53 protein-coding genes (2 of these 53 running past the window's edge) are annotated in these 57220 nt (G+C 70.9%); 20 read left to right on the top strand and 33 right to left on the bottom strand.

Annotation, left to right across the window (positions count from 1 at the left end):
• Both OG266_RS33345 and OG266_RS33340 read left to right on the top strand, forming a co-directional pair.
• Nucleotides 1–147: the end of a rhomboid family intramembrane serine protease gene (locus OG266_RS33345; RefSeq protein WP_371550232.1), read on the top strand. The gene continues 774 nt to the left of window position 1, outside the view; the window shows 147 of its 921 coding nt (coding positions 775–921); its start codon lies beyond the left edge, outside the window; it ends in the stop codon at nucleotides 145–147.
• A gap of 22 nt (nucleotides 148–169) precedes the next feature.
• Complete coding sequence (locus tag OG266_RS33340; RefSeq protein WP_371550231.1) at nucleotides 170–1060, top strand: chitosanase; 891 nt, start codon at nucleotides 170–172, stop codon at nucleotides 1058–1060.
• A gap of 133 nt (nucleotides 1061–1193) precedes the next feature.
• Here OG266_RS33340 and OG266_RS33335 read toward each other — a convergent pair whose 3' ends face one another.
• The 3 genes from OG266_RS33335 to OG266_RS33325 all read right to left on the bottom strand — a co-directional run bounded on the left by OG266_RS33335 (nucleotide 1194) and on the right by OG266_RS33325 (nucleotide 8345).
• A complete protein-coding gene (locus OG266_RS33335; RefSeq protein WP_329548190.1) occupies nucleotides 1194–2654 on the bottom strand; it encodes a glutamate synthase subunit beta in 1461 nt (486 codons plus the stop codon).
• On the bottom strand, nucleotides 2647–7245 hold the full coding sequence (gene gltB / locus OG266_RS33330) for a glutamate synthase large subunit (RefSeq protein WP_371550229.1): 4599 nt from the start codon (nucleotides 7243–7245) through the stop codon (nucleotides 2647–2649). The genes OG266_RS33335 and gltB overlap by 8 nt, the downstream gene beginning before the upstream one ends.
• Before the next feature lie 368 nt (nucleotides 7246–7613).
• Nucleotides 7614–8345, bottom strand: a complete 732-nt coding sequence (locus tag OG266_RS33325) for a VIT1/CCC1 transporter family protein (protein ID WP_371550227.1) — start codon at nucleotides 8343–8345, stop codon at nucleotides 7614–7616.
• 336 nt (nucleotides 8346–8681) lie between these two features.
• Between OG266_RS33325 and OG266_RS33320 the strand changes: the two genes are divergently transcribed.
• The 7 genes from OG266_RS33320 (at nucleotide 8682) to OG266_RS33290 (ending at nucleotide 17446) form a co-directional block, all read left to right on the top strand.
• Complete coding sequence (locus tag OG266_RS33320; RefSeq protein ID WP_371550226.1) at nucleotides 8682–10004, top strand: ADP-ribosylglycohydrolase family protein; 1323 nt, start codon at nucleotides 8682–8684, stop codon at nucleotides 10002–10004.
• Between the two features lie 521 nt (nucleotides 10005–10525).
• Nucleotides 10526–11827 carry an ADP-ribosylglycohydrolase family protein gene (locus OG266_RS33315; RefSeq protein WP_371550224.1) on the top strand — a complete coding sequence of 434 codons (1302 nt, stop codon included), beginning with the start codon at nucleotides 10526–10528 and terminating at the stop codon, nucleotides 11825–11827.
• Between the two features lie 7 nt (nucleotides 11828–11834).
• Complete coding sequence (locus OG266_RS33310; RefSeq protein WP_371550222.1) at nucleotides 11835–12989, top strand: ADP-ribosylglycohydrolase family protein; 1155 nt, start codon at nucleotides 11835–11837, stop codon at nucleotides 12987–12989.
• Nucleotides 12986–14476 (top strand): ADP-ribosylglycohydrolase family protein, encoded by a 1491-nt coding sequence (locus OG266_RS33305; RefSeq protein WP_371550220.1) that lies wholly within the window; start codon nucleotides 12986–12988, stop codon nucleotides 14474–14476. The genes OG266_RS33310 and OG266_RS33305 overlap by 4 nt, the downstream gene beginning before the upstream one ends.
• On the top strand, nucleotides 14473–15411 hold the full coding sequence (rbsK, locus tag OG266_RS33300; protein WP_371550218.1) for a ribokinase: 939 nt from the start codon (nucleotides 14473–14475) through the stop codon (nucleotides 15409–15411). The genes OG266_RS33305 and rbsK overlap by 4 nt, the downstream gene beginning before the upstream one ends.
• On the top strand, nucleotides 15408–16610 hold the full coding sequence (locus OG266_RS33295; RefSeq protein ID WP_371550217.1) for a CaiB/BaiF CoA transferase family protein: 1203 nt from the start codon (nucleotides 15408–15410) through the stop codon (nucleotides 16608–16610). Before rbsK ends, OG266_RS33295 begins: the two co-directional genes overlap by 4 nt.
• On the top strand, nucleotides 16607–17446 hold the full coding sequence (locus OG266_RS33290) for a CoA ester lyase (protein WP_371550215.1): 840 nt from the start codon (nucleotides 16607–16609) through the stop codon (nucleotides 17444–17446). Before OG266_RS33295 ends, OG266_RS33290 begins: the two co-directional genes overlap by 4 nt.
• Before the next feature lie 65 nt (nucleotides 17447–17511).
• On the opposite strand, the gene lgt is transcribed toward OG266_RS33290, so the two are convergent.
• The 11 genes from lgt to hisI all read right to left on the bottom strand — a co-directional run bounded on the left by lgt (nucleotide 17512) and on the right by hisI (nucleotide 26840).
• Nucleotides 17512–18573: a prolipoprotein diacylglyceryl transferase gene (gene lgt / locus OG266_RS33285; RefSeq protein ID WP_371550213.1), complete on the bottom strand. Its 1062-nt coding sequence runs from the start codon at nucleotides 18571–18573 to the stop codon at nucleotides 17512–17514.
• A 121-nt stretch (nucleotides 18574–18694) separates the two neighbouring features.
• The gene (locus OG266_RS33280) at nucleotides 18695–19471 is read right to left on the bottom strand and encodes a thioredoxin domain-containing protein (protein WP_266465394.1); all 777 of its coding nucleotides are present in this window, start codon (nucleotides 19469–19471) and stop codon (nucleotides 18695–18697) included.
• A 102-nt stretch (nucleotides 19472–19573) separates the two neighbouring features.
• Nucleotides 19574–20389 (bottom strand): tryptophan synthase subunit alpha, encoded by an 816-nt coding sequence (trpA, locus tag OG266_RS33275; protein ID WP_371550211.1) that lies wholly within the window; start codon nucleotides 20387–20389, stop codon nucleotides 19574–19576.
• Nucleotides 20386–21672: a tryptophan synthase subunit beta gene (trpB, locus tag OG266_RS33270; protein WP_371550209.1), complete on the bottom strand. Its 1287-nt coding sequence runs from the start codon at nucleotides 21670–21672 to the stop codon at nucleotides 20386–20388. The genes trpA and trpB overlap by 4 nt, the downstream gene beginning before the upstream one ends.
• A gap of 340 nt (nucleotides 21673–22012) precedes the next feature.
• Complete coding sequence (trpM, locus tag OG266_RS33265; RefSeq protein WP_371550206.1) at nucleotides 22013–22264, bottom strand: tryptophan biosynthesis modulator TrpM; 252 nt, start codon at nucleotides 22262–22264, stop codon at nucleotides 22013–22015.
• A gap of 7 nt (nucleotides 22265–22271) precedes the next feature.
• Nucleotides 22272–23081, bottom strand: coding sequence for an indole-3-glycerol phosphate synthase TrpC (gene trpC / locus OG266_RS33260; protein ID WP_266465385.1), 810 nt, complete (start codon nucleotides 23079–23081; stop codon nucleotides 22272–22274).
• A gap of 175 nt (nucleotides 23082–23256) precedes the next feature.
• On the bottom strand, nucleotides 23257–23712 hold the full coding sequence (locus tag OG266_RS33255) for a DUF2752 domain-containing protein (protein ID WP_266465382.1): 456 nt from the start codon (nucleotides 23710–23712) through the stop codon (nucleotides 23257–23259).
• 91 nt (nucleotides 23713–23803) lie between these two features.
• Nucleotides 23804–24049: an HGxxPAAW family protein gene (locus OG266_RS33250; RefSeq protein WP_266465379.1), complete on the bottom strand. Its 246-nt coding sequence runs from the start codon at nucleotides 24047–24049 to the stop codon at nucleotides 23804–23806.
• A 181-nt stretch (nucleotides 24050–24230) separates the two neighbouring features.
• Nucleotides 24231–24884 carry a TIGR02234 family membrane protein gene (locus tag OG266_RS33245; protein WP_326723755.1) on the bottom strand — a complete coding sequence of 218 codons (654 nt, stop codon included), beginning with the start codon at nucleotides 24882–24884 and terminating at the stop codon, nucleotides 24231–24233.
• A 52-nt stretch (nucleotides 24885–24936) separates the two neighbouring features.
• Nucleotides 24937–26415 (bottom strand): anthranilate synthase component I, encoded by a 1479-nt coding sequence (locus OG266_RS33240; RefSeq protein WP_371550203.1) that lies wholly within the window; start codon nucleotides 26413–26415, stop codon nucleotides 24937–24939.
• 11 nt (nucleotides 26416–26426) lie between these two features.
• Nucleotides 26427–26840 carry a phosphoribosyl-AMP cyclohydrolase gene (gene hisI, locus OG266_RS33235; protein WP_329548175.1) on the bottom strand — a complete coding sequence of 138 codons (414 nt, stop codon included), beginning with the start codon at nucleotides 26838–26840 and terminating at the stop codon, nucleotides 26427–26429.
• A 122-nt stretch (nucleotides 26841–26962) separates the two neighbouring features.
• On the opposite strand from hisI, the gene OG266_RS33230 reads away from it, so the two are divergent.
• Complete coding sequence (locus OG266_RS33230; RefSeq protein WP_371550200.1) at nucleotides 26963–27598, top strand: TIGR03085 family metal-binding protein; 636 nt, start codon at nucleotides 26963–26965, stop codon at nucleotides 27596–27598.
• 75 nt (nucleotides 27599–27673) lie between these two features.
• Here the strand turns inward: OG266_RS33230 and OG266_RS33225 are convergent, their stop codons facing one another.
• The 10 genes from OG266_RS33225 to hisD form a co-directional block, all read right to left on the bottom strand.
• Nucleotides 27674–28927, bottom strand: a complete 1254-nt coding sequence (locus OG266_RS33225) for an MFS transporter (RefSeq protein WP_371550198.1) — start codon at nucleotides 28925–28927, stop codon at nucleotides 27674–27676.
• A gap of 13 nt (nucleotides 28928–28940) precedes the next feature.
• The gene (locus tag OG266_RS33220) at nucleotides 28941–29528 is read right to left on the bottom strand and encodes an ArsR/SmtB family transcription factor (RefSeq protein WP_371550197.1); all 588 of its coding nucleotides are present in this window, start codon (nucleotides 29526–29528) and stop codon (nucleotides 28941–28943) included.
• A 128-nt stretch (nucleotides 29529–29656) separates the two neighbouring features.
• Nucleotides 29657–30412 (bottom strand): imidazole glycerol phosphate synthase subunit HisF, encoded by a 756-nt coding sequence (hisF, locus tag OG266_RS33215; RefSeq protein ID WP_266465358.1) that lies wholly within the window; start codon nucleotides 30410–30412, stop codon nucleotides 29657–29659.
• The gene (locus OG266_RS33210; protein WP_266465355.1) at nucleotides 30409–30807 is read right to left on the bottom strand and encodes a RidA family protein; all 399 of its coding nucleotides are present in this window, start codon (nucleotides 30805–30807) and stop codon (nucleotides 30409–30411) included. The genes hisF and OG266_RS33210 overlap by 4 nt, the downstream gene beginning before the upstream one ends.
• Nucleotides 30804–31535, bottom strand: coding sequence for a bifunctional 1-(5-phosphoribosyl)-5-((5-phosphoribosylamino)methylideneamino)imidazole-4-carboxamide isomerase/phosphoribosylanthranilate isomerase PriA (gene priA / locus OG266_RS33205; RefSeq protein WP_266465352.1), 732 nt, complete (start codon nucleotides 31533–31535; stop codon nucleotides 30804–30806). The genes OG266_RS33210 and priA overlap by 4 nt, the downstream gene beginning before the upstream one ends.
• On the bottom strand, nucleotides 31535–32182 hold the full coding sequence (gene hisH / locus OG266_RS33200) for an imidazole glycerol phosphate synthase subunit HisH (RefSeq protein WP_266465349.1): 648 nt from the start codon (nucleotides 32180–32182) through the stop codon (nucleotides 31535–31537). The genes priA and hisH overlap by 1 nt, the downstream gene beginning before the upstream one ends.
• On the bottom strand, nucleotides 32173–32337 hold the full coding sequence (locus tag OG266_RS33195; protein ID WP_266465347.1) for a hypothetical protein: 165 nt from the start codon (nucleotides 32335–32337) through the stop codon (nucleotides 32173–32175). Before OG266_RS33195 ends, hisH begins: the two co-directional genes overlap by 10 nt.
• Nucleotides 32338–32341: 4 nt before the next feature.
• Nucleotides 32342–32935, bottom strand: a complete 594-nt coding sequence (hisB, locus tag OG266_RS33190) for an imidazoleglycerol-phosphate dehydratase HisB (RefSeq protein ID WP_329548171.1) — start codon at nucleotides 32933–32935, stop codon at nucleotides 32342–32344.
• Entirely contained in the window at nucleotides 32932–34038 is a 1107-nt protein-coding gene (locus OG266_RS33185; protein ID WP_266465341.1) for a histidinol-phosphate transaminase, read from the bottom strand. Before OG266_RS33185 ends, hisB begins: the two co-directional genes overlap by 4 nt.
• Entirely contained in the window at nucleotides 34035–35357 is a 1323-nt protein-coding gene (hisD, locus tag OG266_RS33180; protein WP_371550192.1) for a histidinol dehydrogenase, read from the bottom strand. Before hisD ends, OG266_RS33185 begins: the two co-directional genes overlap by 4 nt.
• A gap of 181 nt (nucleotides 35358–35538) precedes the next feature.
• On the opposite strand from hisD, the gene OG266_RS33175 reads away from it, so the two are divergent.
• The 4 genes from OG266_RS33175 (at nucleotide 35539) to ybaK (ending at nucleotide 39593) form a co-directional block, all read left to right on the top strand.
• Entirely contained in the window at nucleotides 35539–37119 is a 1581-nt protein-coding gene (locus OG266_RS33175) for an oxidoreductase (RefSeq protein ID WP_371550190.1), read from the top strand.
• 184 nt (nucleotides 37120–37303) lie between these two features.
• On the top strand, nucleotides 37304–38323 hold the full coding sequence (locus OG266_RS33170) for a hypothetical protein (RefSeq protein WP_266465333.1): 1020 nt from the start codon (nucleotides 37304–37306) through the stop codon (nucleotides 38321–38323).
• A gap of 11 nt (nucleotides 38324–38334) precedes the next feature.
• Complete coding sequence (locus OG266_RS33165; RefSeq protein ID WP_266465330.1) at nucleotides 38335–39075, top strand: LON peptidase substrate-binding domain-containing protein; 741 nt, start codon at nucleotides 38335–38337, stop codon at nucleotides 39073–39075.
• Nucleotides 39076–39092: 17 nt separating this feature from the next.
• Entirely contained in the window at nucleotides 39093–39593 is a 501-nt protein-coding gene (ybaK, locus tag OG266_RS33160) for a Cys-tRNA(Pro) deacylase (protein ID WP_371550189.1), read from the top strand.
• Between the two features lie 253 nt (nucleotides 39594–39846).
• Here ybaK and OG266_RS33155 read toward each other — a convergent pair whose 3' ends face one another.
• The 4 genes from OG266_RS33155 to OG266_RS33140 form a co-directional block, all read right to left on the bottom strand.
• On the bottom strand, nucleotides 39847–40503 hold the full coding sequence (locus OG266_RS33155) for an AAA family ATPase (protein WP_266465326.1): 657 nt from the start codon (nucleotides 40501–40503) through the stop codon (nucleotides 39847–39849).
• Between the two features lie 34 nt (nucleotides 40504–40537).
• Nucleotides 40538–41359, bottom strand: coding sequence for an ABC transporter permease (locus tag OG266_RS33150; RefSeq protein ID WP_371550186.1), 822 nt, complete (start codon nucleotides 41357–41359; stop codon nucleotides 40538–40540).
• 124 nt (nucleotides 41360–41483) lie between these two features.
• Entirely contained in the window at nucleotides 41484–42509 is a 1026-nt protein-coding gene (locus OG266_RS33145; protein ID WP_371550184.1) for an ABC transporter ATP-binding protein, read from the bottom strand.
• A gap of 52 nt (nucleotides 42510–42561) precedes the next feature.
• Complete coding sequence (locus OG266_RS33140) at nucleotides 42562–43779, bottom strand: NYN domain-containing protein (protein ID WP_329548163.1); 1218 nt, start codon at nucleotides 43777–43779, stop codon at nucleotides 42562–42564.
• 224 nt (nucleotides 43780–44003) lie between these two features.
• Here OG266_RS33140 and OG266_RS33135 point away from each other — a divergent pair, with 224 nt between their 5' ends.
• On the top strand, nucleotides 44004–44183 hold the full coding sequence (locus tag OG266_RS33135) for a hypothetical protein (RefSeq protein WP_266465318.1): 180 nt from the start codon (nucleotides 44004–44006) through the stop codon (nucleotides 44181–44183).
• Between the two features lie 113 nt (nucleotides 44184–44296).
• Here OG266_RS33135 and dnaE read toward each other — a convergent pair whose 3' ends face one another.
• Nucleotides 44297–47833: a DNA polymerase III subunit alpha gene (gene dnaE / locus OG266_RS33130; RefSeq protein WP_371550181.1), complete on the bottom strand. Its 3537-nt coding sequence runs from the start codon at nucleotides 47831–47833 to the stop codon at nucleotides 44297–44299.
• 270 nt (nucleotides 47834–48103) lie between these two features.
• Here dnaE and OG266_RS33125 point away from each other — a divergent pair, with 270 nt between their 5' ends.
• The 4 genes from OG266_RS33125 to OG266_RS33110 all read left to right on the top strand — a co-directional run bounded on the left by OG266_RS33125 (nucleotide 48104) and on the right by OG266_RS33110 (nucleotide 52957).
• Complete coding sequence (locus tag OG266_RS33125; protein WP_266465314.1) at nucleotides 48104–49432, top strand: DUF2252 domain-containing protein; 1329 nt, start codon at nucleotides 48104–48106, stop codon at nucleotides 49430–49432.
• Nucleotides 49433–49499: 67 nt separating this feature from the next.
• On the top strand, nucleotides 49500–50189 hold the full coding sequence (locus OG266_RS33120) for a hypothetical protein (RefSeq protein WP_371550179.1): 690 nt from the start codon (nucleotides 49500–49502) through the stop codon (nucleotides 50187–50189).
• 122 nt (nucleotides 50190–50311) lie between these two features.
• Nucleotides 50312–51124, top strand: a complete 813-nt coding sequence (locus OG266_RS33115; RefSeq protein ID WP_266465308.1) for a thioredoxin domain-containing protein — start codon at nucleotides 50312–50314, stop codon at nucleotides 51122–51124.
• Between the two features lie 162 nt (nucleotides 51125–51286).
• The gene (locus OG266_RS33110) at nucleotides 51287–52957 is read left to right on the top strand and encodes an alkaline phosphatase (RefSeq protein WP_371550177.1); all 1671 of its coding nucleotides are present in this window, start codon (nucleotides 51287–51289) and stop codon (nucleotides 52955–52957) included.
• A 16-nt stretch (nucleotides 52958–52973) separates the two neighbouring features.
• Here the strand turns inward: OG266_RS33110 and OG266_RS33105 are convergent, their stop codons facing one another.
• Nucleotides 52974–53543 carry a dienelactone hydrolase family protein gene (locus OG266_RS33105; RefSeq protein WP_371550175.1) on the bottom strand — a complete coding sequence of 190 codons (570 nt, stop codon included), beginning with the start codon at nucleotides 53541–53543 and terminating at the stop codon, nucleotides 52974–52976.
• A gap of 132 nt (nucleotides 53544–53675) precedes the next feature.
• Here OG266_RS33105 and OG266_RS33100 point away from each other — a divergent pair, with 132 nt between their 5' ends.
• Nucleotides 53676–54791, top strand: a complete 1116-nt coding sequence (locus OG266_RS33100) for a mechanosensitive ion channel family protein (RefSeq protein ID WP_371550174.1) — start codon at nucleotides 53676–53678, stop codon at nucleotides 54789–54791.
• 204 nt (nucleotides 54792–54995) lie between these two features.
• Here OG266_RS33100 and OG266_RS33095 read toward each other — a convergent pair whose 3' ends face one another.
• The 3 genes from OG266_RS33095 to OG266_RS33085 all read right to left on the bottom strand — a co-directional run.
• Nucleotides 54996–56582 (bottom strand): Na+/H+ antiporter, encoded by a 1587-nt coding sequence (locus OG266_RS33095; RefSeq protein WP_266465295.1) that lies wholly within the window; start codon nucleotides 56580–56582, stop codon nucleotides 54996–54998.
• A gap of 99 nt (nucleotides 56583–56681) precedes the next feature.
• Nucleotides 56682–57149, bottom strand: coding sequence for a GNAT family N-acetyltransferase (locus OG266_RS33090; RefSeq protein ID WP_266465291.1), 468 nt, complete (start codon nucleotides 57147–57149; stop codon nucleotides 56682–56684).
• A protein-coding gene (locus OG266_RS33085) for an RluA family pseudouridine synthase (RefSeq protein WP_266465290.1) crosses the window boundary here: on the bottom strand, nucleotides 57146–57220 show its end. Its footprint extends 870 nt past the window's final position; 75 of the gene's 945 nt are visible here — the last part of the coding sequence; the start codon falls outside the window, past its right edge; the stop codon is at nucleotides 57146–57148. Before OG266_RS33085 ends, OG266_RS33090 begins: the two co-directional genes overlap by 4 nt.

Below are 57220 nucleotides of genomic sequence, written 5' to 3'. Positions count from 1 at the left end.
GGCACCGCCGTCACCCTCGCGTACGCGTACGCACCCCGTGACCGGCGCCGTACGCCGATACAGGTGGCGGCGTGCGTGGGGCTGCTGGTGCTGCTGGTGGTGTCGGCGGCAGGGAAAGTTATCGAACTGAAGAACGGGACGGCGTAGGTCTGCGTTTACTGTGGGCGCCATGAGAAGAGCCGGTTGCCTCCTGCTCGCCGCCGTCCCGCTCCTCGCCACGGCGGCGGTCTACCTCGCCACGTCCGAGAACGCGGGCACGGCGCAGGCCCAGGCGACCGCGTCGCAGCAGCCCGGGCCCGACGCCAAGTCCCTGGCCGAGCAGGCGGCCGACGACGAGCTGATCGCGGACCTGCCGCCCGGTCTGGCCGCGCCGGACAAGAAGGAGCTGGCCCAGAAGATCGTGGCCAGCGCCGAGAACTCCACACTGAACTGGCGCACCACCTACGCCTACGTCGAGGACATCGGCGACGGCCAGGGCTACACGGCGGGAATCGTCGGCTTCTGCACCGGCACCCACGACCTGCTCACGCTGGTCCAGGACTACACGAAGTCCCACCCGGACAACGGCCTCGCCCGCTATCTGCCCGCCCTGCGCAAGGTCGACGGCACGGACTCCCACGAGGGCCTCGACGGTTTCCCGGCGGCCTGGCGCGAGGAAGCCTCGGTGGCCGCCTTCCGCACCGCCCAGGACTCCGAACGCGACAGCGTGTACTTCGATCCCGCGGTCCGCCTCGCCAAACTCGACGGCCTCGGCACGCTGGGCCAGTTCATCTACTACGACGCGATGGTCCTGCACGGCCCCGGTACCGGCGCCGACGGCTTCTACGGCCTGCGCGACCGAGCCATGGCCGAGGCCGACACACCCTCCCAGGGCGGTTCCGAGAAGTCCTACCTCGATATCTTCCTCGACATCCGCCGCAAGACGATGAAGGGCGACGACGTCCACCTCGACACGACCCGTATCGACACGGCCCAGCGGACCTTCCTGTACGACGGGAACCTCGACCTGCGCACACCGCTGGAGTGGAAGGTGTACGGAGAAACGTTCCGGGTGCCCTGACCTGCCACCCGGTCGCCTTGGCCGGGCAGGGCCGGGACGCACCACGGCGCTCACCACCGTCCGGTCGGGGACAAGGCGAGCGCCGCGTTCAGTTCCGTACGCCTTTGTACGGGACGTCTGTTGGGGTGGAGCGTCAGACCATCAGAGAGCGGTCCGTCGGGCGGATCGGGGCCGGGAGTTCGCTGACCCCCGTCAGGAAGCGGTCGACCCCGCGGGCGGCCGAGCGGCCCTCCGCGATCGCCCAGACGATGAGGGACTGGCCGCGCCCGGCGTCACCGGCGACGTACACGCCGGGGACGTTCGTCGCGAAGTCGGCGTCACGCGCGATGTTGCCGCGCGCGTCCAGCTCCAGGCCGAACTGGGAGACCAGGCCGTTCTCGACGTCCGTACCGGTGAAGCCCATCGCGAGCGTCACCAGCTGGGCGGGGATCTTGCGCTCCGTGCCCGGCTTCTGGGTCAGCTTGCCTTCGATGAACTCGACCTCGACGAGGTGCAGCCACTGGACGTTGCCGTCCTCGTCGCCCTCGAAGTGGGTGGTGGAGACGGCGTAGACGCGCTCGCCGCCCTCCTCGTGCGCGGAGGTGACCTTGTAGAGCATCGGGAAGGTCGGCCAGGGCTGACCCGGGTTCCGCTCCTCGCCGGGCCGCGGCATGATCTCCAGCTGCGTGACCGAGGCCGCGCCCTGGCGGTGGGCGGTGCCCACGCAGTCCGCGCCCGTGTCGCCGCCGCCGATGACCACGACGTGCTTGCCCTCGGCCGTGATGGGGGGCGCCACGAAGTCGCCCTCCTGGACCTTGTTGGCGAGGGGCAGGTACTCCATCGCCTGGTGGATGCCCTTCAACTCCCGCCCGGGGGCGGGAAGGTCACGGGCGGTCGTCGCGCCCGCCGCGATGACCACGGCGTCGTACCGCTTGCGCAGCTTCGCCGCGTCGATGTCGCGGCCGATCTCCACGCCGGTGCGGAACTTGGTGCCCTCCGCGCGCATCTGCTCGATGCGCCGGTTGATGTGCCGCTTCTCCATCTTGAACTCGGGGATGCCGTAGCGGAGCAGACCGCCGACGCGGTCGGCGCGCTCGTACACGGCGACCGTGTGGCCGGCCCGGGTGAGCTGCTGGGCGGCGGCGAGACCGGCCGGACCCGAGCCGATGACCGCGACCGTCTTGCCGGAGAGGCGCTCCGGGGCCTGGGGCGCGACGTCGCCGCTGTCCCACGCCTTGTCGATGATGGAGACCTCGACGTTCTTGATGGTCACGGCGGGCTGGTTGATGCCGAGCACACACGCCGACTCGCACGGAGCCGGGCACAGGCGGCCGGTGAACTCCGGGAAGTTGTTCGTGGCGTGCAGGCGCTCGGAGGCGGCGGACCAGTCCTCGCGGTACGCGTAGTCGTTCCACTCGGGGATCAGGTTCCCCAGCGGACAGCCGTTGTGGCAGAACGGGATACCGCAGTCCATGCAGCGGCTGGCCTGCTTGCTGATGATGGGGAGCAGCGAGCCCGGAACGTAGACCTCGTTCCAGTCCTTGAGACGCACGTCCACCGGACGGGTCCTGGCGACCTCGCGGCCATGGTTCAAAAAGCCCTTGGGATCAGCCATTGGTCGCCGCCTCCATCATCTTCTCGGTGATCTCGGACTCGGGGAGTCCGGCTCGCTCGGCGGCGTCCTTGGCGGCGAGCACTGCCTTGTACGTGCTGGGGATGATCTTGCTGAAGCGGTCCACCGAGGCGGGCCACTCGGCGAGGAGCTTCTCGGCGACCGTCGAAGCGGTCTCCTCCGCGTGCCGGCGCACCACGTCGTGCAGCCACTGCGCGTCGGCGTCACCGAGGGCCTCGACGGCCCCGACGCTGCTGACGTTCACGTTCTCGGGGTTCAGGTCGAGGACGTACGCGACACCGCCGGACATACCGGCCGCGAAGTTCCGTCCCGTCTCACCGAGCACCACCGCGTGACCACCGGTCATGTACTCGCAGCCGTGGTCGCCCACGCCCTCGGAGACGACCGTCGCGCCGGAGTTGCGGACGCAGAAGCGCTCGCCGGTGCGGCCGCGCAGGAAGATCTCGCCGCCCGTCGCGCCGTACGCGATGGTGTTGCCCGCGATCGTCGAGTACTCGGCGAGGTGGTCGGCGCCCCGGTCGGGACGGACGATCACGCGGCCGCCGGAGAGGCCCTTGCCGACGTAGTCGTTGGCGTCGCCCTCCAGGCGCAGCGTGACACCGCGCGGCAGGAAGGCGCCGAAGGACTGGCCCGCCGAGCCGGTGAAGGTGATGTCGATGGTGTCGTCGGGCAGGCCCGCGCCACCGAACTTCTTGGTCACCTCGTGGCCGAGCATGGTGCCGACCGTGCGGTTGATGTTGCGGATGGCGACCTGGGCGCGGACCGGCTGGGCGTCGGTCGCGGAGTCCGCGGCCAGCGCGTCGGCGGCGAGCTTGATCAGCTCGTTGTCGAGCGCCTTCTCCAGACCGTGGTCCTGCTGGATGACCTGGTGCAGCGGGGTGCCCTCGGGCAGCTCAGGCACGTAGAAGAGGGGGCTCAGGTCCAGGCCCTGCGCCTTCCAGTGGGTGATCGCCCGCTCCACGTCGAGGTTCTCGGCGTGGCCGACGGCCTCCTGGATGGTGCGGAAGCCCAGCTCGGCGAGGATCTCGCGGACCTCCTCGGCGATGAACCGGAAGAAGTTCACGATGTACTCGGCCTTGCCGGCGAAGCGCTCGCGGAGCACCGGGTTCTGGGTGGCGATGCCGACCGGGCAGGTGTCCAGGTGGCAGACGCGCATCATGACGCAGCCGGAGACGACGAGCGGCGCGGTCGCGAAACCGAACTCCTCGGCGCCGAGCAGCGCGGCGATGACCACGTCACGGCCGGTCTTCAGCTGGCCGTCGGTCTGCACGACGATGCGGTCGCGCAGGCCGTTGAGCAGCAGCGTCTGCTGGGTCTCGGCGAGACCGAGCTCCCAGGGACCACCGGCGTGCTTCAGCGAGGTGAGCGGGGAGGCGCCCGTACCGCCGTCGTGGCCGGAGATGAGCACCACGTCGGCGTGCGCCTTGGAGACACCCGCGGCGACCGTGCCGACGCCGACCTCCGAGACCAGCTTCACGTGAATCCGCGCCTGCGGGTTCGCGTTCTTCAGGTCGTGGATCAGCTGAGCCAGGTCCTCGATGGAGTAGATGTCGTGGTGCGGCGGCGGGGAGATGAGGCCCACGCCGGGGGTGCTGTGCCGGGTCTTGGCGACCCAGGGGTACACCTTGTGGCCGGGCAGCTGGCCGCCCTCGCCGGGCTTGGCACCCTGCGCCATCTTGATCTGGATGTCGTCGGCGTTGACCAGGTACTCGGACGTGACACCGAAGCGGCCGGAGGCGACCTGCTTGATCGACGAACGGCGCGCGGGGTCGTAGAGACGGTCCGCGTCCTCGCCGCCCTCACCCGTGTTGGACTTGCCGCCCAGCTGGTTCATGGCGATGGCGAGGGTCTCGTGCGCCTCCTTGGAGATGGAGCCGTACGACATGGCGCCGGTGGAGAAGCGCTTGACGATCTCCTCGACCGACTCGACCTCGTCGATGGAGATCGACTCGCGGTCCGACTTGAAGCCGAAGAGTCCGCGGAGCGTCATGAGGCGCTCGGACTGCTCGTTCACACGGCCCGTGTACTTCTTGAAGATGTCGTAGCGGGCGGTGCGCGTGGAGTGCTGGAGGCGGAAGACCGTCTCCGGGTCGAACAGGTGCGGCTCGCCCTCGCGGCGCCACTGGTACTCGCCGCCTATGTCGAGGGCGCGGTGCGCGGGGGCGATCCCGGAGGCCGGGTACGCCTTCGCGTGACGCGCCGCGACCTCCTTGGCGACGACGTCGAGACCGGCGCCGCCGATCTTCGTCGCCGTACCGCTGAAGTACTTCTGGACGAAGGCCTGGTCCAGGCCGACGGCCTCGAAGACCTGGGCGCCGCGGTAGGAGGCGACGGTCGAGATGCCCATCTTGGACATGACCTTGAGGACGCCCTTGCCGAGCGCGTAGATCAGGTTGCGGATGGCCTGCTCGGGCTCGATGCCCTGGAGGAAGGTGCCCGCGCGGACGAGGTCCTCGACGGACTCCATCGCCAGGTACGGGTTGACGGCCGCGGCGCCGAAGCCGATGAGGAGGGCCACATGGTGGACCTCGCGGACGTCGCCCGCCTCGACAAGGAGACCCACCTGGGTGCGCTGCTTGGTGCGGATGAGGTGGTGGTGGACGGCCGCGGTGAGCAGCAGCGACGGGATCGGCGCGTGCTCGGCGTCGGAGTGCCGGTCCGAGAGGACGATCAGCCGGGCGCCGTTCTCGATGGCGGCGTCGGCCTCGGTGCAGATCTCGTCGATGCGGGCGGCCAGCGAGTCGCCGCCACCGGAGACCCGGTAGAGACCGGACAGCGTCGCGGCCTTCATACCCGGCATGTCGCCGTCGGCGTTGATGTGGATGAGCTTGGCCAGCTCGTCGTTGTCGATCACCGGGAAGGGCAGGGTGACGCTGCGACAGGACGCGGCGGTCGGCTCGAGGAGGTTGCTCGCGGGGCCGAGGGAGGAGCGCAGGGAGGTGACGAGCTCCTCGCGGATCGCGTCCAGCGGCGGGTTGGTGACCTGCGCGAACAGCTGGGTGAAGTAGTCGAACAGCAGCCGGGGGCGCTCGGACAGGGCCGCGATCGGCGAGTCCGTGCCCATGGAGCCGAGCGGCTCGCCGCCGGTGTTGGCCATCGGCGCGAGGATGATGCGCAGCTCTTCCTCGGTGTAGCCGAAGGTCTGCTGGCGGCGGGTGACCGAGGCGTGGGTGTGCACGATGTGCTCGCGCTCGGGGAGGTCGGAGAGCTCGATCTCGCCGGCTTCCAGCCACTCCGCGTACGGCTTCTCGGCGATGAGGCCGGCCTTGATCTCCTCGTCCTCGATGATGCGGTGCTCGGCGGTGTCGACGAGGAACATCTTGCCGGGCTGGAGGCGGCCCTTGCGGACGACCTTGGCGGGGTCGATGTCCAGGACGCCGACCTCGGAGCCGAGGACGACGAGGCCCTCGTCGGTGACCCAGTAGCGGCCGGGACGCAGGCCGTTGCGGTCGAGGACCGCGCCGACCTGGGTGCCGTCGGTGAAGGTGACGCAGGCCGGGCCGTCCCAGGGCTCCATCATCGTGGCGTGGAACTGGTAGAAGGCGCGGCGGGCCTGGTCCATGGAGGTGTGGTTCTCCCACGCCTCCGGGATCATCATCAGCACGGAGTGCGGGAGGGACCTGCCGCCGAGGTGCAGAAGCTCGAGCACCTCGTCGAAGGAGGCGGAGTCGGACGCCTCGGGCGTACAGATCGGGAAGATCCGGTCGAGCTTGTCCTCGGCTCCGAAGAGGTCGGAGACGAGCTGGGACTCGCGGGCCGCCATCCAGTTGCGGTTGCCCTTGACCGTGTTGATCTCGCCGTTGTGCGCGACGAAGCGGTACGGGTGGGCGAGCGGCCAGCTCGGGAAGGTGTTCGTGGAGAACCGGGAGTGCACGAGCGCGATCGCGGAGGCGAAGCGGCGGTCGGACAGGTCCGGGAAGAAGGGCTCCAGCTGGCCGGTGGTCAGCATGCCCTTGTAGACGATGGTCCGGGCGGAGAGCGACGGGAAGTACACGTCGGCCTCGCGCTCGGCGCGCTTGCGCAGTACGAAGGCCTTGCGGTCGAGGTCGATGCCCTCCGAGGAGCCGCCGTCGGACACGAAGATCTGACGGAAGACGGGCATGGTCGAACGCGCGGTGGCGCCGAGCAGCTCGGGGGCGATCGGGACCTCGCGCCAGCCGAGGACGGTGAGGCCCTCGTCGGCGGCGATCGTCTCGATCCGTGAGACGGCGTCGGTGATGCCGTCCTCGGGCAGGAAGGCGATGCCCACCGCGTACGCGCCGGCCGCGGGCAGCTCGAATCCGGCCACCTCACGGAAGAAGGCGTCCGGCACCTGGGAGAGGATGCCCGCGCCGTCACCCGAGTCGGGTTCGGCGCCGGTGGCTCCTCGGTGCTCCAGGTTGCGCAGAACCGTGAGCGCCTGCTCGACCAGCGCGTGGCTCGCCTCACCGGTGAGGGTGGCCACGAAGCCGACGCCACAGGCGTCGTGCTCGTTGCGGGGGTCGTACATACCCTGCGCTGCAGGGCGAGCATCCATGAAGGACCACTTCTGGCCATTCGTGGAGTGCTGGGACGGCTGGCGCGGCGTACGCATCGGCTCTCCCGTCGTCGTCGTGGCATATGCGAGTGCCGAGGGACGACGTTGGCCCTCTGCTTTATGTGCGCAAAATTTCGTGCAGGTTACATGATGGGGCGGATCTCGGGAACCGGATACTGCGTTCCAACATGCGGACACCGGAGGGTCGCGGCGGGGGTACCGCGCGCAGCGGTGGAGTTTAAGGGGGCCTAAGCGGACAGATCAGTGCCCGTCGGCCCGGAGCGCGGCAGGCAACGTCACCCGCCGCGGTTGTGCGGAGCAGGCCTCATTGCCCACAGCGCTTACGGCTCATGCCCAGTGGTTAAGCGTTCGAAACCGCCGAGTAACGGCTACTTATGCAGTCCCGTGCATAGGTGCCCGACGAGTCATCCTACGGCCGTACCGAACAAACTGCCCAGGGCGTACGTCACACCCGCCGCGGCACCACCCAGAGCGAGCTGCCGCAGCCCGCTGTACCACCAGGATCGCGCCGTCACCTTGGCCACGACCGCGCCGCAGGCGAAGAGCCCGATCAGCGCGAGCAGCAGCGCCGGCCACAGAGAGGCCGCGCCGAGCAGGAACGGCAGTACGGGGAGCAGGGCGCCGAGCGCGAAGGAGCCGAAGCTCGACACCGCGGCGACGGTCGGCGAGGGCAGGTCGCCCGGGTCGATGCCGAGTTCCTCACGGGCGTGTATCTCCAGGGCCTGCTCGGGGTCGCGGGACAGCTGCCGGGCGACCTCCCGCGCCAGCGGGGCGTCGACACCGCGCGCCTGGTACAGCTCGGCGAGCTCCCGCTCCTCGTCCTTCGGGTGCTTCCTCAACTCCCGTCGCTCGACTTCGAGTTCGGCCTCGACGAGTTCGCGCTGCGAGGCCACGGAGGTGTACTCGCCGGCGGCCATGGAGAAGGCACCCGCCGCGAGACCAGCGAGCCCGGTGATGACGATCGTCTGATGGGACACGGATCCGCCGGCGACACCGGTCATGAGCGCGAGGTTGGAGACGAGGCCGTCCATCGCACCGAACACCGCAGGCCGCAGCCAGCCACCGTTGACGTCCCGGTGGGTGTGGTTGTCGCGATGCGCCTCGTGCAGCGTCGCCTCGGTCTCGATGATGGCCATGCGGGTCCCCCTGGGATGCGCTTCTCGGATTGCTTCTCGGGTTGCTTCTCGGACTGCTTCTTGGACAGGTTCCACTTTTCGACAACCCCAAAACTACGCCGATAATTTCGCGCTCGCCAGCAAGGAAAGGCTGGGCTTACCTGCACGTTTATGGTTTTTCGCTCATCTGTGCCAGGTGAAGCGCAGATGTCGACCGGGTGATGCTGAGGTGCGCGAGGCTCTGGTGAACCGCGTAGGTGGGACAGATCCGCAAAGGGTTCCGCGCGGGTTTCCCAGGTTTCCGCGCGTCGACTCGTCGCGAACGGCGGCGATGGAGCCCTGAGAGGAGAAGCACCCATGGCTTCCATCGCCTGCATTCCCTCGGCCCCGGCGCCCGGGGACGCCGCCGGACTCCGCGAACGAGCGCGCGGCGCGCTGCTCGGCCTCGCCGTGGGGGACGCGCTCGGCGCGCCCGCCGAGAACATGAAGCCCTCCGAGATCCGTGCGAAGTGGGGCCGGATCACGGGGTACGTCGCCGAGCACCCGGCCGGGACCGACGACACCGAGTACGCGATCTTCTCGGGCCTGCTGCTGGCCCGGCACGGTTCGGCGCTCACCGTGACCCATGTCGAGGCGGCCTGGCACCAGTGGATCGCGGACCGGGACGAGGGCCCGTTCCGGGGCGCAGGGTTCAGCGAACGGGGCACCCTGGAGAACCTCCGCCGCGGGCTCGCCGCACCGATCTCCGCCCAGCACCGGCATGCCTGGAGCGACGGTCTCGCGATGCGCGCGGCGCCCTTCGGCGTCTTCGCCGCGGGCCGCCCCGCCGAGGCGGCCCGCCTGGTGGCGATCGACGGCTCGGTGAGCCACGAGGGCGAAGGCATCTACGGCGGCCAGGCGGTCGCCGCGGGGGTCGCTGCGGCCATGGCGGGGGCCCCGACCATCGCCGTCGTCGCCTCCGCCCTCGCCGTCATCCCGGACGACTCCTGGACCGCCCGCTCACTGCGCCGCGCGGTCGCCGTCGCCCACCGCGGCGAACGTGCGGTCCGCTCGGCGGTCGTCATCGGCGGCTACCCGTGGACCGACCTCGCCCCCGAGGCCGTCGCCCTCGCCTTCGGCGCGTACGCCGCCGCCGACGGCGACTTCACCGAGTCCGTCCTCACCGCGGTCAACATGGGCCGCGACGCCGACACGACAGCGGCGGTCGCGGGCGCCCTCGCCGGAGCAACCCGCGGCGCCTCCTCGATCCCGGCCGCGTGGGCGGCAGCGATCGGACCCGCGCTGGGCAGCTGCCTCCCCTCCATGGAGGGCCACCACGTACTGGACGTGGCGGAGTTGCTGACACCGGGGGACGACGGGAAGTGGGGTGCGGGAGGACTCGTACGAGATGAGAACGAGCTCGTACGAGGCTGGGCCGGCCCTGCACGAGAGGCCGGCCGGCCCGCACGGGAGGGGGCGGGGCCCGCAGGGGGAGGTCAGTCCCTACGCGACGGGGCTGAGCCCGTACGAGAGTGGGCTGGGCCCGCAGGAGAGGGAGCGGCTCAGCCGGTACGGGAGTGGGCTGGGCCCGTACGAGACCGGCGCGAGCCCGCCCGGAACGCGGCTCCGTACGACACGTGGCTTGGCCCCGACCCGGACGTGTTCGTCCTCGCCGCCGACGAGGACGAGGTACAGCGATGACCCCCGGCCTGATGAGAGACGAACCGGACGAGGGCCCGGCCCCCTCAGCGGACTCCGCCCCGACGATGGACTCGGCCCTGTCCCCAGCCACCGCCCTCACGGACTCGGACCCCGCGCCGGACTCCGCCCCCTCAACAGACACGGCCCTCACCACAACCTCCACCCTCGCCCCAGCCACCGCCCCCGCGGACTCCGACCCCGCACCGGACTCCGCCCCCTCAACAGACACGGCCCTCACCACAGCCATCGCCCCCGCCCCCGGCCCCGCCCCCGCGGACTCCGACCCCGCGCCGGACTCCGCCCTCTCCACAAAGACTGCCCCGTCGGCAGACGCTGCCCTTTCCCCGGATGCTTCCGCCCACTCGGCAGGCAATGTCCCCTCCGCGGACTCCCGCGGCTCCACGGACACTGCGCTCGCAACGGGTGCCGCCCTGCCAGCCGACGCTGCCCCGTCCACGGACTCCAGCCTCCCCACGGACTCCGCCCCCTCAGCAAGCACGGCCTTCTCTACGGACTCCGCCGTGCCAGCAGGCACTGCCCTGGCCACAGACTCCAACCTCGCCCCAGCCGCTGCCCTCTTCACTCGCTCCGCCTTCGCCGCAGGCACTGCCCGCTCGGCAGACCCTGCCCCCTCGGCGGACTCCGCCCCGGGGGTGGCGGGCCCCGACCCCGCCCCCGGCGACAAGAGAGCCGCCGCCCTCCCAGGGCGGCCCCGCCGTATCGAGGGGCTGCTTCTCGGTCTCGCCGCGGGCGATGCCGCCGGCTGGCCCGCCGCGCGGCATCGGGCCGCTCGGATGCCCGAGTGGACGCGGCGGCTGACGCGGGAGCTGGACACGTTCGCGGAGCAGAACGCGACGACGACGCTGCCCGTGCCGATCGCGCTGAACCAGCCGCCGGAGCCGTTGCGGCTCGGTCCGTCGGACGACGCGGAGTGGGCGGCGTTCGCGGCGGAGGCGGTGCTGCGGGCCGGGGACGCGACCGCGCTCGGGGACCTGAGCCGCGAGCGGCGTATGCGCGCTTCCATCGACCTGTCGTGGAACGCCATCGCCAGCGAGGTCGCCGCGGCGGCCGAACGCGCCCCCGAGGTCGAATCGGCCCTGCTCCCGCTCCGCGCCCGGATCTCCGTACGGGCCGGACTCGGCAACCTCGCCACCGGCCTGCGCCCGCCCGCCACCGGCCACGACAACCCCCACTACTTCGACGACGCGGCCTGCGTACGGGCCTGCGTGCTCGCCGTGGCACACCCGGGCGACCCCCGGCTCGCCGCCGAACTCGCCGAGTTCGACGCCCGCTACACCCAGGACGAGGACGGCGTCCGCGGCGCCCGGGCGATGGCCGCCGCGATCTCGCTCGCCCTCGTCGGGGCCGACGTCGACGCCTGCGCGGACGCCGCCCTCGCCGAGCTCCCCGAGTCGACGGAGATCGGCCGCAACGCCCGCCACGCGCTGAAGCTCGCCCGCGACAGCGAGGGCACCTTCGCCCTGGTCCCCCTGCTGGAACACCAGATCGTCGATCACGTGTACAGCTACGGCATCGCGGCGGCGGAAACCGTCCCCGTGGCCCTCGCTCTCGCCACCGCCGCGCGCGGCCGGATCGCCGAGGCGGTGCCCGCCGCCGCGTGCCTGTCCCGCGTCGCCGACTCGGCCCCGGCCCTCGCGGGCGCGCTCACCGGCGCGCTCGGCGGCGGCGACGCCATCCCGGCCTCCTGGCGCGACGCCTGCCGCACCCTCTCCGGCTGCGCCCTCCCCCGCCTGACCGGCACGGACTTGATCGGACTCGCCGACCTTCTGGAAGCAACAGAACTGAGTACCCCAGAGGGATGATTCGGGCATGACGCCCAAAGGAGCAGCAAGTCTGGAAGAGCGGATCACCGGAAGCCTCGTCGGGGCCGCCGTCGGCGACGCCCTCGGTGGCCCCGTCGAGGGCTACACCCCCGAGCAGATCACGGAACGCCACGGCGGCCGCGTCCACGGCATCGTCGGTCCCTGGAACGGCGACGCCTGGCGCACCGCCCGCCCCATCGCCCCGTACCACAAGGGCGACGGGCACGTCACCGACGACACCTTGATGACCCACGCGCTGGTACGCGTGTACGCCACCGTCCGCGACCACCTCGACGCGTACGCGGTCGCCGAGCACCTGGTCCCCGACCTGATGGGCAACCTGCGCTGGATCCCCGAGTTGGAGGCCGAGGCCCTCCCGCTCCAGCGGATCTTCCTCGCCGAGAAGTGGCTCGTGGCGCGACTGCACTACGGCCACGTCGACCCCCGGGAGGCCGGCACCGGCAACATCGTCAACTGCGGTGCCGCGATGTACATGGCCCCGGTCGGCCTGGTCAACGCGGCCAACCCGGCGGGCGCGTACGCCGAGGCCCTCGACATCGCGGGCGCCCACCAGTCCTCGTACGGCCGCGAGGCCGCCGGAGTCTTCGCGGCTGCGGTGGCGGCGGCCTGCGCACCGGGAGCGACGCCCGACTCGGTCGTCGCCGCGTGTCTGGCCCTGGCCAAGGACGGCACCCGCGCCGCCATCGAGGCGGTCTGCGAAGTCGCCGCCCGCCACACGAACTTCGAGTCGGCGCTGGTCCCGCTGCGCGAGGCGGTGGCCCCCTACGACACGGTGGGCCCCGACTACCGGTCCCCCTCCCTCGGCGCCCGCCGCCCGTCCCGGCTGCACACGATCGAGGAACTCCCCATCGCCCTGGGCATGTTGGTGCTCTCCGGCGGCGACTACGGCCACGCGGTCCTCGGCTCCGTGAACTACGGCCGCGACTGCGACTCCATCGCCACCATGTCCGGCGCCCTCGCGGGAGCCCTCGGCTCCGAGATCCCCCGCGACTGGGCCAAGACGGTCGCGGAGGCGAGCCGCCTCGACCTCGAGACCCCGGCGAAGTCGCTCACGGAGGTGACCCGGGAGATCTTCGAACGGGACGTACACCGCCGACGAACACACGAGACGGCGTACGCCATGCTGGCGGACCGACGGTGACACCGCTGCGCCTCACCTGGGTCCAGCCCGAGGACCTCCTCGGCCACGAACTCGCCCAGGCAACCCAGGACGGCCGCGAGCCATCAGCCATCACCGCACGCTGGCGAGCGGCGGGCGGCCCGGCGGCCCCGTCCCGCGCCGGCGCGTCCCCAACTCCGACGTCCCGATACCTCCGGGCCCTCGCAGAGGACCTCTTGGACGAACTGGCAGACCTGCCAAGAAGGTTGGCAGACCAAGAGCCGACGGACCTGACCCAGATCAAGGCCCACTGCCCGGACTGGCCGTCACCAACTGCGCCGCCGGCGCCGGGTGCCGCCCCAGCCAACCCCGCTGTGGGCATGCGTGCCGCTAGGGGCGGCACGGGTGGGCACAGCGGCACCCCGCAAACGCCGGGCCGCGCACCCACCCCCGCCTCCGCCCCCACCCAGGCCCACCTGGAAGCCGCCTGGCTGGGCCGAGCCGCAGGCTGCCTACTGGGCAAACCAGTAGAAAAGCTCCCCCTACAAGGGATCCGAGACCTGGCCCGAGCCACAGGCAACTGGCCCCTGCACACCTGGTTCACAGCAAAGGGCGTCCCCGAAGAACTCACCCACGCCCACCCGTGGAACAAACGCTCCGCGCAAACCTCCCTCGCCGAGAACATCGACGGCATGCCGGAGGACGACGACCTCAACTACCCCCTCCTGAACACCCTGTTGATCCAACGCCACGGCAGAGACTTCACCACCACGGACGTGGCCCGCCTCTGGCTGGACGAACTCCCCGCAGGCCGCACGTTCACCGCGGAACGCATCGCCTACCGCAACCTCCTCACCGGCATCGAACCCCCACGAACCGCCCGCCACCGCAACCCGTTCCGCGAATGGATCGGCGCCCTGATCCGCGCCGACGTGCACGGCTGGACGAACCCGGGCGACCCGGCAGCCGCGGCAGAACAGGCCCACCGCGACGCCACCCTCACCCACACGGCGAACGGCGTGTACGCGGCGATGTTCACGGCGGCCACGATCGCCGAGGCAGCCACCGGACGCAGCGACGTCCACACCTGCCTGCGCACCGGACTCACCGTGGTCCCGCCCGGCTCCCGGCTGGCCGAGGCGGTCCGGCACGCAGTCCAACTCGCCCGTACGACAGAGAACTTCGACGACCTCGTGGACGAACTGCACACCACCCACCGCGCCTACCACTGGGTCCACGCCATCCCCAACACCGCCCTGATCGCCGCCGCCCTCACCCACGCGAACGGCGACTTCTCCGGCTCCATCTGCCGGGCGGTGTCCGGCGGTTGGGACACCGACTCGAACGGCGCGACGGCCGGCAGCATCGCGGGCCTCCTCGCGGGCTCCCCCACCACACTCCCCGACCGCTGGACCACTCCCCTCAAGAACCGACTGGCCACCTCCATCGCCGACTTCAACGGCACCGGCTTCGACAACCTCGCCCAGCTGACCCACCTGCTCACCCGCCGGGAGGCACCCCGCCCATGACCCACATCGCCGTTCTCGGCTCCACGAACATGGACCTCGTCGCGTACGTCGCCAAGGCCCCGCAGCGCGGCGAGACCGTGACGGGCCGGGAGTTCCGTACGATCCCCGGCGGCAAGGGCGCCAACCAGGCGGTGGCCGCGGTGCACGCGGGTGCCGACGTCTCGTTGATCGGCGCGGTGGGCTACGACGCCTTCGGCAGCCAACTCCGGTCCACGCTGGAGCACTCGGGTGTGAACACCGACCATCTGCGCACCACCGAGGGCCCGTCGGGCACCGCGCACATCGTCGTCGACGACGAGGGCGGCAACGCGATCGTCGTCATCCCCGGCGCGAACGCCACGGTCTCCGCCCTCGCCCCCGGCGACGAGGGCCTCATCGCCACCGCCGACGCCCTCCTGCTGCAGCTCGAGATCCCGCAGTCCGCGGTCCTCGCGGGCGCCGAGGCAGCCCGCAGCCACGGCGTACGCACCATCCTGACCCCGTCCCCCGCCCAGCCGCTGCCACCCCAACTCCTGGCCACCATCGACCTGTTGGTGCCCAACGAACACGAGGCCGCCGCGCTCACCGGCATCACCGATCCACACGCGGCGGCTGCCGCCCTGCTCGACCAGGTGCCGGAGGTCGTCATCACGCTGGGATCGGCGGGCAGCCTGTACGCGGCCCGCGGCGCCACACCCATGACCGTGCCCGCACCCCGGGTGACCGCCGTGGACTCGACCGGCGCGGGCGACACCTTCGTCGGCACCCTCGCTGTGGCCCTCGCCGAAGGCCGGGAGATGCCGGAGGCCCTGGCCTGGGCATCGGCCGCCGCCGCGCTCTCGGTGCAGAAGGCAGGGGCGTCGTCCTCGATGCCGTACCGCGCCGAGATCGACGCCCAGGCGTCGCAGGCGTCCCAGACGTCCCAGGTCTCGCAGCACCCGCGGCCCACCTCATGAGCACGCACCCGGGGCAAGCACCCCTCACCGGCCTGCGCGTCCTCGACCTCGCCACCCTCTTCGCCGGGCCGCTCGCCGCGACCATGCTCGGCGACTTCGGCGCGGAGGTCGTCAAGGTCGAGCATCCCACCAAGCCCGACCCGTCCCGGGGGCACGGCCCGTCCAAGGACGGCATCGGTCTCTGGTGGAAGCTCCTCGGCCGCAACAAGCGCACGATCACCCTCGACCTGTCCAAGCCGGGCGGCCGCGAGACCCTCCTCCGCCTCGCCGCCACCGCCGACGTCGTCATCGAGAACTTCCGCCCCGGCACGCTGGAGAAGTGGGACCTCGGCTGGGCGGAACTCTCGGCCGCGAACCCCCGCCTCGTCCTCGCCCGGGTCACCGGCTTCGGCCAGTTCGGGCCGTACGCGCACCGCCCGGGCTTCGGCACGCTCGCGGAGGCGATGAGCGGCTTCGCGGCGATCACCGGCGAGCAGGACGCCCCGCCGACCCTGCCGCCCTTCGGCCTGGCCGACTCGATCGCGGGTCTGGCGACGGCGTACGCCGTGATGACCGCGCTGACGGCCCGCGAGCGGACCGGCGAGGGCCAGGTGGTCGACATGGCGATCATCGAACCCATCCTGACCGTCCTCGGCCCGCAGCCGCTCTGGTACGACCAGTTGGGCCACGTCCAGCCCCGCACCGGCAACCGCTCCGCGAACAACGCGCCCCGCAACACCTATCGCACAGCCGACGGTTCCTGGGTCGCGGTCTCCACCTCCGCCCAGTCGATCGCGGAACGCCTGATGCGGCTGGTCGGCCGCCCGGAGCTGATCGACGAACCGTGGTTCGCGACGGGTGCGGACCGCGCGCGCCACGCGGACGTCCTGGACGAGGCGGTCGGCGCGTGGATCGCCGACCGCACCCGCACCGAAGTCCTGGAGGCCTTCGAGAAGGCGGAGGCCGCGGTGGCCCCCATCCAGGACGTACGGGACGTGATGACGGACCCGCAGTACGAGGCGCTGGACACCATCACCACCGTCCAGGACCCCGAACTCGGCCCCCTCCGCATGCAGAACGTCCTCTTCCGGCTCTCCTCCACCCCCGGCGCGATCCACTGGGCGGGCCGCCCGCACGGCGCGGACACCGACACGGTCCTCGCCGAACTCGGCCTGACGGAGCGGGAGATCGACGCCCTGCGAGCGGAGGGAGCCCTGTGACCGCGGGGCACCTCCCCCTCACCTGGCTGTACGTCCCCGGCGACCGCCCGGAGGTCGTCGCCAAGGCGCTGGTGTCGGGCTCGGACGTCGTTCTCATCGACCTGGAGGACGCGGTTGCCCCGGACCGCAAGGAGTACGCCCGCGCGGCCACCGCGGAACTCCTCTCCGAGCCCCCGCCCGTCCCGGTCCACGTCCGCGTGAACGCCCTGGACAGCCCACAAGCGGAAGCCGACCTCAAGACCCTCTCCCCGCTTCCAGGTCTGTCGGGGCTCCGCCTCCCCAAAGTCACCTCACCCGCCGACGTCGTCCGGGTCGCGGAGAACGCGACCCCCTCCGGCGGCGGCGCGATCCCGCTGTACGCCCTCCTGGAAACGGCCCTCGGCGTGGAGCATGCCTTCACCATCGCGTCCTCGCACCGGGCCCTGCGCGGCATCGCCCTCGGCGAGGCCGACCTACGGGCGGACCTGGGCGTACGGGGTGACGCGGGCCTGGACTGGTCCCGCGCCCGCGTGGTGGTGGCCGCCCGCGCCGCCGGCCTGGCTCCGCCCGCCCAGTCCATCTACCCCGACATCCGCGACCTCGACGGCCTCGCCGCCTCCTGCACCCACGGCCGCACCCTCGGCTTCCTCGGCCGCACCGCCATCCACCCCCGCCAGCTCCCGGTCATCGAGCAGTCCTACCTCCCGACCCCCGAAGAAATCGAAACCGCCGAAGCAATCCTCAAAGCAGCCACCACCGACCCCGGCGCCCAGGCCCTCCCCGACGGCACCTTCGTGGACGCGGCGGTGGTAGCAGGCGCCCACCGAACACTCGCGCTGGCACACCGAAGGAGCTGACGCGGGAACGCGAAGGGGGCGCCGCATCCTGAGATGCGGCGCCCCCTTCGACGTACAGAAAACCGTCAGCTCTTCTTGGCCGACTCGGCCTCGTCCGCCGCGGACTCCTTGGACTCCTTGGACTCCTTGGACTCCTTGGACTCCTTGGACTCCTTGGACTCCTTGGACTCCTTGGACTCCGAGGGCTCAGCGCCCTCGTCGGACTCCGGGGCCTCGGCGTCAGCCGGCTCCGCATCGGCCGATTCGGCCTTGTCCAGGTCGACGGCGTCACCCTCGCTGTCGCCCTCACCGTCACCCTCGCCGGAGGCCACCGCGGCCGGCTCCACGACCTCCTCGCGCCCAGGCCGCATCCGCGCCGAGAGCACGAGGTAGACCACCGCGAGGAGGAAGACCACGATCGCGGTCCAGTTGTTGAGACGCATGCCCAGGACGTGGTGGGCCTCGTCGACGCGCAGGTACTCGATCCAGAAACGGCCGACGCAGTACGCGGCGACGTACAGCGCGAACGCCCGCCCGTGCCCGAGCTTGAAGCGGCGGTCCGCCCAGATGACGAGGAAGCCGACGCCGACGCACCACAGGGACTCGTACAGGAACGTCGGGTGGTACAGCCCCGGCACCCGGCCGTCCGTCGAGGACGTGATCTTCAGCGCCCAGGGGAGGTCCGTCGACTTGCCGTAGAGCTCCTGGTTGAACCAGTTGCCCCAGCGCCCGATGGCCTGTGCGAAGACGATGCCGGGAGCGAGGGCGTCGGCCCAGGCGGGCAACGGGATGCCGCGTCGGCGGCAGCCGATCCACGCACCCACCGCACCGAGCGCGATCGCGCCCCAGATACCGAGCCCGCCCTCCCAGATCTTGAAGGCGTCCACCCAGTCGCGGCCCTCGCTGAAGTACAGCTCGTAGTCCGTGATCACGTGGTAGAGCCGGCCGCCGACCAGGCCGAACGGCACGGCCCAGACAGCGATGTCGGCCGTCGTGCCGGGCAGCCCACCGCGGGCGATCCAGCGCTTGTTGCCGAGCCAGACGGCTACGAAGACGCCGATGATGATGCAGAACGCGTAGCCGCGCAGCGGAATGGGGCCGAGATGCAGCACACCCTGCGACGGACTGGGGATATAGGCAAATTCCATGGCAGGGTCGACGCTACCGTGCCGGACGCGGCCCACGGCAAGCGGCCCGGCAACGGCTCCATAACGGGAGGTGCCCCCGGCCTGCGAGAAGCCGGGGGCACTGGACCGGGAGACGAGGGGCTCAGCCCTTGTTCGCCGCCTCCACCATCTGCTTCAGCTTCGCCGGGGTCATCGACTGGTCCGCGTAGATGTTCGTGCCGCCGAGCAGCACGGTCGGCGTGCCGCTGAAACCGCTGCTCTGGAAGGCGGCGTTGGACTTCACGACCCAGCTGTCGTGCGTGCCGTCGTTGACACACTTCTGGAACGCGGCCGTGTCCAGGCCGTCGACCTTGCCCGCCAGCTCGATGAGCTTGCTGTTGTCGGCGAAGGCGTCGTCGGTCTCCTCGGGCTGGTTCTCGTACAGCACGTCGTGGTACGCGGTGAACTTTCCGGCGTCCTGGGCGCAGGCCGCGGCGTTGGCGGCCTTGCGGGAGCCGCTGCCCCCCATGTTCCCGTCGATGATCGTGACGAGGTGGTACTCGACCTTCAGCTGGCCGGCGTTCACCAGCTCGTGAATCGTCGAGCGGTAGGCGGTCTCGAAGGACTTGCACGCAGGGCAGCGGAAGTCCTCCCACACCGTGAGGGTCGACTTGGCGGTGTCCTTGCCGACGGGGATCGCGAGGCTGTCCTTGCCGGTCGCGCCCGAGGGCGTCACGACCGGGCCGGAGGCGTCACTCTTCTTGTCCTTGCCGGAGTTGGCGGCCACCACGCCGATCACCGCGGCCAGGCCAAGGACACAGACCACCGAAGCCCCCACGATCAGCGCCCGACGGCGCTTCTCCGCGGTCTTCTGCTTCTCTCGCTCGACCGCCAGCCGCTCGCGGGCATTGCGCTTTCCGTCACGGTTCTTCTCGCTCACATCCGGCAGAACGAACCGGGAAGGCGCAGCGCGCCTCCCCGGTCCCAGGTCCACCCGTTCGAGTGAGCGGATTGTCCGTTACGTACACGTAGGCACTGTCTGCTACAGCGCCCCTCGCACACCCTTCGCAAGGTCGGCGGCGAGCGCGCGTACGGCCTCCAGGCCGGCCGCCTCGTCCGGCGCGTCCAGGATCCGCTTCACGAAGGCGGACCCGACGATCACACCGTCGGCGAAGCCGGCCACCTCGGCGGCCTGCTCGGCGCTGGAGACGCCGAGGCCGACGCAGACGGGCAGTTCGGTGGTGGCCTTGGTGCGCCGCACCAGGTCCTGCGCCTGGGCGCCCACCGACGCACGGGTGCCGGTGACGCCCATCAGCGAGGCCGCGTACACGAAGCCGGAGCCCGCCGCGGTGATCTCGGCGAGCCTGGCGTCCTTGCTGCTGGGCGCGACGACGAAGACGGTCGCGAGCCCGTGCTTCTCGGCGTGCTCCCTCCACAGCGCCGACTCCTGCACCGGAAGGTCGGGCAGGATGCATCCGGCGCCGCCCGCTTCCGCCAGTTCGGCGGTGAAGCGCTCGACTCCGTAGCGGTCGATCGGATTCCAGTACGTCATCACGAGCACCGGCTTGCCAGTGGCCTCGTAGGCCTCCCGGACCGTCCGCATCACATCGGCGATCTTGACTCCGCCGCGCAGGGCGATGTCGTCGGCGGTCTGGATGACGGGGCCGTCGAGGACGGGGTCGCTGTGCGGCAGACCGACCTCGACGATGTCGGCGCCCCCGTCGAAGACGGCCTTGATGGCCTCGATCCCGCCGTCGACGGTCGGGAACCCGGCCGGCAGGTACGCGATGAGCGCGGACCGCCCTTCCGCCTTGGCACCGGCGAGGGCGTCACTCAACAGCTGGATGTTGCCGCTCACTTGGCGTCCCCCTCGATCTCGGCGTTCTCGCCCTCGGCGTCCGCGGCGACGGACGCGTCGGTCTCGTACAGGCCGAAGTAACGGGCGGCCGTGTCCATGTCCTTGTCGCCACGGCCGGACAGGTTGATGAGGATCAGCCCGTCCGGACCCAGCTCCTTGCCGACCTCCAGGGCTCCGGCCAGCGCGTGCGCGCTCTCGATCGCCGGGATGATGCCCTCGCTGCGGGAGAGCAGGCGCAGGGCCTGCATCGCCGCGTCGTCGGTGACCGCGCGGTACTCGCCGCGGCCGCTGTCCTTGAGGTAGGAGTGCTCGGGCCCGATGCCCGGGTAGTCCAGACCGGCCGAGATCGAGTACGGCTCGGTGATCTGGCCTTCCTCGTCCTGGAGGACGTAGGACCGCGAGCCGTGCAGGATGCCCGGCTCGCCCGCCGTCAGGGTCGCGGCGTGCTCACCGGTCTCGACACCGTGCCCCGCCGGCTCGCAGCCGATGAGGCGTACGTCGGCGTCGGGGATGAAGGCGTGAAAGAGCCCGATGGCGTTCGACCCGCCGCCGACACAGGCGACGGCGGCGTCGGGGAGCCGTCCGGCGCGCTCCAGGATCTGCCGCCGTGCCTCGACCCCGATGACCCGGTGGAAGTCGCGCACCATGGCGGGGAAGGGGTGCGGACCGGCGACGGTCCCGAACAGGTAGTGGGTGTGGTCGACGTTGGCGACCCAGTCGCGGAAGGCCTCGTTGATGGCGTCCTTCAACGTCCGGCTGCCGGACTTCACGGCGATGACCTCGGCGCCCAGCATGCGCATGCGCGCGACGTTGAGAGCCTGCCTCTGGGTGTCGATCTCGCCCATGTAGATGGTGCATTCGAGGCCGAAGAGGGCGCAGGCGGTGGCGGTGGCGACGCCGTGCTGGCCCGCCCCGGTCTCCGCGATGACGCGCGTCTTGCCCATCCTCCGGGTGAGCAGAGCCTGCCCGAGGACGTTGTTGATCTTGTGGGATCCGGTGTGGTTGAGATCTTCCCGCTTGAGGAACACCCGTGCGCCACCGGCGTGTTCGGCGAAGCGCGGCACCTCGGTCAGCGCGCTGGGCCGCCCGGTGTAGTGGGCGAGCAGGTCGTCGAGCTCACGGGCGAACTCGGGGTCGGACTTCGCCTTGTCGTACTCGACGGCGACCTCGTCCACGGCGGCGACCAGCGCCTCCGGGATGAACTTGCCGCCGTACGCGCCGAAGTACCCCTCGGCGCTGGGAACTTGACCCTCGGGGTCGGGAATGAAGAACTCGCTGGGCATGCGGCTACCTCGCAGGGGCGTCGGCCCCGGTTACGGGTCGGACAGGGGTTCACGTTATCGACGTACGCACGCATGCCTCGAGCGACGGGCCCCCGCTGGGGGCACCTTTGCCGGACCGGCCAAGCCCGCCGGTGTCCTCGCCTGCATGGGGACGCCCTGGCGAAAGAAGCACCGCAAGGCGGTTCTCTCCGCCGCGACGGCGAGAAGCCCGATGACGGTGATCGGCGGTGCCGAACCGGCCGGAACCACAGTCGGCAACGGGCGGAGCCCGAGCCGGACGGCGGAGCCGGAGTTCTTTCCAGGTCGGCTCACCCGCAGGGTGAAACGGCCCGGAACGGCGTCAGCGTGCGCGCGCGAGGCGCCATCGCATGCCGTTGACCTGGCCCGGCTCATCGCCGATGACATAGCGGACGCGGCGTCCGTGGACACGGCGCGCGGGCGCCCGGCAGCCACGCGGGCGGCAGCCCCGGGCGAGGCGGGCGTAGGCGTCCTGGGCGGCCGGGAGCGGCACGGCCGACCCCACGCAGGCCGAACCCCCGTCGGGGCGCGGGCCCGGACGGGAGGTGGCGGTGGCGTGGGGCGAGGTGGGCACCGGAGTGTCAGCCCCGTCCGTGGCGCAGGGCGGGGTGGGCCCCCGCCGCTACCAGGTCGGAGACCGCCGTCTTGGGGTCGCGGCCGGTGACGAGGGACTCGCCGACCAGGACCGCGTCGGCGCCGGCGTTGGCGTACGCAATGAGGTCGTGCGGGCCGCGGACGCCGGACTCGGCGATCTTGACGATGCCGGCCGGGATCTCGGGGGCGACGCGCTCGAAGGTGGAGCGGTCCACCTTGAGGTCCTTGAGATTGCGCGCGTTGACGCCGATGACCTTCGCGCCGGCGTCCACCGCCCGCTCGGCCTCGTCCTCGTCGTGCACCTCGACGATCGGCGTGAGCCCGATGGACTCGGCGCGCTCGATGAGGGACTCCAGGGCGGCCTGGTCGAGGGCGGCCACGATCAGCAGCGCGAGGTCGGCGCCGTACGCACGGGCCTCCCACAGCTGGTACGACGTGACGATGAAGTCCTTGCGCAGTACGGGGATGTCGACCTTGGCCCGGACGGCCTCCAGGTCGGCAAGCGAGCCGCCGAAGCGGCGCTGCTCGGTGAGGACCGAGATGACGGCCGCGCCGCCCGCCTCGTAGTCCGCGGCGAGGGCGGCCGGGTCGGCGATCGCGGCGAGCGCGCCCTTGGACGGGCTGGAGCGCTTGACCTCGCAGATGACCTTGACGCCGTCGCCGCGCAGGGCCGCCACGCCGTCCTTGGCCGCCGGAGCCTTCGCCGCGCGCTCCTTGAGCTCGTCGAGGCTGACGCGCGCCTGCCGCTCCGCGAGGTCGGCACGGACTCCGTCGATGATCTCGTCGAGCACACTCACGCGAGCGGCCCCCTTCCCTGCGGTGGAGAGTTGAAGCGGTTGAGCGGCTGACCCGGGTTCACCGCCTGGGACGGTTCGGACGTGTCAGACGCGTCACTGCGATGGTATCCGGAGGAAGGCGTAGACCTCGCATCCGGTTGACGCCGGTCCCACTACCTGGACCTTTGTCATTTGATCAAGGGTGCAGCCAGCCACCGAACGGCAGGTTCCGGACAACCGTGAAGACCAGCACCAACGCGCCGACGGTCCACAGCTGAACCCGCCCCAGCTCGATCCGCGCCGGGCGCCCGCGCACCGACCGAACCACCCAGACGGTCCACACCACCGCGAAGCCCAGATACCCCACGACGGCGAGCGCGTTGTCCGTGAGCGCCGCCGCGAAGTCCCCGTGGACGAAGGCGTGCGCACTGCGCAGACCGCCGCAGCCGGGGCAGTACACGCCGGTGAGCCGCAGCAGCGGGCAGACGGGGTAGTGCCCGGGCTGGTTGGGGTCGACGGCCCCGACGTACGCGAAGGCACCGACGACGGCCGCGAGCACCCCACCGGGAACGGCGAGCCGCCGCAGTACGGCGCCGGCTCCGGACTCCGCGCCCTGTGCCACCCTCTGGGATTCGGCGTTCACCCCACGCATTCTGCCCCTCCCCCGCCCGGAACGCCCGTACGTGCGAGAGGCGGCCCCGGCACATACGCCGGAACCGCCTCTCACCAGGTCTACGGGACGCTCAGCCCTCGACGCCGACGGCCTCACGCTCACGGACCGGGGCCGCGGGCTTGGCCTTCGTCTTGCCCAGGCCCGCCGCCTGCATCACCATGCCGACGACACCACCGAGACCGACGATGACCAGACCGGCCCAGAAGCCCAGCGGGTCGGCCAGCACCGTGAAGGCGCCGGAGACGCAGAACCCGATGAAGGCGATGGTGACACCGGTCCAGGCGGCCGGGGTGTGACCGTGGCTGCTGCCCGCCATGACTTGCTCCTCGTTGCTGTGTATGTGCTGCGTACGTGTGGTGGGTCGGACGCTCGACGACCATTGTCCCGTACTCGCGGGCATGAGGTGAGCGGGGGGTCTCTCCTCGCGCGTCGGTTCCGCAGGGTCGTGACGAAAGTCCCGGGCCGGAGGTCCTTGCGAACACCGGGACTCGGGTGACTCAGGTCCCTGCCGGGTCAGGACCCGTCGGGTCCTCGCCCCGGTCGAGCGCCTTCCAGATGTCCTCGGGGCGGTCCGGGTCGACCGGCTTGGCCTTGCGCGGCCGGGGCGCCCCGTCGCGCTCGTAGCGGCCCGACATCGCGGGCCAGAGCCGCCCATAGCGCAGCGCAAGGAGACCCGCGAGGAGGATGAGGGCGCCGCCCGCGGCGGCGACGTACGGCCAGGCGGTGTGGCTGAGCGCGGCCGCGGTGGCGGCGGTGTCGCCGGAGGCCGCCGCGGCCTTCTCGTCGAGCGCGGAGCTGTCGCCGGCGCCGAGCACGGCCGCGACGACGATGCCCGCGCCGGAGAGCGCGAGCAGCGCGGAGACCAGGAAGCGCCCGGAGCGGCGTACGGCGAAGACGGCGACGAGCGCGGCGAGGCCCACTATGGCGAGCGCCGCGGGCACGCCCGTGACGTCGCTGCCCGCGGCGGTCAGCGGAAAGTCGCCGCCGGCCACCGTCGCGGTGCCCGCCGACCAGTTCTGGCGGGTCGCCAGCAGCGCCACGGCCGCGCCGAGGGCGCCGCTGAGCAGGGCGACGGCAAGGCTGCGGCGGCCGGACCTGGCGGGTCCGGCGGCTTCGGATCGGGGATGCGGAACAGCAGTCACGTACTCCACTATCGCCTGAACCCCGGGCGAACCGTCACCCGGGGTTCACGTGACACTCGTCCTATTGCCCGAGCCGGTTCGCCGTGTGCACCGCGCGCAGCACCGCGGCGGCCTTGTTCCGGCACTCGTTGTCCTCCGCGACCGGGTCGGAGTCGGCGACCACGCCCGCCCCGGCCTGCACATAGGCCGTGCCGTCCCGCAGCAGCGCCGTACGGATGGCGATGGCGGTGTCGGAGTCGCCCGCGAAGTCGAGATAGCCGACGCAGCCGCCGTACAGCCCCCTTCGGGACGGCTCCAGCTCGTCGATGATCTGCATCGCGCGCGGCTTGGGCGCGCCGGAGAGGGTGCCCGCGGGGAAGCAGGCGGTGAGGACGTCGAAGGCGGTGCGGCCAGGGGCGACCCGGCCGGTGACCGTCGAGACGATGTGCATGACGTGCGAGTACCGCTCGATGGACATGAAGTCGACGACCTCGACGGAGCCGGGTTCGCAGACCCGTCCGAGGTCGTTGCGCCCCAGGTCGACGAGCATGAGGTGCTCGGCGCGCTCCTTGGGGTCGGCGATCAGCTCGTCGGCGAGGGCCTGGTCCTCCTGGACGGTGGCGCCGCGCGGCCGGGTGCCCGCGATGGGGTGCACCATCGCCTGCCCGTCCTCGACCTTGACGAGGGCCTCCGGGGACGAGCCGACGACGTCGAACCCGTCGAAGCGGAACAGGTACATGTACGGGGAGGGATTGGTCGCCCGCAGCACCCGGTACACGTCCAACGCGCTTGCCGTGCACGGCGTTTCGAAGCGCTGGGAGGGGACGACCTGGAAGGCCTCGCCCGCCCGGATGCGCTCCTTGATGTCCTCGACGGCGTCCTGGTAGTCGGGGCCGCCCCAGAGCGCGGTGTACTCGGGGAGCTCGGAGGGCGGCAGCGCGGCGGGCGGCTGGGAGACCGCGCGCGAGAGGTCCGCCTCCATGGCGTCCAGGCGCGCGACCGCGTCCGCGTACGCCTCGTCGACGCCCGTGTCGAGGTCGTTGTGGTTGATCGCGTTGGCGATCAGCTGGACCGAGCCGTCCCAGTGGTCCATGACGGCGAGGTCGCTGGTGAGCAGCATGGTCAGCTCGGGGAGCTTCAGGTCGTCGCGCTCGCCGGGGCCGATCTTCTCCAGTCGGCGCACGATGTCGTAGCCGAGGTAGCCGACCATGCCGCCGGTGAACGGGGGCAGGCCCTCGCCGTGCGGGGTGTGCAGGGCCTCGATGGTGGCGCGCAGGGCGACGAGCAGGTCGCCCTCGACGGGGACGCCGACGGGCGGGGTGCCGAGCCAGTGGGCCTGCCCGTCGCGCTCGGTCAGGGTCGCGGCGGAGCGGACGCCCACGAAGGAGTAGCGGGACCAGGAGCGGCCGTTCTCGGCGGATTCCAGGAGGAAGGTGCCGGGGCGCTCGGCGGCCAGCTTGCGGTAGAGCGCGACCGGCGTGTCACCGTCCGCGAGGAGCTTGCGGCTGACGGGGATCACGCGCCGGTCGGTGGCCAGCTTGCGGAAGGTCTCAAGGTCCATGGCGGCAGACCTTACTGATCCCGTGCCGGTACGCCGGAATCGGCGCCCTCGATCGGTCCGTCGGCGTCCTTGAGCAGCACGTCGGCGTCGAAGCAGGTGCGGGCGCCGGTGTGACACGCCGCGCCCACCTGGTCGACCTTGACGAGCACGGTGTCGGCGTCGCAGTCCAGGGCGACGGACTTCACGTGCTGGAAGTGGCCGGAGGTGTCGCCCTTGACCCAGTACTCCTGGCGGCTGCGCGACCAGTACGTGCAGCGGCCCGTGGTGAGCGTGCGATGCAGCGCCTCGTCGTCCATCCAGCCGAGCATCAGCACCTCACCGGTGTCGTACTGCTGGGCGATGGCGGGGACGAGCCCGTCGGCGGCGCGCTTGAGGCGCGCGGCGATCTCGGGGTCCAGGCTGCTGGGCGGGGGCGTGCTGGTCATGCGGTCCATTGTGCCGCGCCGGTGGGACCCGCCCGGCCGTTGTCCACAGGCCGGACAGGCCCTAGGCCCCCGTCCGCCGCTGTCCACTGGGCGGAGTGTGGGGGTAGCCGTACGCTGGCTGTATGTCGACCCATGCGAAGCGTGAACGACTTCTCCTCGCCGACCTGTTGGAGGCCGAGGGCCCGGACGCCCCCACTCTGTGCGAGGGCTGGAACACCCGTGATCTCGCCGCGCACGTGGTGGTGCGTGAGCGCCGTGCCGACGCCGCGGGAGGGACCTGGATCAAACAGCTCGCGCCGCGTCTGGAGCGGGTGATGACGGAGTTCGCCGAGAAGCCGTACGAGGAGCTGATCCAGCTGATCCGTACGGGTCCGCCGCGTTTCTCCCCGTTCTCGCTGAAGCAGATCGACGAGGCGGCGAACGTCATCGAGTTCTACGTCCACACCGAGGACGTACGCCGTGCGCAGCCGGACTGGACGCCGCGCGCCCTCGACCCGGTCTTCCAGGACGCCCTGTGGTCCCGTCTGGAGCGCACGGCCCGGCTGACGGGACGCAGCGCCCCGACGGGCCTTGTGCTGCGCCGGCCGGACGGCCAGACGGCGGTCGCGCACAAGGGCACGCCAGTCGTGACGGTGACCGGCGAGCCCTCGGAGCTGCTGATGTTCGCCTTCGGCCGGCAGCAGGTGGCCGATGTCGAGCTGGACGGCGACAAGGACGCGATCGCGAAGCTGCACGAGGCGAAGCAGCTCGGTCTCTGACCGCTGCCCGGGCTCTGCCCGCTACTCCGGGTCGGACCGCTGCTCCGGGTCGGACCGCTGCTCCGGGTCGGACCGCTACTTCGGCAGCTCGGCGCGCCGCAGCGGTGCCACGCACAGGGCGAGCACCCCGCCGAGCCCGCAGACCGCCGCGCTGGTGACGAAGACCGGCCCGGTGCCCCACCAGCCGATCGCGGCGGCGGTCACCGGCATGCTGAGCGGTGCGAGGCCGAGGCTGACGATGCCGGAGACGGAGCCGACCCGGCCCAGGTAGGCGGGGTCCGCCTGGGTCTGCAGCAGCGCTCCGCACAGTGCGCCGCTGAGCCCGGCGAGCAGCCCGATGAGGAGGGCGACACCGACGGCGACGGCCAGCGAGGGCACGTACGCGAGCGAACCGATCGCCACCGAACCCGCCAGGATCGCCACCCCGGCCAGCCGCCCCGCGCGCGGCAGTCGGCCGCGCACGGTCAGCAGCATGGCGGCGGCCCCCGCACCGGTCCCGAACCCGGCGAGCACCCAGCCCATCCCGGAGGCGCCCCAGCCGCGCTGGTCGGCCAGCAGGGTCAGCCCCACGTTGAGCGGTCCGACGAAGCCAAGGTCGCCGAGCGCGATGGCGGCGATGAGCGGCGCGAGGACGGGGTGCCGCCGGATGTACCGCAGCCCGTCACGGAGGTCGCGCCACGGTGTGCGCTCCGCGACCTCGTCGTCAGTAGGCAGCTCCTTCATGCGTACGGAGACCAGCAGCGGCACCGACAGGGCGATCAGCATCCCCGCGAGCCCGAAGGCCGCCGCCGCGCCGCCGAGAGCCACGCACAGGCCGCCGAGCGGAGCGCCCACCACGTTGGCGAAGCGGATCGCGAGACCCCGCATGCCCTGGACGCGGGCGAGCTGGCCGCGGCTCGTGACGCGCGCCGGGAGGGCGCCCACGGCGGGCATGAAGACGGCGTCGACGGTGCCGAAGACTATGGCGAGCAGGGCGAGCAGCCACAACCCGGGGCCGGTCGCGAACAGCAGCGCGGCCACCGCGAGGACCGCCGCGCAGCGCACGGCGTCACTGCCGATGACGACCTTCCGCGGCCCGAAGCGGTCGGCGACCACTCCCCCGCCCAGCATCAGCAGCGCCCGTGGCACGGCGCTCACGGCCATCACGAGGCCGGCCTGCGAGGGCGTACCGGCCTGGACTGCCGCCCAGGACAACGCGATGTAGTAGACGTTGTCGCCGAGCATCGACGCGGTGTAGGCGCCGAGCCAGCGCAGCACGTTTCCGTCGCGGTGGGCGGGCTTTTCGGGGGCGGCTGGGGCCGAGGCCTGGCGCAGGGTGGTCGTGGTCACGGAACGCGTCCTCTCAGGGGCGGAACGGGAAGCCGTACAGGTGCAGCGCGACGTTCTCGCGCCCTTCGGTGGCGCCGGCCGCTTCGTCGGCGCGGCCCTGGTCGTCGTACTTCCTGATGACCGTGAGCAACTCCTCCTGTAGCGCGCCGAGTTCGGCGGCCGTCAGCCGGAGCGTGGCCTCCGCGTCGGCGGCGGCGTCGTTCCACTCGGTGGGCCAGGTGGCGCGCTCGTCGAGGTAGCGCCGGTAGTGGTCGCCGCGCTCCTCGTGGAAGAGCCGGGTGAAGGCCAGGTGCGCGGCCTGCTTCTCGGGCGCGTCCCGGAAGTCCACGCCCCGGACGGTCACGCCGTCCGAGGCGGGCTCCCACCAGCGCTCCCGGCCGTCCCCGCTGCGCGGCTCGGCCTCCTGGATCAGCCCGTGCTCGGCGAGCTTGCGCAGGTGGTAACTGACCAGCGAGGGCGCCTCGTCGACCTGTTCGCCCAGCTGGGACGCGGTCGCGGCACCGGTCACGTTCAACGCCCGGTACAGCTTCATCCGCAGCGGATGTCCCAGGGCCTTGAGCGTGCCCACATCCGTGATGCGGCGGTTCTCCTTGCTTGCCATGCCTCCACCGTAGATGTGAAAGAAAAATTGCGCAACTAAAATTGCGCAACTTTCCTTTCACGTCTTGGAGCGTCCGGACACGGCTGAGCCCCGGCCACCAACTGGCCGGGGCTCAAAGGCGGATGACCTCAGCGAACGGGATACCCCGCCCCCTTCAGCGTCTCCTTCACCTCGCCGATCCGCAGATCCCCGAAGTGGAAGACGGACGCGGCGAGCACCGCGTCGGCGCCCGCGGCGATGGCGGGCGGGAAGTGGGCGAGCCGCCCCGCGCCGCCGCTGGCGATCAGCGGAACGGTCACGTGCTTGCGTACGGCCTCGATCATCTCGATGTCGTAGCCGTCCTTCGTGCCGTCCGCGTCCATCGAGTTGAGCAGGATCTCCCCCGCGCCCAGCTCGGCGGCCCGGTGCGCCCACTCCACGGCGTCGATGCCGGTGCCCTTGCGCCCGCCGTGGGTGGTGACCTCGAAGGAGCCGCTCTCCGTGCGACGGGCGTCCACCGACAGCACGAGCACCTGCCGCCCGAACCGCTCGGCGATCTCGCGGATGAGCTCGGGCCGGGCGATCGCCGCCGTGTTGACCCCGACCTTGTCGGCGCCCGCCCGCAGCAGCTTGTCCACGTCCTCGGCGGTGCGCACGCCACCCCCCACGGTCAGCGGGATGAAGACCTGCTCGGCCGTGCGGCGCACCACGTCGTACGTGGTCTCGCGGTTGCCGGAGGACGCCGTGATGTCCAGGAAGGTCAGCTCGTCGGCGCCCTCGGCGTCGTACACCTTGGCCATCTCGACGGGGTCGCCCGCGTCGCGCAGGTTCTGGAAGTTGACACCCTTGACGACCCGGCCGTTGTCGACGTCCAGGCAGGGGATGACTCGTACGGCGAGCGTCATGACTCGGAGGCCCCCCGGTACGCCTCCACCTCGACCTCGACGACCAGACTCGGGTCCACGAAACCGGAGACGATGATCATCGATGCGGCGGGGCGGACGGAGTCGAACAGCTCCTTGTGGGCGCGGCCGACATCCTCCACGTCACGGGCGTGGGTGATGTACATACGTGTGCGGACAACATCGTCGCGACCGAGGCCCAGCTGCTCGAGCGCCGCGAACGCGACGTTGAAGGAGTTGACCGTCTGCTCGTACGGGGCGCCGGCGGCGATCTCCCCGTTGACCACGGACGTGCACCCGGCGACCAGCACCAGACCGTTCGGCAGCTCCACCGCGCGGGAGTAGCCGAAGGCCTCCTCCCAGGGCGCGCCGGTCGAGATCCGTCGTACGCCGCTCACAGGGCAGCCACCGCTTCCAGGGCCTCTTCCAGGGTGAACGCCTTCGCGTACAGGGCCTTCCCGACGATCGAGCCCTCGACGCCGAGGGGCACGAGCTCGGCGATGGCGCGCAGGTCGTCCAGGGAGGACACGCCTCCCGAGGCGACGACCGGGCGGTCCGTCGCCGCGCACACATTGCGCAGCAGCTCCAGGTTGGGGCCCTGCAGCGTGCCGTCCTTGGCGATGTCCGTCACCACGTACCGCGCGCAGCCCTCGGAGTTGAGGCGCTCCAGGGTCTCGTAGAGGTCGCCGCCGTCGCGGGTCCAGCCGCGGCCGCGCAGCGTCGTGCCGCGTACGTCGAGACCGACCGCGATCTTGTCGCCGTGCTGGGCGATGACCTTGGCGACCCACTCGGGGGTCTCCAGGGCGGCGGTGCCGAGGTTGACGCGGGTGCAGCCGGTGGCGAGCGCGGCGGCCAGGGTGTCGTCGTCGCGGATACCGCCGGACAGCTCCACTTTGATGTCCATGGCGCCGGCGACCTCGGCGATCAGCTTGCGGTTGTCGCCGGTGCCGAACGCGGCGTCCAGGTCGACGAGGTGCAGCCACTCGGCGCCCGACCGCTGCCAGGCGAGCGCGGCTTCCAGCGGGGAGCCGTACGAGGTCTCCGTACCGGATTCGCCGTGGACGAGCCGGACGGCCTGGCCGTCGCGGACGTCGACGGCGGGGAGGAGTTCGAGCTTCGAAGGCATCAGAGGGTTCCGATCCAGTTGTTCAGCAGCTGCGCTCCGGCGTCGCCGGACTTCTCGGGGTGGAACTGGGTGGCCCACAGGGCGCCGTTCTCGACGGCCGCCACGAAGGGCTTGCCGTGCGTGGACCAGGTCACCAGGGGCGGCCGTATCAGCGGGTTCCCGACCTCGAGAGACCAGTCGTGGACGGCGTAGGAGTGCACGAAGTAGAAGCGCGCGTCTGCTTCGAGACCCGCGAAGAGCTGCGAGGCGGCCGGGGCTTCGACGGTGTTCCAGCCCATGTGCGGCACGATCTCGGCCTGGAGCGGCTCGACCGAGCCGGGCCACTCGTCGAGGCCCTCGGTCTCCACGCCGTGCTCGATGCCGCGCGCGAAGAGGATCTGCATGCCCACGCAGATGCCCATCACCGGGCGCCCGCCGGCCAGCCGACGGCCGATGATCCAGTCGCCGCGGGCCTCACGGAGGCCCTTCATGCAGGCGGCGAACGCGCCGACACCCGGCACCAGCAGCCCGTCCGCGTTCATGGCCTTGTCGTAGTCACGCGTTATCTCGACCTCGGCACCGGTGCGGGCGAGAGCACGCTCGGCGCTGCGCACATTGCCGAAGCCGTAGTCGAAGACGACGACCTTCTTGGGGGCGGTCAATTCCACACCTCCAACCGCAGGACCCCCGCCACGAGACACATCGCGGCACCGATCGAGAGCAGCACGATGAGGCTCATCGGCATCTTCTGCTTGACGAAGGAGTAGACACCGCCGAGGAGAAAGAGCCCGACGACGATGAGGACGGTGTTGAGGCCTGTCATGGCTTTACAGCGCACCCTTCGTGGAGGGGAGGATGCCGGCGGCGCGCGGGTCACGCTCAGAGGCGTAACGCAGCGCGCGGGCCAGCGCCTTGAACTGGCACTCCACGATGTGGTGCGCGTTGCGCCCGTAGGGCACGTGCACGTGCAGTGCGATCTGGGCCTGCGCGACGAAGGACTCCAGGATGTGCCGGGTCATCGTCGTGTCGTACTCGCCGATCATCGGCGCCATCTTCTCGGGCTCGGTGTGCACGAGGTAGGGGCGGCCTGAGAGGTCGACGGTCACCTGGGCGAGCGACTCGTCCAGCGGGACCGTGCAGTTGCCGAAGCGGTAGATCCCCACCTTGTCGCCGAGCGCCTGCTTGAAGGCGGCGCCGAGCGCGAGGGCGCTGTCCTCGATGGTGTGGTGCGAGTCGATGTGCAGGTCGCCCTCGGTCTTCACGGTCAGGTCGAACAGACCGTGCCGGCCGAGCTGGTCGAGCATGTGGTCGTAGAAGCCGACACCTGTCGACACATCGACCTTGCCGGTTCCGTCGAGATCGATCTCGACGAGGACCGACGTCTCCTTGGTCACCCGCTCAACTCTTCCGACGCGGCTCATGCGCTCTGCTCCTTCTTCAGTTCACGGACCGCGTCCAGGAACGCGTCGTTTTCGGCGGGGGTTCCGGCGGTGACCCGCAGCCACCCCGGGATGCCGTTGTCCCGGACCAGGACGCCCCGGTCGAGGATCTTCTGCCATGCCTCATGGGAGTCGGCGAACCGCCCGAACTGCACGAAGTTGGCGTCCGACTCGGTCACGTCGTAGCCGATCGCGCGCAGTTCGACGACCAGCCGGTCCCGCTCGGCCTTCAGCTGCTCCACGTATCCCAGCAGGGTGTCGGTGTGCTCCAGGGCGGCCAGCGCGGTCGCCTGGGTGACGGCCGACAGGTGGTACGGCAGCCGTACGAGCTGGACCGCGTCGACGACCGCCGGGTGCGCGGCGAGATAGCCGAGCCGCAGCCCGGCCGCGCCGAACGCCTTGGACATCGTCCGCGAGACGACGAGATTCGGCCGACCTTCGATCAGCGGCAGCAGCGAGTCGCCGTGGCTGAACTCGATGTACGCCTCGTCGACCACCACCATCGACGGCTTCGCCGCCTGCGCGGCCTCGTACAGCGCGAGGACCGTCTCGGGCGGGACCGCGTTGCCCGTGGGATTGTTGGGGGTGGTGATGAAGACGACGTCCGGCCGGTTCTCGGCGATGGCCTGCTCGGCGGCGGCGAGGTCGATCGTGAAGTCCTCGTTGCGCGGACCGGAGATCCAGCCCGTCCCGGTGCCGCGCGAGATGAGCGCGTGCATCGAGTACGAGGGCTCGAAACCGATCGCGGTTCGGCCGGGTCCGCCGAAGGTCTGCAGCAGTTGCTGGATGACCTCGTTGGAGCCGTTCGCCGCCCAGACGTTGTCGACGCCGACCGGGTGCTTGCCGGTCCTCGTCAGGTACTTGGCCAGTTCGGTGCGCAGCTCCACCGCGTCCCGGTCGGGATAGCGGTTGAGGTTCCGGGCGGCCTCGCGCACCCGCTCGGCGATCCGCTCGACGAGCGGTTCGGGCAGCGGGTACGGGTTCTCGTTGGTGTTGAGGCGTACGGGGACGTCGAGTTGGGGCGCGCCGTAGGGGGTCTTGCCGCGCAGCTCGTCGCGTACGGGGAGATCGTCGATGCCGGTCACTTGCTGGGCACCTTCCACGCGAACCGGGCCTTGATCGCCGCGCCGTGCGCGGGCAGGTCCTCCGCCTCCGCGAGTGTCACCACGTGGTGGGCGACCTCCGCGAGGGCATCGCGTGTGTAGTCCACGATGTGGATCCCGCGCAGGAAGGACTGGACCGACAGACCCGAGGAGTGGCAGGCGCAGCCGCCGGTGGGGAGCACGTGGTTGGAGCCGGCCGCGTAGTCGCCCAGCGAGACGGGCGCCCAGGGGCCGACGAAGATCGCACCGGCGTTCCGTACGCGGTCCGCGACCGCGCTCGCGTCGGCCGTCTGGATCTCCAGGTGCTCGGCGCCGTACGCGTTGACGACCCTGAGGCCCTCGTCGATGCCGTCGACGAGGACGATCGCGGACTGCCTGCCGGCCAGCGCCGGAACGATCCGGTCCTCGATGTGCTTGGTCGCCGCGACCTGCGGCTCGAGCTCCTTCTGGACCGCGTCGGCCAGTTCCACGGAGTCCGTGACGAGGACTGCGGCGGCCAGCGGGTCGTGCTCGGCCTGGCTGATCAGGTCGGAGGCGACGTGCACCGGGTCGGCGCTCTCGTCGGCGAGGATCGCGATCTCGGTGGGACCGGCCTCGGCGTCGATGCCGATCCTGCCCGCGAAGTAGCGCTTGGCGGCGGCGACCCAGATGTTGCCGGGGCCGGTGACCATGTTGGCGGGCGGGCAGGACTCGGTGCCGTACGCGAACATCGCGACGGCGGTGGCGCCGCCGGCCGCGTACACCTCGTCCACGCCGAGCAGCTCGCAGGCGGCGAGGATCGTCGGGTGCGGCAGGCCGCCGAACTCGGCCTGGGCGGGCGAGGCGAGGGCGATCGACTCGACGCCGGCCTCCTGCGCCGGGACCACGTTCATGATCACGGACGACGGGTAGACGGACCGGCCGCCGGGCGCGTACAGCCCGACCCGGTCGACCGGCAGCCACTTCTCGGTGACCGAGCCGCCGGGCACGACCTGGGTGGTGTGCGTGGTGCGGCGCTGCTCGCGGTGGACGATGCGGGCGCGCCGGATGGACTCCTCCAGGGCGGCGCGCACCGCCGGGTCGAGCTGCTCCAGCGCGTCACTGAGCGCCTGGGCCGGCACCCGTACCGACTCCAGACGTACGCCGTCGAACTTCTCGGCGAAGTCGATCAGCGCCGCGTCTCCCCGATGATGCACGGCCTCGCAGATCGGACGCACCTTCTCCAGGGCGGCCGAGACGTCGAAGTCGGCTCGGGGCAGCAGGTCGCGCAGAGCGGGGCCCTCGGGGAGGGCGTCGCCGCGCAGATCGATTCGGGAGATCACGTGCCCAATTCTCTCAGACGGCGATAAGGCGCCGGACGCCTGTATCAATGGCTGATACAGGCCCCGGAAGATCAGCTTCACCGTTAGCGTTCGGGGCGTCACCCAGCGGGCATTGAACGGTTGTCCGAAACCCGCGAGTAGCTGGGGAGGACGCCTGTAGCTGGGGAGGAAGGGAAAAACCGTGAGTGAGGGTGCCGGCATCCGTAATGGGGACCTGCCGGACGAGCTGACCGCCGCCGAGGCCGGAATGTGGCAGTCCTTCCGCAACGGCAGCGTGTACGACCTGCGCAGCGGGGACACGACCGCCGACGATCCGCACGGCGGCCATCCCTGGGGTCCCGAGCGCAGTGTGCGGGCCCGGATCGTGGCGTGGCTGCTGCTCGACGGGCCGCCCGCGCTCCAGGGCCGGGTGGCCTCCCTGAAGCTGACCGGCGTGCAGATCACCGACGTGCTCGATCTCGCGGGCGGCACCGTGGTGCCGTACGTCGAGCTGAAGGGGTGCCGGTTCGAGAAGGAGATCCTGTTACCGGAGGCCCGGTTCCAGACCGTGCGGCTGGTCGACTGCTCGGTGCCCCGTCTGGAGGCGGCCCGCCTGCACACCGAGGGCGACCTGCATCTGCCGCGCTGCCGCTTCCACAACGGGGTACGCCTCACCGACGCGCACATCGGCACCGATCTGCTGCTCAACCAGGCGGTGGTCTACCGCGACCGGCGCGGGCGTTCGATCACCGGCGACGGCATGACCGTGGGGCAGGACCTGCAGGCCGAGATGCTGGAGTCGCACGGTGAGCTGAGCCTGCGCGGCGCCAGCGTCGGCGTCTCGCTCAGCCTGCGCGGCAGCAAGCTGAGCAACCCGTACACGCGCCTCGCGCTGAACGCCCCCCAGCTGACCGTCAACCGCACGCTGTACATGACCCCCGCGGGCGTCGGCAATCCCATCCTGACCAGCGGGACCACCCCGGCGCGCGGCACGGTGGTGCAGCGGTTCGAGTGCCAGGGCGGGATCCGTCTTGACGACGGGCGGTTCGGGGACGCACTCGACCTGGAGCGGGCGCGCTTCCTCTTCGACGACGACCAGGAGCTGTCGCTGCGCCGGGTCCAGACGCCCGAGCTGCGTTTCCTCGGGGAGAGACCCGAGCGCGGCAAGGTGGTGCTGTCGGGCGCGAAGGTGGTCAACCTGGTCGACCGGGCGGCCAGCTGGCCGGGGCCCGGCGGCCTCCACATGGGCGGCTTCGGCTACGAGAACCTCGTGCCGCAGGGCGCGTTCCCGCTGACCCGGCGCCTGGAGTGGGTGGCGGCGGCGACCGCCGAGTACAACCCGGAGCCGTACGAACGCCTGGCCGCCGTGCTGCGCAACTCCGGCGAGGACGAGGACGCGCGCGAGGTGCTGCTCGCCAAGCAGCGCCGCCGCCGCGAGACGCTGCCGCTCGCCGCCAAGCTCTGGGGGTACGCGCAGGACTGGACGGTCGCCTACGGGTACCGGCCCGGGCGGGCCGCCCTGTGGATGGCGGTGCTGTGGGCGGCGACCTCGATCGCGTTCTCGCACGCCAGCCACCCGCCGATGAAGAGCGGCGAGCATCCGCCGTGGAACTCCTCCCTGTTCGCCCTGGACCTCCTGCTGCCGGTGATCGACCTCGGCCAGGTGGGTTTCTGGCAGCTGCGCGGCGGCTGGCAGTGGCTGTCCGCGGTGGTGATCCTCCTTGGCTGGATCCTGGCGACGACGGTGGCGGCGGGGGCGACACGGCTGCTGCGGCGCGGCTGACGCACGGCTGACCTGCGGCTGCGGGCTCACCGGCCGACAGGCTCATGACAGGAAATCACCAGTAGAACATCAGTCACCTTTTACTCGCCCTTGACTATCTTCCATACAACCTATTGACGGTTACGAAAGCTTCACAGCGCCCCCCTGGTACAGCTCCGACCTGCGGTTTTCAATGGTCTCCACCATGGCACTGCTGCGCGCGTTCATCCGCACCGCCCGGATGGCCCGGAACGCTTCAGGCCTCGCCGCCGGACTGCCCGCCGACGACGAGGTGCTGCTCGACGCCCCGGACGAACGGCTCGGTCCCGTCCTCGTCGCGGCCGGCCGCGGCGAGTACACCCCCGCGGCCAAGCTGCTCACCACCACCCGTGAGGCCGCCGAGTGGGAGGACCGCGACCGGTACGCGATGCGACTCGCCACCTTCGCGCGCTCCCGCGACGACTGGCTCCGGGCATGGCAGGACGCCTCCCCGCACGACCCGGACGCCCTGCTGGTCAAGGCCGAGTTGGCGGTGTCCCGGGGCTGGGAGTCCCCGGCCCGCGTCGAGCTGCTGCGCGAGGTCGGCCCGCTGATCTCCGCCGCGGCGGAGGGCGATCCGCGTGACCCGGTGCCCTGGCGGATCGCGCTCGACCAGGCCCGCGGCACGAACGCCGGGCACACCGAGTTCGAGCAGCTGTGGGGCGAGGCCGTACGCCGTTCCCCGCACCACTACGGCTGCCATGTGGCCGCCCTGCGGTATCTGTCGGCCGCCTGGTACGGCTCGCACCGCGAGTGCTTCGACTTCGCCGAGCGGGCCGCGCAGGACGCGCTGCCCGGCTCCCTGGTGCAGGCGCTGCCGGTGCGCGCCGCCTTCGCCTACCTGACCGAGGGCGGCGGGGCGCTGGTGCTCCGCGAGCGCCTCGATGCTGCGGCCGACCTCGCGATCGCGGTCTCGGCGACGTACGCCGCCGGGGACTCGTGGCCCGCGGAGGTCCGCAACCTCCTGGCGTACGTCCTGGTCAGGCTGGAACGCTGGGAGGACGCCCTGGAGCAGCTGCGCCTGATCGGCCCGTACGCGACGTCGTTCCCCTGGGACCGGGTCTCCGACGATCCCCTCGGCCAGTTCCTGGAACTGCGCGACGGCGTCCGTCTGGAGGTCGCCGCGGGCATGCCCCTGCATCCACGGAGTGAGCACAGCGGACGCGCCCGCTCCGGAGACCATTAGGCTTTCCCGTCGTGACCACCGTCCGGCTCCCGCTCTTCCCCCTGAACTCGGTTCTGTTCCCGGGGCTCGTGCTTCCTCTGAACATTTTCGAGGAGCGCTACCGCGCCATGATGCGCGATCTGCTGAAGACCCCCGAGGACGAACCGCGCCGGTTCGCCGTCGTCGCCATCCGCGACGGCCACGAGGTCGCGCCCACCGCCCCCGGCATGCCGGACCAGACGGCGGTGCCCGAGCGCGGGCCCGCCGCCGGCTTCGGCGACGACCCGGCCAAGGCCTTCCACGAGGTGGGCTGCATCGCGGACGCGGCGACCATCCGGGAGCGCCCCGACGGCAGCTTCGAGGTGCTTGCGACGGGGACGACACGCGTGCGGCTGGTCTCGGTCGACACCTCCGGCGCGTTCCTCACGGCCGAGCTGGAGGAGCTGCCCGAGGACCCGGGCGAGGAGGCCGGCGCGCTCGCCGAGGGCGTCCTGCGGGCCTTCCGCCAGTACCAGAAGCGTCTGGCGGGCGCCCGCGAGCGCTCCCTGACCACCGGCGCCGACCTTCCGGACGAGCCGGCCGTGGTCTCCTACCTGGTGGCCGCCGCCGTCATGCTGGACATCCCGGCGAAGCAGCGGCTGCTGGGGACCCCGGACACCGCCGCCCGCCTGCGCGAGGAGCTGAAACTCCTGCGCGCGGAGACCGCGATCATCCGTAATCTGCCGTCGTTGCCGGCGTCGGACCTGACGCGCGGCCCGACGAGTCTCAACTGACGTAAGGCATCGGCACCTTGGCGAAGAAGTCGAAGAAGCAGCAGGCCGGGGGCACCCCGGCGACCGTGGCTCTGACGGCGGCGGGTGTCCCGTACACGGTCCACGCCTACGAACACGACCCCGCGCACCCCTCGTACGGCGAGGAGGCCGCCGAGGCGATGGGCGTCTCCCCCGACCGTGTCTTCAAGACGCTGGTGGCGGACGTCGACGGCGCCCTCGTCGTCGCGGTCGTCCCGGTGGCCGGCTCCCTCGACCTGAAGGCGCTGGCCACGGCGGTCGGCGGCAAGCGTGCCTCGATGGCGGACCCGGCGGCGGCCGAGCGCACCACGGGGTACGTCCGCGGCGGCATCTCCCCCCTCGGCCAGCGCAAGAAGCTCCCCACGGTCCTCGACGCCTCGGCCGCCGCCCACACCACGATCTGCGTCTCGGCGGGCCGCCGCGGCCTGGAGGTGGAGCTCTCCCCCTCCGACCTGACCGATCTCACGGAAGCGGTCGCCGCCCCCATCGGCCGTGCGTGACCCCTCGACGAACACCCCGTCCTCGGCTAAGCACGAAGGGCATGTCGAAGAAAACAAGAAAACGCAAATGGCGCATCAGGAAGGGCCGCTCCAACCACGGCCACCGGCCGGCGTGAAGATTTTCAGCCCCTCCGGCGTTTGATTTTCAGCCCCTCCGGCGTTTGAGGAGCGGGGTCTGGGGCGGAGCCCCGGGAACAAGGGACGGGTAGGGGCGGAGGGGGCGAAAAACCCACCCCCACCCCCCACCTGCCGGTCACCCCGCCGGAGGCACCGGCGGCGCAGCCTCGTACGGGCTCAGATACGGATCAGGATCCCGCGGCCCGAACAGCGCGGTCAGCCCGAGGTGCACCACAAGGGCCGACAGGGACCACGCCAGCATCGCCCCCTTCGCACCCAGCTTCAACGGCGCGGAGAAGATGACGTCCTTGCCCACTTCCTTGGCGTGCGCGACCACGTCCTGGGTGGGCCCGAGCCAGATCCCGATCCGCCACGCGAGCAGCGACCCGAGCACCCCGCCGACCGCGAGAGCGACGACCAGCGGAACACCCCCGCGCCGCCGCCACAGGAACACGGCCAACGCACTCACCGCACCGAACGCCAGCGCCAGCAGAGTGAACGTTCCGTCGACCCCGATGGCCTGCTCCCCCTCGGTGTCCTTGAGGTACACCGCGGTGTCGTCCGCGATCAGCGGCACCGAAGGTGCCAGCCACCACCACAGCACCCCGAGCAGCACCCCGCCGAGCGCCACGGCCACCGCGATCACGGCGGCCTCGCGCACTTCGGTCTTCATCCCGGGGCCGTCCTGTTCATATCCGGCGGCCTCCACCACACCATTGGCAGGCGGAACCTGCCAGGGGTCGTGCGAGGGCTGATGATGCGGCGGCGGAGGCGGAGTCAGCGGAGCGGTCACCCTGACATCGTGCCAGGCCCGCCTGTCAGCCGCGTCACCGGACGGCCGCCCGGCGGTACGCCCAGGTCGCGAGGGCCAGCGAGGCCACCCCGACACCCGCGCAGACGCCGAGGTCACCGAGGACGAGGGCCCAGTCGGGATGCGCGTCGAAGCTCCGCGCGAGAGCGTCGACCCCGTACGTCGAGGGCAGCAGATCCCGCCCGTACTGCACGACCGTCGGCAACCGGTCCGCCGGCAGCACCCCAAGCAGCAACGCCGCCGACATCCCCAACTGCCCAAGGAGCGTGGCGAGTTCGGGTCGCGACGCGAGCAGCCCGAAGGCCGCCCCGAGCCCGGCGAGCGCGGCGCCCGAGAGCGGGATCACCAGGACGAGCACCCACAGGTTGGCCATCGGCAGCCCGAAGAGCAGGCAGCCGCAGACGGCGGTGGCGATGGTCCCGGGCACGGTGAAGGAGGCGTACGCGCCCGCGGCGCCGAGCACGACGGCGGCCGGTGGCACGGGCAGCGTCGCGTAGTGGTCGAGCCCGCCGCTCGCGCGCAGCTGTCCGAAGTACTGGGCCAGAAGATTGAGGGCGACGAAGGCCACGACGAGCACCGACGACCCCGCCACCACGGCCTGCGCCTCACCGCCGCCGTCCACCACTCCCCGCATCAGGATCATGATCCCGATGGACTGGAAGGTGGCCACGAACAGCAGCGGGATCCGCGCGACGCGCGCCCGGGACAGCTGCGCCCGGTACACGGCGGCCAGCGACGGCCACAGCCGCGCACGAGGCCCCAGTTCCGCGGCATCGCAGACGTCCTCGGCCACGGGCAGCGCACTGCCCGGCAGCACCTCAGCGGGTACGACACTCACGTCGAGCTGCTCCTCTTCACTCCGGCAGCAGTCCTGTTCTCGAGGCCCACGAAGCTCCGCCCCGTCCATGCGAGCTCCTGTACAGACTCCCGTACGGATCCCGCGCCCCGCACACTCAAGACCCTCAAGCCTTCACCAACCCTTGCGTGGTGTCGCCGCCGAGCGCCAGATACACGTCCTCCAGGCTCGGCGTGGCCAGCGTGAAGTCGTCCAGGGCGGCGAAGGCGGCGCCTCCGGTGACCGTGGCGACGACCGCGCGGGCCTCCTCGGGGGCGAGCCGCAGGGTCCAGCGCCGCCCGGACTCGACGGCGTGCTCGCGCAGCGCGGCGACCTCGGGAACATCGAGCGGGGCACGCTCACGCCAGACCAGTTCGACCCGTACCGCGCCCGCGACCTGCTCCTTCAGCCCGGCCGGGGTGTCGCAGGCGATGACCCGGCCCCGGTCGAGGACGGCGACCCGGTCGAGGACGGTCTCGGCCTCGATGACGTTGTGGGTGACCAGCAGGACGGTCGTGTCGTGCTCGGCCCGCCGCCGGTCGACGGCGGCCCAGACGGCTCGGCGGGCGACGGGGTCCATGCCGGTGGTCGGTTCGTCGAGGACGAGCAGCGGCCGCTCCCCCACGAGCGCGGTGGCGAGGCAGGCGAGGCGCCGCTGTCCGCCGGAGAGCTTCTTCAGGGGTCGGGAGGCGATCGAGGTGAGGCCGAGCTCGTCGAGTACGGCGTCCCGCTCGGCCCGCGCCGCACGCAGCTCGAGCCCGCGAAGGCGCGCGGTCGTCTCCGCGGCGAGCGACACGGTCAGCTCGTCGAGGGCGGTGGACTCCTGCCCGAGGTACGCGAGGAGCCGCGCCGCCCGCTCGGGGTGGCGCACGATGTCGTGCCCGAGGATCTCCACGCTGCCGCTGTCGGGACGCAGCAGCCCGGTCAGCTGCCGTACGAGGGTCGTCTTGCCGGCGCCGTTCGGCCCGAGCAGCCCGAAGATCTCACCGCGCCGGACGTCGAGGCGTACCCCGTCGTTGGCCCGCACCTCCGGCGTACCGGGAGTGCCGCGTCGTCCGCGCGCGGCCGGGTAGGTCTTGGTGAGACCGCGCACCAAGCACACGACATCACCCCTGTGCCCGTTGCGGACTGCCCCTGCCGTGCGCGTACTCACGATGAACGAGACTACGGGGTCCGATGCCCCGTTATGCGCTCGGGGCCTCGGCTCACTCCCCCACGGGCGCGTGTTCCGCCGCCGTACGCACGTCGATCTCGCGCCAGAACCCCGCCCGGATCGCGTACCGGTCGTGCTCGTCGATCTGGTCGTCCTTGTGCGTGAGCAGCCCGAAGCGGGCCGCGTAGCGCAGCAGTTCGCCGTCCACCCGGTGCGGAACGCGGGGATACATCGCGGACAGCTTCTGCAGATGGCTCTGGTCGGTGAGCCGCTCCATCCAGCGGCGCGCGAAGACCTGCCCCACCTCGTAGGGATCACCGCCGACCGTGGTGATGTCCTCCTCGCGGTCGGCCCAGCGCTGCTCGGCGGAGGTGAGCTGGGCGAGCGTGGGCAGCGAGGCGGCCTCCGCAGACTCCGCGGCGCCCCCGGGGCGTTCGACCCAGCCCTTGTCGGAGGACCAGCGCAGGGTCGCGCTCGCGGGATGCTGGGCGGGCTGCGTGCCGGGCCCGCGCAGCGCGGCCAGGTCCTTCGGGGTGGGTACGCCCTTGGGCGCGGGCACCCGCTCCTCGGTGCCGTTCGGCGACTCGGCCGCCGGGCCGTGCTCCGCCTCCGCCGCCGACCGCTCGGCCGCGGCGGCATGCGCCGACTCAGGCAGCGGCGCGGAGAGGATAGCGGCGATCTCGGGGCGCGGCGCGGGCTGCGGCGCGCAGATCCCGCCGAGCTCCTTGGCGCGTACGGCCTTGGTGATCCAGGTCCGGTCGAGCACGCGGCGCTCGTCGGCCTCGGCCACCAGGTCCTCGGACTGGTTGTAGTCCCCGTCGGCCGCCTGCACGGCCCACAGGTGTACGGCGACCCCGTGCTCCTTGGCCGCCATCATGCCCGGCAGCAGATCGCCGTCGCCGGTCACCAGGACAATGTCGGAGCAGGCCCGGTTGCGGGCCAGCTCGGTCAGCTCGGCGTGCATGGCGGCGTCGACGCCCTTCTGCGCCCACCGCCCGTCGCTACGGGTCAGGGCACCCAGCCGCACCGTGACACGTGGCATCACGCGCAGTCTGCGGTGCTCCGGCTGCGGCACGCGGTCGGGGGCGCCGTCGAACCAGTAGATGCGCAACAGCGGCCGTTCCGTATCGGATTCGGCGCGTTCGCGCAGGCCCTGGATGAGAGCGGCGTGGTCGACGGTGATCCGGGAACGGGAGGAGTCCCCGGCGAGAAGGCTGGCAGCAGCCCCGAGCAGATACCCGGCGTCCACCAGGACGATGCAGCGGTCCACGCGGTCCACCCTCTTTCCGGGAGGTTTGCTTTGGGCTTCCTTCGAGTCTGCCCGACCTCGCGGAGGTTAACGGCCGGAACTCGATCTTCGGCGTGGCGGATCGGAGTATCACCCTCCGACAGGGCTTATTACGCACGGTAATTCTCCGAAATGCGCCACTTCTCAGCCTATGTGAGTCTGGTCCCGGCCCTGGCCCCTAGAAACCCCCGTAGGAGGCAATCACCATGGCCAAGAACAAGAACCGCAAGCAGGGCGGCCAGCAGGACCGCTCCTCGCAGGCCGAGCGTGCGCAGGAGCAGGCCGAACGGTCCTCGACAGAGGCGCAGCAGTCGCCGATGCCGCAGGCCCAGGGCAGCCCCGCGGATGTTGCCCGTAAGCACCAGAAGCGCTTCGGCCACAACTGAGGCCCTGCACAGGGCTGTTGAAGCCCCCACGGGGCTGCTGAGGCCCAGGCACACACCGAAGGGCGCATCCGGATTCGGATGCGCCCTTCGCGTACGCCGAGCAACCGGATGTGTCAGCCGGCCAGGCAGGACGGACCGAGCAGCACCTTCAGGTCACCGAAGAGCGCCGGATCCGGCTTCACCCGGTGCCGGTCGAGCCGCAGAACCGTGGTCTTGGTCGGGCCTTGGAGCCTGATGCGGACCTCGCTCTCGCCCTTGTGGTGGCTGAGGATCTCACCGAGCCGGCTCACCATCGGCGGGGTGATCCGGGTGGCCGGGATGGTGAGGATCACCGGCGCGTTGGTGCCCGCGTTCGACAGGTCCGGGACCTGGAGTTCCATCGCGACCAGACGCGGCACGTCCTCGCGCTTGTCGAGGCGTCCCTTGACGAACACCACGGCGTCCTCGACGAGTTGGGTCGACACCAGCTGGTAGGTCGCCGGGAAGAACATGCACTCGATGGAACCGGCGAGGTCCTCCACCGTGGCAATGGCCCAGGCGTTGCCCTGCTTGGTCATCTTGCGCTGGAGGCCCGAGATGATACCGCCGATGGTCACCACCGCGCCGTCCGCGTGCTCACCTCCGGTGAGCTGCGAGATGCCCGCGTCCGCCTTGTCGGACAGCACGTGCTCCAGACCGAAGAGCGGGTGGTCGGAGACGTACAGACCGAGCATCTCCCGCTCCTGGGCGAGCAGATAGACCTTGTCCCACTCGTCGGTGGTGAACTCGACGTCGAGTCCGAAGCCGGGCTCGCTGGTGTCCTCGTCGCCACCCCCGAAGAGGTCGAACTGTCCCTCGGCCTCCTTGCGCTTGACCGCCACCACGTTGTCGATCATCGGCTCGAACTGCGCGGTGAGGCCCTTGCGGGTGTGCCCCATCGTGTCGAACGCGCCCGCCTTGATCAGCGATTCGGTGGTCCGCTTGTTGCAGGCGACCGCTTCGACCTTGTCGAGGTAGTCGGGGAACGAGCCGTACTTCCCCTTGGCCTTGCGGCTCCTGATGATCGACTCGACCACGTTCGTACCGACGTTGCGGACGGCGGAGAGGCCGAAGAGGATCACGTCGTCGCCCTGCGCGGCGAAGTTCTGCTCGGACTCATTCACGTTCGGCGGGAGCACCTTGATGCCCATGCGCCGGCACTCGTTGAGATAGACCGCGGACTTGTCCTTGTCGTCCTTGACCGAGGTGAGCAGCCCCGCCATGTACTCGGCGGGATAGTTCGCCTTCAGGTACGCGGTCCAGTACGAGACCAGGCCGTACGCGGCGGAGTGCGCCTTGTTGAACGCGTATCCGGCGAAGGGGACCAGGACGTCCCACAGGCCCTGGATGGCCTCGTCGCTGTAGCCGTTCTTCTTGGCGCCCGCCTGGAAGATGGTGAAGTTCTTCGCCAGCTCGTCGGGCTTCTTCTTGCCCATCACGCGGCGCAGGATGTCGGCCTCGCCGAGCGAGTACCCGGCGATGATCTGGGCGGCCTTCTGCACCTGCTCCTGGTAGACGATCAGGCCGTAGGTGACCGCCAGAACCTCCTGGAGGGGCTCCTCCAGCTCCTTGTGGATCGGCGTGATCTCCTGCAGCTTGTTCTTGCGGAGCGCGTAGTTCGTGTGCGAGTCCATGCCCATCGGGCCGGGACGGTAGAGCGCCGAGACGGCGGAGATGTCTTCGAAGTTGTCGGGCTTCATCAGGCGCAGCAGCGAGCGCATGGGGCCGCCGTCGAACTGGAAGACGCCGAGGGTCTCGCCGCGCTGGAGGAGTTCGAAGGTCTTGGGGTCGTCGAGCGGCAGGGCCAGCAGGTCGAGGTCGACGCCCTTGTTGGACTTCACCATCTTGACGGCGTCGTCCATGATCGTCAGGTTGCGCAGGCCCAGGAAGTCCATCTTCAGCAGGCCGAGCGACTCGCACTGCGGGTAGTCCCACTGCGTGATGGTCACGCCGTCCGTGTGCCGCACCCACACCGGGGCGTGGTCGACAATGGGCTCGCTGGACATGATGACGCCGGCGGCGTGCACGCCCATCTGCCGGACCAGGCCCTCGACGCCCTTGGCGGTGTCGATGACCTTCTTCACGTCCGGCTCGTTCTCGTACATCGCGCGGATCTCGCCGGCCTCGCCGTAGCGCGGGTGCGCGGGATCGGTGATGCCGCTGAGGTCGATGCCCTTGCCGAGGACGTCCGCGGGCATCGCCTTGGTGAGCCGGTCGCCCATCGCGTACGGGTAGCCAAGGACGCGCGCGGAGTCCTTGATGGCGTTCTTCGCCTTGATCTTTCCGTACGTGCCGATCATGGCGACCTTGTCGGCGCCGTACTTCTCCGTCACATACCTGATCACTTCGACGCGCCTGCGCTCGTCGAAGTCGATGTCGACGTCGGGCATGGAGACGCGCTCGGGGTTGAGGAACCGCTCGAAGATCAGACCGTGCGGGATCGGGTCGAGGTCGGTGATGCCCATGGCGTACGCGACGATCGAACCGGCCGCCGAACCACGGCCCGGGCCCACCGCGATGCCCTGCTTCTTGGCCCACATGATGAAGTCGGCGACGACGAGGAAGTACCCCGGGAACCCCATCTGGATGATGACGTCCATCTCGTACTCGACCTGCTTCTGCCGGTCGTCCGGGACGCCGCCGGGGAAGCGGCGGTTCATCCCGAGGCGAACCTCCTCCTTGAACCAGGTGACCTCGGTGAACCCCTCCGGGATGTCGAACTTCGGCATGAGGTTCTTCGCCTCGAACATGCCGGCCGTGTCGATCTGCTCGGCCACCAGGAGGGTGTTCGCACAGCCCTCCTGCCAGGCGTCCGAGGAGTCCACGGCGTACATCTCGTCCGTGGACTTCAGGTAGTAGCCGGTGCCGTCGAAGCGGAAGCGGTCCGGGTCGGAGAGGTTCTTGCCGGTCTGGATGCACAGCAGCGCGTCGTGGGCGGTCGCCTCGTGCGCGTACGTGTAGTGCGAGTCGTTCGTCACCAGCGGCGGGATGCCGAGCTTCTTGCCGATCTCCAGGAGGCCGTCGCGGACCCGGCGCTCGATCTCGATGCCGTGGTCCATCAGCTCCAGGAAGTACCGGTCCTTGCCGAAGATGTCCTGGTACTCGGCGGCCGCCTTCAGAGCCTCGTCGGCCTGGCCGAGGCGAAGGCGCGTCTGGAGCTCACCGGAAGGACAGCCGGTGGAGGCGATGAGCCCCTCCGACCACTTGGAGATCGTCTCCTTGTCCATGCGCGGCCACTTCTGCAGCCAGCCCTCGGCGTACGCGTCCGAGGAGAGCTTGAAGAGGTTGTGCAGGCCCGTACTGTTCGCCGCCCAGATCGTCTTGTGGGTGTAACCACCCGAACCGGACACGTCGTCGCGCTTCTGGTGCGGCTGGCCCCACTGGATCTTGCGCTTGTTGCGCCGGGACTCCGGGGCGACGTACGCCTCGATGCCGATGATCGGTGTGACGCCCATTTTCTTCGCCGTGTGGAAGAAGTCGTACGCCCCGTGCAGGTTGCCGTGGTCGCTCATGGCGATGTGCGTCATGCCCATCTCATTGCAGGCATTGAACATGTCCTTGAGCCGCGCGGCACCGTCCAGCAGTGAGTACTGGGTGTGGACGTGCAGGTGCGTGAACGGCGGCTTTGACACGGCTTCGGCCTCCTGAGGAAACACTGGGCGACAGGCTGCGGACAGTCTGGGGGGACAGCGTCGAAGTCTATGCCGGGGCACTGACACTCGGCGGCAGATCACACGTACCTTCATGCGGGTACTCGTCCACCGAGCGCGTACCTTCGTCCGGGTGATCCGGGCACTCCCGCGTACCTTCGTCCGTTGGAACTGGACGGAAGCAGCCCTTCCCGGCGGACGCCGCACATGTCCCACACGTCATGCACCACCTGCACCAGGAGGCACCCAGCGATGTCGGTCCCGCAGCTCAGCGACGAGCAACGCGGCGAGCAGATCCTCGCCGTCTTCGACACCGCCTTCGGCGAGCTCCTGGCCGCCGACCCGGCCGCGTTCCGCGTGAAGTTCCGCAAGATGGCGGCCTCCGCCTTCGCCTTCTACCGGGGCACCGCGGGCCTGTTCTACTACGACCTGGAGCAGGAGAGGCGGGGCGGCCCGTACCTGGACGAGCGCACCTCGCGCGTGTGGATCCACGGCGACCTGCACGCCGAGAACTTCGGCACGTACATGGACGCCCAGGGCCGCCTGATCTTCAACGTGAACGACTTCGACGAGGCGTACGTCGGCCCCTTCACCTGGGACCTCAAGCGCTTCGCCGCCTCCGTCGCGCTGCTCGGCTACGCCAAGGCGCTCAGCGACGAGCAGATCAGCGGGCTGGTGCGCACCTACGCGGCCGCCTACCGGGAGCGCATCCACGCCCTCGCCACCGGCGCCAAGAGCGACGAGGTGCCGCCCTTCACGCTGGACACCGCCGAGGGCCCGCTCCTGGACGCGCTGCGCGACGCCCGCTCGCTGACCCGCTTCGGACTGCTGGACTCGATGACCGAGATCCGTGACTTCGAGCGCCGCTTCGCGCCCGGCGGCGGCTCCATCGAGCTGGACGCGGCGACCCGCTACAAGGTGCTCGCGGCCTTCGACGGCTATCTGGAGACGCTGCCGGAGTCCTCGCTGAGCCGCCCGGACTCCTACCGGGTGAAGGACGTGGTCGGCCGGCGCGGCATCGGTATCGGCTCGGCGGGGCTGCCGTCGTACAACATCCTTCTGGAGGGCGCCACCGACGCCCTGGAGAACGATGTGGTGATCTACATCAAGCAGGCCCAGACCCCGGCCGTCTCCCGGCACATCACGGACTCCTCGATCAGCGACTACTTCCAGCACGAGGGCCACCGCACCGTGATCTCCCAGCGCGCCCTCCAGGCACACGCCGACCCGTGGCTGGGCTGGACCGAGCTGGACGGCGCGGGCCAGCTGGTCGCCGAGGTGTCGCCGTACGCGGTGGACCTGGACTGGGGCGACATCGACGACCCGGAGGAGATCGCCGCGGTCGTCGCGGACCTCGGCCGGGCCACGGCCACGATGCACGCCGCGGCGGACGACGAGAGCGGCCACTCGGAGCTGGTGCCGTTCTCCACCGAGCGTGCCATCGACGCGGCGATCGCGGCCGACGAGGACGGTTTCACGGGCCTCCTGGAGGACTTCGCGCACAGCTACGGCGCACGCGCGCGTGCCGACCACCAGATCTTCGTGGACCTGTTCCGTAACGGACGGATTCCGGGTCTGTAGCGGGCGGCTAACTGACAGGGTCCCTTTAGGGGTCCCTTACAGGAGCTCGTGACACACTCTCCCCGCTATGGACATATCCGGGACCCAGCTCAGAGCCGTACGCGCGGCGCTGTTCACGGCCATGGTCGTGACGCTCAGCACCGCGTCGCACGTGCTGCTGTCCCGGGTTCCGCTGCCGATGGGGACGGTGGCCGTGATCGCCGCCGCCGTCTTCGTCCTCGCCTACGCCCTGGGGGGCCGCAAGCGCGGCTTCGGGCGGATCGCCGCCCTGCTGATACCGCTGGAGCTGGCCGCCGACACCGTCTTCACCACGGGCCAGCACGTCTGTTACGGCAGGGCGGGCGGCCCGGTCGCGGGTCCGCTGCGCTCGGTCGGTTTCGACGTGCTGTGCGGCGGGGGCGCCGTGGGCACCCCGCTGGCCCGGGTGACCGGCACCGGCGGCGACCGCGCCGCCGCCCTGCTCACCCACGCCGACCCGACCGCCGCCTGGCTGCTGCTCGGCGCGCACATCGGCGTCGGACTCCTCGCCGCCGCCTGGCTGCGCCGCGGCGAGCGGGCGCTCGAGCAGCTGCTGCGCGCGGCGGCCGCGTCCACCTTCCGGCCGCTGCTGATCGCGGTCGCCGCGGTGACGGTACGGCTGCTCGCCCCGGTACGCCGGCCGGCACGCCCCACGCGCCGGGCCGCCACCGCCCGCACGCGCCTGTTCGTGCACTCCCTGGGACGGCGCGGACCGCCGAGCTCCGTCGCTTTCGCGTGAGCAAGCCCGCGTAAGCAAGCCGGCGCAAGCAACCCCGCCTGAGCGACAGCACCTGAGCACCAGCAGTCCCCCATACGTATCCCGCGTACGACGTGTGCGCGTCCCACATGGAGATCACCAACATGAGCCAGCGGAACAGCAAGGCCGCGAAGACGGCGGCCCGTGAGCGACTGCGCGTCGAGCGCGAGCGCCAGGCCAAGCGCAACAAGGTCAAGCGCCAGGTCATCGTCGCCTGCTCCATCGTCGGCGTCCTCGCGATAGCCGGCGGCATCAGCTACGCGGTCGTGCAGGGCAACAAGCCCGGCTACTGGGAGGCCGCGAAGGACGACAAGCTCGTCAAGCCGGCCAACACCACGGGCACGAACGGCACGACGGTCGTCATCGGCAAGAGCACCGCCAAGAAGACCCTCGAGATGTACGAGGACCCGCGCTGCCCGATCTGCGCCCAGTTCGAGCAGACCGTCGGCGCGACCGTCGACAAGGGCATCGAGGCCGGCGACTACAAGGTCCAGTACATCGGCGCCACGTTCCTCGACAACAGCCTGTCCGGTGAGGGCTCCAAGAACGCGCTCAGCGCTCTGGGCGCCGCGCTGAACGTCAGCCCCGAGGCCTTCCTCGAGTACAAGACCGCGCTGTACTCGACGAAGTACCACCCCGAGGAGACCGACGACAAGTTCAAGGACGACTCCTACCTGATCAAGGTGGCGGACACCGTCTCCGCGCTGAAGAACAACACCAAGTTCCAGACGGCCGTCAAGGACGGCACCTACGACAAGTGGGCGCTGACGATGTCCGCGAAGTTCGACGACAGCGGAGTGACGGGCACGCCGACCCTGAAGATGGACGGCAAGACGCTCACCGGCTCCGACGGCCAGAACGCCCCGATGACGGTGGCCGACTTCACCACGGCGATCGACGCGGCGCTCAAGGCCTGACGGCCCAGCGGGCTCAATGTCCGCACTTCGAGGGCCTGGCAGGTCCTTCGGGCTCAAGGTCCGCGGACTCTGCGCGCCTCACAGGTCCAGCAGTCGAAGAGCGGGCGAACTTTTCGGAGTTCGCCCGCTCTTGTCTTGTACTGGCCGGTAACCTGCTCGCTCGTGACCAGTCGCTTCAGATCATCCGACCCCTCGGGCGCCGTCAACTCCCGCGCCCCGCGCCGCCGTACGGTCGTCAAGGCCGCGGCCGCCACCGCCGTCCTCGCCGGCCCCCTGGCCGCCGCCCTCCCGGCCCGCGCCGCCACCGAGGCCCCCGCCTTCCTCCACGGTGTCGCCTCCGGGGACCCGCTGCCCGACGGCATTCTGCTGTGGACCCGGGTGACGCCGACCGCCGAGGCGATACCCGGCTCCGGGCTCGGCCCGGACACCGAGGTGAGCTGGACCGTCGCCGCCGACAAGGCGTTCGGCTCGGTCGTCGCCAAGGGATCCACCACCGCGTCCGCCGCCTCCGACCACACCGTGAAGGCGGACATCCGGGGCCTGCGGCCGGCCACCGACTACTGGTTCCGCTTCTCCGCCGGCGGCACCGACTCACCCGCCGCCCGCACCCGCACCGCCCCGGCGGCCGACGCCGCCGTGACCGGCCTGCGCTTCGGCGTGGTCTCCTGCGCCAACTGGGAGGCGGGCTACTTCTCTTCGTACCGCCATCTCGCGGCACGCGGCGACCTGGACGCCTGGCTGCATCTCGGCGACTACATCTACGAGTACGCGACCGGCGAGTACGGCACCCGCGACACCGTCGTACGCCCGCACGCACCGGCCAACGAGATCACCACCCTCGCCGACTACCGCACCCGGCACGGGCGTTACAAGACCGACCCCGACCTCCAGGCCCTGCACGTCGCAGCCCCGGTCGTCGCCATCTGGGACGACCACGAGTTCGCCAACGACGCCTGGTCGGGCGGCGCCGAGAACCACACCGAGGGCACGGAGGGCACCTGGTCCGCGCGCCAGGCCGCCGCGAAGCAGGCCTACTTCGAGTGGATGCCGGTGCGCCCCGCGATCGCGGGCACCACCTACCGCCGCCTCCGCTTCGGCAAGCTCGCCGACCTCTCGCTGCTCGACCTGCGGTCCTTCCGCTCCCAGCAGGCGTCCACGGGCAGCGGCTCGGTAGACGACCCGGACCGTACGCTCACCGGCCGGGCCCAGCTCGACTGGCTGAAGTCGGGGCTCAAGGCCTCCGACACCACCTGGCGGCTGGTCGGAAACTCGGTGATGATCTCGCCGTTCGCCATCGGCTCGCTCGCCGCCGACCTCCTCAAGCCGCTCGCCGAGCTGCTCGGCCTCCCCAAGGAGGGCCTGGCCCTCAACACCGACCAGTGGGACGGCTACACGGACGACCGCCGCGAGATCCTGGCCCACCTGCGGTCCAACGCGATCCGCAACACGGTGTTCCTGACCGGCGACATCCACATGGCCTGGGCCAACGACGTGCCGGTGAACGCCGGAACGTACCCGCTGTCCGCGTCGGCCGCCACGGAGTTCGTCGTCACCTCGGTCACCTCCGACAACCTCGACGACATCGTCAAGGTCCCCGAGGGCTCCGTCTCGGCCATCGCCGCGCCGATCATCCGCGCCGCCAACCGGCACGTCCACTGGGTCGACACCGACCGCCACGGCTACGGCGTCCTGGACATCACCGCCGACCGCGCGCAGATGGACTTCTACGTCCTCTCCGACCGCACGAAGGCGAACGCGACCTCGTCCTGGGCCCGTTCGTACCGCACCCGCAGCGGCACGCAGAAGGTGGAGCGGACATACGACCCGGTGTGACGGCGCCAGTAGCCGGTCACAGACTGTCGAGGAAGCCGAGCGCCACCTTCCAGGTGGCCTCGGCGGCCTCCGCGTCGTAGTCGGGAAGGTCGGGGTCGGTGTACAAGTGCCCCGCACCGGCGTACCGATAGATCTCCACGTCGGCCCCGGCTCTGCGCATCTGCAGGTACCAGGAGCTCAGCCAGTCGTCCGTCTCGAACGCGTCGGGCTCGGCGACATGCAGCTGGACGGGCAGCTCGTCCACCGACGCACTCGCCGCGATGTCCGAGGTACCGTGCAGGAGCACCAGTCCGCGGGCCTTCTCGTCGCCGAGCGCCAAGGTCTGCGCGACGGAGGCGCCGAGCGAGAATCCCGCGTACACCAGGCCGCGGTCGGAGTAGGGCGCGGCGGCCAGCACCGCGCGTCTGAGCAGCTCGTCCTTGCCGATCCCGTCGTTGAAGGCCATGCCCTCCTCCACGGTCTCGAAGGTGCGCCCCTCGAAGAGGTCGGGCGTCCACACCTCGTGGCCCGCCGCACGCAGCCGGTCCGCCGCGGCGCGCACCGCGGGCCGGAGCCCGTAGGTCGAGTGAAAGAGCATGATGTTCATGAGCCCCATGGTGCCAGCCGGCACCGACAAGGCCCTGCTCAAGGCCGTACGTCGGACCGGACCCGGCCCTGGACCCGGACCTGACCGGGAACTCATGTTCATGAACCCCCCGGGCCGGTTACGGTCTCAGGCATGGAGAACGTGCTGCGCCCTCTGATCGTCCTTGGTGGCTCGGTCGTGCTCACACTGCTCATCGGGTGGGCCGTCGACCTCCTGCTGCGACGGGCCGACGCCCGGCACAGCGAGACCGGGCTGTGGGGCCGGCTCCGCCGCGCCCGCGTCCCCTTCCAGTTCGTCCTGTGCGTGGCCCTGCTGAGAGGCTCGTACGACCAGGCCCAGATCGCCCGCGAGTACTCGGCCGACGTCGGCCGGATCCTGACACTGGTCCTCATCGGGTCCACCGCCTGGCTGATCGTGGGGATCGCGACGGCGATCGTCGAGACCTCGTACTCGCGCTACGCGAACGCCCACCGCGATCCGGCGCGGGTCCGCCGGGTGCGGACGCAGGTGACGCTGATCCAGCGCGTGGTCTCCGCGATCGTGGGCGTGGTGGCGGTCGCCGCGATGCTGCTCACGTTCCCGGCGATGCGTGCGGCCGGTGCCTCCCTGCTGGCCTCGGCCGGCATCATCGGCATCGTCGCCGGTGTCGCCGCCCAGTCGACGCTGGCCAACCTGTTCGCCGGGCTGCAGATCGCCTTCGGCGACATGGTGCGCCTCGGTGACACGGTCGTGGTGGACGGCGAGTGGGGCACGGTCGACGAGATCACGCTGACGTTCCTGACGGTACGGACGTGGGACGAGCGCCGGATCACCATGCCGGTCTCGTACTTCGTCTCGAAGCCCTTCGAGAACTGGTCGCGCGGCAGCGCCCAGATGACCGGCATCGTCTTCTTCCAGGTCGACCACTCCGCACCCGTGAACGCGATGCGCGAGCAGCTGCGGGACATCCTGCGCGAGTGCCCGGCCTGGGACGGCCGCGACTACGGACTGGCCGTCACGGACTCGACACCCAACACCATGGAGGTACGCGCCCTGGTCACCGCCAAGGACGCGGACGACATCTGGACGGTACGGGTCACGGTCCGCGAACAGATGATCCGCTGGCTGACCGAGGAGCACCCCTACGCGCTCCCCCGCGTCAACACGGCGGACGCGGCCCTGCCACCGGGCAACACCAACGGCCAGCCACCACGCCCGAACCGCGACCGGGCCCACGAGCCACCACGGACAGGCCCGGGCAGGGGCTGACCCGCGGACGGGCCCGGACAGAGGCTGACCCGCGGACGGGCCCGATCAGGGGCTGACCGCGGCCGCACGCCCACGGCGACAGCCGATCGTACGAACCCGCAGCCGCCAACGGCGAGAATCCCCCACGGGAGACGTGCACTTGTCATCGAGGCAGAAGCGGGCGGTGCGCGGGCGGGAGAGAACCCGCCCAAGCCCAGCGCCGCGTCACCGCAAGCTACGCACATCCAGATGCCGCAGCACCCGGTCCACGATCTCCGGATCCGCCCCCGGCTCACTCCGCGCGGACAGCACCTCGTGCCGAGCCGCGCTCATCATCTCCCCCTGAATCCGCCGGAGTCTCTTGATCCGCCGGACCCGGTGCTCATGCCCCTCCCGGCGCTCTCCCTCCCCCACATCCGGGCTGATCCGCAGCCCGATGTCGAGCGCCCGCCGCCGCAACTGCTCGGACACCTCGTCCGGCAGCTCCTCCACCGCCTCGATCTCCTTCAGCCTCCCCCGCGCGGCCTTCGCCGCGCGCACCGCGAGCTCTCTCTCGAAGGCCTTCTCGGCCTTGGTGTCGGCCTGCACTCCGAGCTTCTTGACGATCCAGGGCAGCGTCAGCCCCTGCAGCACCAGCGTCGCCATGATCACCCCGAACGCGATGAACACGATCTCGTCCCGGTCGGGGAACGCCGATCCGTCGTCCGTCTTCAGCGGAATCGCCAGCGCGAGGGCCACGGAGGCGACCCCTCGCATCCCCGCCCACCACATCACGACGGTCTCGCGCCAGGACAGCGGAATGTCCTCGTCGTAGTCCCGTTTGGCGTGCAGCCGTTTGGTCAGCCAGGTCGCCGGCAGCAGCCACGCCAGCCGTACGAGCACGACGACGGCGACGATCGCCCCGGCCCACCCCAGCATCTCGCCCCACCGCCCCGAGGCGGTCCTGATCGCGTTGTGCAGTTCGAGTCCGATCAGCCCGAACGCGACCCCGGTGACCAGTGTGTCCACCACGTCCCAGAACGACTGCCCGGCGAGCCGGATCAGGACGTCGTCGGCATCGGTGGCGTACTCGGCCAGGAACAGCGCCGTGGTGAGCACCGCGAGCACCCCGGACCCGTGCAGCTCCTCGGCGAGCACGTAGGCGGCGAACGGCACGAGCAGCGTCAGACCGATGTGCAGCGTGGCGTCGTCGAGCAGGCCCATCAGCTTGTTCGTGCCCCAGCCGAGCACCAGCCCAACGGCGAGCGCGATGACGGCGGACAGTACGAAGTCGAGGCCGGCCTGCCACGGCGAGAAGCTTCCGCTGACCACCGCGGCGATCGCGACGTGGTACAGCACGATGGCCGTCACGTCGTTGAAGAGCCCTTCCCCCTCCAGGGTCGACACCAGTCGTCGCGGCAGCCCGAGTTGTCCCGCGACGGCGGTCGCCGCGACCGGGTCGGGTGGCGCGACGAGGGCGCCGAGCGCCACGGCGGCGGCGATCGGCAGCCCGGGCACGATCGCGCTCGCGACCATGGCCACCGCCACGGTGGTGACGAACACCAGCGCCACGGCCAGCAGGAAGATCGGTCGTTTGTTGGCCGCGAACTGTCTCCATGACGTGCGCCGTACCGCGGCGTAGAGCAGTGGCGGCAGTAGCGCGGGCAGGATCAGGTCGGGCGGGATGTCCACGTTGGGCACGAAGTCCAGCACGGCGAGGACGATCCCGAGAAGCGTCATCAGCACCGGCGCGGGCAGCCCCAGCCGGTCTCCCAGCGGGACGCTCAGCACGGCCCCGAGCAACAGCGCGAACAACAGGGCCAGCTGATCCACGGTCAACGCTCCGGCGGGGTCTGGGCGATCTAGGAAGATCCAGACCTCAAGCGTGCCACGCACCTACGACAAAGCGGCGGCGACAGCTCGCGGCACCGCTCAGAGCGCTTTGCGCATCGCCCGGTGTGCGATTCCGGCGTCCTGGAACTCCGCGCCGTACGCCACGTATCCGAGCCGCTCGTAGAACCCCAGGGCATGCGTCTGCGCGTGCAGATCCACCGCGGCGAGTCCACGCGCGCGTGCCGCGTCCTCGATGCCGACCACGATCGCGGCGCCGACACCGAGCCCACGCGTCTCCCGCTTCACGGCGAGCCGCCCGAGCGAGCCGACCGTCAGGTCACCGTCGGTCTTGGCGGCGGCCTCCTCGCCGTACAGAAGACGCCCGGTGCCCAGCGGCACCCCGTCCTCGCGGACGGCCAGCACATGCAGGGCACCCTCGTCGTAGGAGTCGTACTCGATGTCCTCGGGCACGCCCTGCTCGCCGACGAAGACCTCCTTGCGCACCGCGAAGCATGCCTCGCGGTCGGCTGCCTCCTCGGCGACCCGCACCTCGTACGGCACACTCACGCGTAGCTCTCCTCGCGGACCTTGTCGAGCGCCTTCTGGAGGTCCTCGGGGTAGCCGCTCTCGAACTCCAC

Origin of the sequence: Streptomyces sp. NBC_00554, assembly GCF_041431135.1 — a bacterium.
Taxonomy (GTDB): domain Bacteria; phylum Actinomycetota; class Actinomycetes; order Streptomycetales; family Streptomycetaceae; genus Streptomyces.
This window is presented reverse-complemented; position numbering and strand designations above follow the sequence as displayed.

What these genes read in the sequence shown, in the direction of transcription:
- OG266_RS33340 (WP_371550231.1), top strand. Translation starts at nt 170, where the DNA reads ATGAGAAGAGCCGGTTGCCTCCTGCTCGCCGCCGTCCCGCTCCTCGCC.
- OG266_RS33335 (WP_329548190.1), bottom strand. Translation starts at nt 2,654, where the DNA reads ATGGCTGATCCCAAGGGCTTTTTGAACCATGGCCGCGAGGTCGCCAGG.
- gltB (WP_371550229.1), bottom strand. Translation starts at nt 7,245, where the DNA reads ATGCGTACGCCGCGCCAGCCGTCCCAGCACTCCACGAATGGCCAGAAG.
- OG266_RS33325 (WP_371550227.1), bottom strand. Translation starts at nt 8,345, where the DNA reads ATGGCCATCATCGAGACCGAGGCGACGCTGCACGAGGCGCATCGCGAC.
- OG266_RS33320 (WP_371550226.1), top strand. Translation starts at nt 8,682, where the DNA reads ATGGCTTCCATCGCCTGCATTCCCTCGGCCCCGGCGCCCGGGGACGCC.
- OG266_RS33310 (WP_371550222.1), top strand. Translation starts at nt 11,835, where the DNA reads ATGACGCCCAAAGGAGCAGCAAGTCTGGAAGAGCGGATCACCGGAAGC.
- rbsK (WP_371550218.1), top strand. Translation starts at nt 14,473, where the DNA reads ATGACCCACATCGCCGTTCTCGGCTCCACGAACATGGACCTCGTCGCG.
- OG266_RS33295 (WP_371550217.1), top strand. Translation starts at nt 15,408, where the DNA reads ATGAGCACGCACCCGGGGCAAGCACCCCTCACCGGCCTGCGCGTCCTC.
- lgt (WP_371550213.1), bottom strand. Translation starts at nt 18,573, where the DNA reads ATGGAATTTGCCTATATCCCCAGTCCGTCGCAGGGTGTGCTGCATCTC.
- trpB (WP_371550209.1), bottom strand. Translation starts at nt 21,672, where the DNA reads ATGCCCAGCGAGTTCTTCATTCCCGACCCCGAGGGTCAAGTTCCCAGC.
- OG266_RS33255 (WP_266465382.1), bottom strand. Translation starts at nt 23,712, where the DNA reads ATGCGTGGGGTGAACGCCGAATCCCAGAGGGTGGCACAGGGCGCGGAG.
- OG266_RS33250 (WP_266465379.1), bottom strand. Translation starts at nt 24,049, where the DNA reads ATGGCGGGCAGCAGCCACGGTCACACCCCGGCCGCCTGGACCGGTGTC.
- OG266_RS33240 (WP_371550203.1), bottom strand. Translation starts at nt 26,415, where the DNA reads ATGGACCTTGAGACCTTCCGCAAGCTGGCCACCGACCGGCGCGTGATC.
- hisI (WP_329548175.1), bottom strand. Translation starts at nt 26,840, where the DNA reads ATGACCAGCACGCCCCCGCCCAGCAGCCTGGACCCCGAGATCGCCGCG.
- OG266_RS33230 (WP_371550200.1), top strand. Translation starts at nt 26,963, where the DNA reads ATGTCGACCCATGCGAAGCGTGAACGACTTCTCCTCGCCGACCTGTTG.
- OG266_RS33220 (WP_371550197.1), bottom strand. Translation starts at nt 29,528, where the DNA reads ATGGCAAGCAAGGAGAACCGCCGCATCACGGATGTGGGCACGCTCAAG.
- hisF (WP_266465358.1), bottom strand. Translation starts at nt 30,412, where the DNA reads ATGACGCTCGCCGTACGAGTCATCCCCTGCCTGGACGTCGACAACGGC.
- priA (WP_266465352.1), bottom strand. Translation starts at nt 31,535, where the DNA reads ATGCCTTCGAAGCTCGAACTCCTCCCCGCCGTCGACGTCCGCGACGGC.
- OG266_RS33195 (WP_266465347.1), bottom strand. Translation starts at nt 32,337, where the DNA reads ATGACAGGCCTCAACACCGTCCTCATCGTCGTCGGGCTCTTTCTCCTC.
- hisB (WP_329548171.1), bottom strand. Translation starts at nt 32,935, where the DNA reads ATGAGCCGCGTCGGAAGAGTTGAGCGGGTGACCAAGGAGACGTCGGTC.
- OG266_RS33170 (WP_266465333.1), top strand. Translation starts at nt 37,304, where the DNA reads ATGGCACTGCTGCGCGCGTTCATCCGCACCGCCCGGATGGCCCGGAAC.
- OG266_RS33135 (WP_266465318.1), top strand. Translation starts at nt 44,004, where the DNA reads ATGGCCAAGAACAAGAACCGCAAGCAGGGCGGCCAGCAGGACCGCTCC.
- OG266_RS33125 (WP_266465314.1), top strand. Translation starts at nt 48,104, where the DNA reads ATGTCGGTCCCGCAGCTCAGCGACGAGCAACGCGGCGAGCAGATCCTC.
- OG266_RS33120 (WP_371550179.1), top strand. Translation starts at nt 49,500, where the DNA reads ATGGACATATCCGGGACCCAGCTCAGAGCCGTACGCGCGGCGCTGTTC.
- OG266_RS33115 (WP_266465308.1), top strand. Translation starts at nt 50,312, where the DNA reads ATGAGCCAGCGGAACAGCAAGGCCGCGAAGACGGCGGCCCGTGAGCGA.
- OG266_RS33105 (WP_371550175.1), bottom strand. Translation starts at nt 53,543, where the DNA reads ATGAACATCATGCTCTTTCACTCGACCTACGGGCTCCGGCCCGCGGTG.
- OG266_RS33100 (WP_371550174.1), top strand. Translation starts at nt 53,676, where the DNA reads ATGGAGAACGTGCTGCGCCCTCTGATCGTCCTTGGTGGCTCGGTCGTG.